Raw genomic sequence first — 57,349 nt, 5'->3', positions numbered from 1 at the left:
TAGCGCTCGGTCAGCCGCCGGGTGATTCGGGTGTCCTCGCAGGCGATGATGTCGACGCCGGCCAGGGTTTCCAGCGCCCGCAGCGTGATGTCGCCGAGATTGCCGATCGGGGTGGCGACCAGATGCAACCCCGGCACCGCGCGCGGCGCGCTCAGCAATTGGCCGGCGATGGCGAAGCTGCGCTGCCTCGGTGCGGTGGGATCGGGCAGGGTATCTGAGGAACCTGGGGTGGCGTGCATGGCGGCAATCTAGGAGGATTTCGGCAAAAGCGCACAGGGAATTGCGCGGCGCTCCGCCTCAACATAAACCTTTTGTTTTACTTAACCATTCGCTGACAATATGACTGAATCCGTCCTGCGTCCGGAGTTCGTCCGGGCCGACGAAGTCGGTCAGTGGAAGAAATGCTATGCCGGGACCGCTCGATTCATCCAAGCCGGGACACACCCGACGCGCCGCGGTCGGGCTGATTCTCGGCGCGCCGCTGCTGTCGGCCTGCGCCGGCGTGCAGCAATCGATCACCGGACCGTTTTCCTCATCGGCGCCGCAGCCGGAACCGGGTCCCGCGCAGCCGCCGGCCGCGGCTGGCACCGGCCAGGTCAAGGTCGGGCTGATCCTGCCGCTGTCGGCGCCCGGCAATGCCGGCGTCGCCGCGCAATCGATGAAGAACGCCGCCGAACTGGCGCTGGCCGAATTCCAGAATCCCAACATCCAGCTGTTGATCAAGGACGACGCCGGCAATCCGCAGGGCGCCCAGGCCGGCACCCAGCAGGCGCTCGACGAGGGCGCGGAAATCATTCTTGGGCCGTTGTTCGCGCTGGCGGTGCCGGCCACCGCGCAATTGGCGCGGGCCCGCGGCGTCTCGGTGATCGCATTCTCCACCGATTCCAGCGTCGCCGGCCGCGGCGTCTATCTGTTGAGCTTCCTGCCGGAATCCGACGTGATCCGGATCGTCGATTACGCCGCCTCCACCGGCAAGAAGTCGTTCGCAGCACTTCTGCCGGAAAACGCCTACGGCAACGTGGTCGAGGCCGCCTTCAAGCAGGCGGTCGCCCGCAAGGGCGGCCGCATCGTCGCCTTCGAGAAATACGGCGCCGACCGCGCCACGCCGGCGCGTACCATCGCCACGGCTTTGGGCAGCGCCGACGCATTGTTTTTGGCCGATGACGGCGAGGCCCTGGTCGGCATTGCCGATGCGCTGATCGCGGCTGGCGCCGATCTCAAGCGCGTGCAGCTGCTCGGCACCGGGCTGTGGGACAATCCGAGGGTGTTCGGCAGCGCGGCGCTGCAGGGCGGGCTCTATGCCGCGCCGGATCCGTCCGGCTTCCGCGCCTTCTCCGGACGCTACCGCACCAAATACGGCGCCGATCCGGTGCGCACCGCGACGCTGGCCTATGACGCGGTGGCGCTGGTGGCCGCGCTGGCGCGGACCCAGGGCGCGCAGCGGTTCTCGCCCGAGGTGCTGACCAATCCGTCGGGCTTCGCCGGCATCGACGGGCTGTTTCGGTTTCGCGCCGACGGCAGCAACGAGCGCGGCCTCGCGGTGATGCGGGTCGGCTCCGGCGGCAGCCAGCCGGCGGCCGGTTCGCCGAAGAGTTTTGGGGCGTAAGGCGCGGGGTCTTTTTGAGAATCGATGGAACCGTGCCCCGGACGCAGTGCAACGCGCCGCACTTGCGGCGTGGTGCGCTGCAGAGCCGGGGCCGTTACGACGGCAGCGCTCGAGACGGTCCCGGCTCGCGTCGCAGCGCAAGCGCGCTGCTCGCGTCCGGGACACGGTGCCCGCCGCAGCCGTGCTCGCGGCAAGATTCCGGGTTCGCTTGCCCTGCGGGCGCGCGCCCCGGAATGACCTTGAAATACTCGCTACGCCGCCAGATCCGCCACCACGGCGTCGAGCAGCGGAAAGCCGGATTGCGTGACGCGCAGCCGGCCGTTGGGGTCGACCATGATGGCGCCCTCCTCGCGCAGCATCGCGATCCGCAGCGGATCGAGCGCGCGGCCGGACAAAGCCTGGTAGCGCGTCGGATCGATGCCTTCGGCGAGCCGCAGCCCCATCAGCAAAAATTCGTCGGCGCGTTCTTCGCTGTTGAGCCGGTCGTCGACCACCACGCCGTGGCCGCAGGCCTCGACCCGCATCAGCCAGGCTTCCGGCCGTTTCTCGGTCGCAACCGCGTGGCGGATGCCGTTGATGTCGAGCCGGCCATGGGCACCGGGGCCGATCCCGGCATATTCCTGGCCGCGCCAATACAACAGATTGTGCCGGCATTCGGCGCCGGGCCGGGCGTGGTTGGAAATCTCGTAGGACGGCAACCCCTGCGCGGCGCAGACCTCTTGGGTCACGTCGTACAACGCGCGCGCGGTCGCCTCGTCGGGGGTCTGCAATTTGCCGGCGGCGTGCAGCCCGAAGAACGGCGTGTCGGCCTCGATGGTCAGCTGATAAAGCGACAGATGCTCGGCGGCCTGCGCAATCGCCAATTGCAATTCCGCCTGCCACATCGCCGGGGTCTGGTGCGGCCGGGCGTAAATCAGATCGAACGAATAGCGATCGAAGATCGAGCGCGCGATGGCGACGGCCTCCATCGCTTCCTGCGCGGTGTGCAACCGGCCGAGCGCTTTCAGCGACAGATCGTCGAGCGCCTGCACGCCGAGCGACACCCTATTCACGCCCGCCGCCCGATAGCCGCGAAACCGAGTGGCCTCGACGCTGGTCGGATTGGCCTCCATCGAGACTTCGACGTCGGCGGCGATGCTCCAATGCTTGCCGATCGCATCCAGAATGCCGCCGACGGTGGACGGCTGCATCAACGACGGGGTGCCGCCGCCGAGAAAGATCGAGGTGACCTCGCGGCCCGGGGTGCGTGCCGCGGTGGTCTCGATCTCGCGCACGAAGGCGCGCAAATAGCGCTCCTGGTCGATCGCGACATGGCGGACATGGCTGTTGAAGTCGCAATACGGGCATTTCGACAGGCAGAACGGCCAGTGGATATAGACGCCGAACGCCGGATCGCCGTCATTGCGGGTCAAGGCAGATCTCCGCGAGTTTGACGAAGGCGCGGGCGCGATGCGACAGCCCGAGGCCAAGCGGCGGCAGCCCGTGTTTCTCGACGCTGGTCATTTCGCCGAAGGTGCGGACATGGCCCTCGGGCAGGAACGCCGGGTCGTAGCCGAACCCGGCGGTGCCGCGCGGCGGCCAGACCAGCGTGCCGTCTGCCCGCGCTTCGACCTCTTCGAGATGGCCGTCCGGCCAGGCCACGCACAAGGCCGAGACGAAATGCGCCTTGCGCTGGTCGGCGGTGGTGGCGCCGCGCTCCTGCAGCAGCCGCTCGATTCGGGTCATTGCCGAGGTGAAATCCTTGCCCTCGCCGGCCCAGCGCGCAGAAAAAATCCCCGGAGCGCCGTCGAGCGCCTCCACCACCAGCCCGGAATCGTCCGCAAACGCCGGCAGTTGCGCGGCGTTGGCGGCGGCGATCGCCTTGATTCGGGCGTTGGCCTGAAAGCTGTCGCCGGTCTCGTCGGGCTCGCCCAGGCCGAGTTCGCCCGCCGCCACCGCCGCGATGCCGTAAGGCGCCAAGAGTTCGCGCATCTCGGCGAGCTTGCCGGGATTGTGGGTCGCGATCACGAGTTGGCCGGTGATTCGACGGTGCATCGCGAGAATCTACGCCAGACGCGGGCGTTGCGGGAGATTGTTCACGCCACCGCCATTTTCTGCAGGTCGACCAGCCGGGCGACGCCCTTTTTCGCCAGCTCCATCAACGCCAGGAACTCGTCCTGCGAGAACGGGGTCTTCTCCGCGGTGCCCTGCACCTCGATGATGCGGCCGTCGCCGGTCATGACGAAATTGGCGTCGGTGTCGGCTTCGGAATCCTCGGCGTAATCCAGGTCGAGCACCGGCGTGCCATTATAAATGCCGCAGGAAATCGCCGCCACGTTGTCGCGCAGCACCGGGGCGGTGCCCTTGAACATGTTGCGGGTCTTCATCCAGCCGATGCAGTCGGCGAGCGCCACCCAGGCGCCGGTGATCGAGGCGGTGCGGGTGCCGCCGTCGGCCTGGATCACGTCGCAGTCGACGGTGATCTGGCGCTCGCCGAGCGCCTGCAGGTCGACGGTGGCGCGCAGCGAGCGGCCGATCAGCCGCTGAATTTCCACGGTGCGGCCGTTCTGCTTGCCGGCGGAGGCCTCGCGGCGGGTGCGCTCCAGCGTGGCGCGCGGCAGCATGCCGTATTCGGCGGTGACCCAGCCGCGGCCCTGGCCCTTCAGCCATGGCGGCAGGCGGTCTTCCAGCGTGGCGGTGACCAGCACGTGGGTGTCGCCGAATTTCACCATGCAGGAGCCTTCGGCATATTTGACCACGCCGCGCTCCAGCGACACGGCGCGCAGTTCATCGGGCGCACGACGGCTTGGCCGCATGGGAAATCCTCCAACAAATTCAGGAAATGGCTGCTCGGCGTGCTTTTAGGGGCGGCGGGCCGCAGCGGCAAGGGCATTGGCCGCGGATGCCGCTTGTAACCGGCCCCCGGCATCGACAAATTAGAGGGCTCGAGGAGGACTTCTTTGGCTCACCACGATCCGATCGGCCTGATCGCCCCCAATGCGGGCCTGGCCCAGCTCAACGAGCGCTCGCGGGAGATTTTCCGCCAGATCGTCGAGAGTTACCTTGCGACCGGCGAGCCGGTGGGCTCGCGCAACATCTCGCGGCTGATCACGGTGCCGCTGTCGCCGGCCTCGGTGCGCAACGTGATGTCGGACCTGGAGCAGCTCGGGCTGATCTACGCGCCGCACACTTCGGCCGGCCGGCTGCCGACCGAATTGGGACTGCGGTTCTTCGTCGACGCCCTGATGCAGGTCGGCGATCTGACCGAACCGGAACGGCAGTCGATCCAGGCCCAGCTCGCTTCCGTCGGCCGCGCCCAGTCGGTCGAGGCCGCGCTCGGCGAAGCTTTGACAAGGCTATCCGGCCTGACCCGCGCCGCCGCGGTGGTGCTGACGGCGAAATCCAATGCGCGGCTGAAACATATCGAATTCGTCCGCCTGGAGCCCGAGCGGGCGCTGGTGGTGCTGGTCGCCGAAGACGGCCAGGTCGAGAATCGGGTGCTGACGCTGGCGGCCGGGGTGCCGTCCTCGGCGCTGGTCGAGGCGTCGAATTTCCTCAACGCCCGGATCCGCGGCCGCACGCTGGCCGAGGCGCGGCTGGAGCTGGAAACGGCGCTGAGCCAGGATCGCGCCGAGCTCGACCAGCTGACGCAAAAAGTCATTTCGGCGGGGATCGCCAGCTGGTCCGGCGGCGCCAATGACGACCGCCAGCTGATCGTGCGCGGCCACGCCAATCTGCTGGAAGACCTGCACGCGCTCGACGACCTCGAGCGGGTGCGGCTGTTGTTCGACGATCTGGAAACCAAACGCGGCGTCATCGACCTGCTCGGCCGTGCCGAAAGCGCCGAAGGGGTGCGGATCTTCATCGGCTCGGAGAACAAGCTGTTCTCGCTGTCGGGCTCCTCGACCATCATCGCGCCCTACAGCGACGGCGCCGGCCATATCGTCGGCGTGCTCGGCGTGATCGGGCCGACGCGGCTGAATTATGCGAGGGTGATCCCGATGGTGGACTACGCGGCGCGCGTGGTCAGCCAGATGCTGGGCGGCTAGCACCGGGTCCGAGACTGCGGTTACGCTTGATTTTCACGCCGCAAACCACGATATCCCGCGCAGCCCAATCCCACACTTCCAAGACGACTTGACAGAAGGCAGCATGATGACCGATCCCAACGGACCGAAGGACACTCCGGCGCAGCCGGCGCAAGCCGCCGAACCGGTGGTTTCCAAGCCCTACATCATGCCCGACGATCCCGAGGTGGGATCGACCGAGGCGCTCGCCAAGGAGGCCGCGGAATCCCGCGACAAGATGTTGCGGACGCTGGCGGAAATGGAAAACCTGCGGAAGCGCACGGCGCGCGAAGTGGCCGACGCCCGGACCTACGGCATCGCCGGCTTCGCCCGTGACGTGCTCGACATTGCGGATAATCTGCAGCGCGCGCTCGATGCGGTGCCGGCCGATGCCCGCGCCGCCGCCGAGCCGGGCCTCAAGGCGCTGATCGAAGGCGTCGAATTGACCGAGCGTTCGATGCTCAACGCGCTGGAGAAGAACGGCGTCAAGAAGTTCGATCCGATCGGCGAGAAGTTCGACCCGAATTTCCAGCAGGCGATGTACGAAGTGCCGGATTCCTCGGTTGCCGCCGGCACCGTGGTGCAGGTGGTGCAGGCCGGCTTCACGCTCGGCGAGCGCGTGTTGCGCCCGGCGCTGGTCGCGGTGTCGAAGGGCGGCGCCAAGGCCAATTCGTCCACTAACGACAGCGCCTCGTCGGACTGATCCGCTTCGAAAATATCAGGGTCGTCATCCCGGGGCGTGAGCAGCTTTAGCTGCGAACGAGCCCGGGATCCATAACCCCTGCAGGGGTTATGGATTCCGGACTTGCTCGTTCTTCGAACTCGCAATCCGGAATGACGGCCGCGTTTCAGCGCGACTGCATGCCGTCGCGCACCGCGCGGAAGCGCGGAAACGCCTTCGGCCATTCTTCGCGCGGCGCGCTGGCGATGATCCGCATCGCCACAGTGCCTGAGCCGAACCGCAGCCACTGCACCACCGTCACCGGGGTGTTGGCCTTGCCGGAGACGGCGTCGATCCTGGTCTCATAGCCCGGCGCGCCGTCGATCCGCACCGGCTCCGACATGGTGATGCGACCGTCGCGCAAGCCGGGAATGATGCCGGCGGCCTGCTGGGCGAAGCGGCTGCGGTCGTCGGGCTTCTCCGGCGCCGAGCCGATCAGTCCGATCACCATGAACGGCGCGGCCTCGATGCCGGCGTCGTCCGAGGCGTCGGCGAGCAGCAGCGCCGCGCCGGGCGCCAGCGTGCGCACCATCTTGAAGGCGCTGAGGTCGCCGAGTTTGAACGGCATCAGCGCCAGTTGCTCGTCGACCGGCACCTCTTTGCGCACCGTCACCGAGCTGAACATCCGGCGCACGTCGTCGTCCGACACGGACTTGGCGCTGGCTTCCGCGACCTGCACGGCGATGTAGCCGGAAAAGCCGCTGCCCGGCACGATCAGCGAGTAGCGCCGCACGGCGTCGGCGCCGTCCTTGGCCTTCTCGATGGTGTAGTAGCCCTTGCCGGCGGTGGTCTCCAGGTTCTCCGGCTTGACGCCGCCGACGCCCTCGGGCGTCGCCTTGAAGGCGGATTCGACCTCGCCATAGGCCGCCGGCGGCAGCTCCGCGAGCAGCACCTTGACGCCGTGATCGGCCGACTCGAAGCCGACGAAGCTCGGCGACTGGGTCAGGCCGTCGAGCGGAACGATCCCGACTCGGATCCCGCGCGGATAGACCGCATCGGCGGCGCTGGCGGGCGCAACGGCCCAGCTGCTGACAGCGGTTAGCAGGACGGCGGCACACAGTCGGCGAATGAGCATCATGGCAAATCTACTGCGGTTGCATTGAGGCCGTTCGATGGTCGAAAGGACCGCCGTTGTGCGCTGCGCTAACGGCTGCGCAATGTCGATCATCCGGCGCGGGGGATCAACCGATTTCGCCGACGGCAGGGGGCGCTGCGGCAGTTTGCGCAACCCTCACGGAGCCTGTCCGACGCGGATCGCCGCCGGACTTTATAATGAGCCGCGCGGGCTAATTGCCGGCGTTGCAGAGCCCGTCGGCCCGGCGCGGCGACACGATCTTTCAAAGCATAGGGTTTTCGTAAGCCAAGGTTGCGTCCGGTCCTTGCAGCCCCGACCCCCCCTCCTATATGAGGCGTACCGCCGCAATATCGCGAGCAATTCAATATTTGGGGGTTCGGATTGGTGCGCCGTCAGGGCCCAGCCAACCTGCCGCAAAAAGAAGGATATGAGGACCATGGGAAAGGTCATTGGGATCGATCTCGGCACAACCAATTCGTGCGTCGCCGTCATGGACGGCAAGGCGCCGAAAGTCATCGAGAATGCCGAGGGCATGCGTACGACCCCCTCGATCGTCGCGTTCAGCGATGACGGCGAGCGGCTGGTCGGTCAGCCGGCGAAGCGCCAGGCGGTCACCAATCCCGAGCGCACTTTCTTTGCGGTGAAGCGCCTGGTCGGCCGCCGCTATGACGACCCGATGGTCGAGAAGGACAAGAAGCTCGTCCCCTACAAGATCGTCAAAGCCGGTAACGGCGACGCCTGGGTCGAAGCCGACACCAAGACCTATTCGCCCTCGCAGGTCTCGGCCTTCATTCTGCAGAAGATGAAGGAGACCGCGGAAGCCCATCTCGGCGCCAAGGTCGATCAGGCGGTGATCACCGTGCCGGCCTATTTCAACGACGCGCAACGTCAGGCCACCAAGGATGCCGGCAAGATCGCCGGGCTTGAAGTGCTGCGCATCATCAACGAGCCGACCGCGGCCGCGCTGGCCTATGGCCTCGACAAGGCGAAGGCCGGCACCATCGCGGTGTACGACCTCGGCGGCGGCACCTTCGACGTCTCGATCCTGGAGATCGGCGACGGCGTGTTCGAAGTGAAGTCGACCAACGGCGACACGTTCTTGGGCGGCGAAGACTTCGACATGCGGCTGGTCAGCTACCTCGCCGACGAATTCCAGAAGGAGCAGGGCATCAACCTGCGCAACGACAAGCTGGCGCTGCAGCGGCTGAAGGAAGCCGCCGAAAAGGCCAAGATCGAATTGTCGTCGACCACCCAGACCGAAATCAACCTGCCGTTCATCACCGCGGACCAGTCCGGTCCGAAGCATCTGACCATGAAGCTGACCCGCGCCAAGTTCGAAGCGCTGGTCGACGACCTGGTGCAGAAGACCATCGAGCCGTGCCGCAAGGCGCTGAAGGACGCCGGCCTCACCGCTGGTGAAATCGGCGAAGTGGTGCTGGTCGGCGGCATGACCCGCATGCCGAAGGTGCAGGAAGTCGTGAAGCAGCTGTTCGGCAAGGAGCCGCACAAGGGCGTCAACCCGGACGAAGTCGTCGCCATCGGCGCCGCGATCCAGGCCGGCGTGCTGCAGGGCGACGTCAAGGACGTGCTGCTGCTCGACGTCACGCCCCTTTCGCTCGGCATCGAGACGCTGGGCGGCGTGTTCACCCGCATCATCGAGCGCAACACCACGATCCCGACCAAGAAGAGCCAGGTGTTCTCGACCGCCGAAGACAACCAGAATGCGGTCACCATCCGGGTATTCCAGGGCGAGCGCGAAATGGCCGCCGATAATAAGATCTTGGGCCAGTTCGACCTGATGGGGATTCCGCCGTCGCCGCGCGGCATGCCGCAGATCGAGGTCACCTTCGACATCGACGCCAATGGCATCGTCAACGTCTCGGCCAAGGACAAGGCGACCGGCAAGGAACAGCAGATCCGGATCCAGGCCTCGGGCGGTCTGTCCGAAGCCGACATCAACAAGATGGTCAAGGACGCCGAGATCAACGCCGCCGAAGATAAGAAGCGCCGCGAGGCGGTGGACGCCAAGAACCACGCCGACGCGCTGGTTCACACCACCGAAAAGGCTTTGGCCGAACACGGCTCCAAGGTCGAGGAGGGCGAACGCCGCGCCATCGAGGACGCGCTGGGCGACCTGCGCGAAGCCTTGAAGGGCGACGACGCCGAGGCGATCAAGACCAAGTCCAATACGCTGGCGCAGGCTTCGATGAAGCTCGGCGAGGCGATGTACAAGCAGCAGGCCGAGGCCGACGCCGCCAAGGATGCCGCCAAGGACGACGTGGTCGACGCCGAATTCACCGAAGTCGACGACGACAAGCCGAAGAAGTCGGCGTGATGCTGCCATGAACGTGGCCCCCACCCTCGGAAGCGCGTAGCGCGTCTGAACGGTCGGGGGCCATTTTCTTTCGGGGCCGGTGGACTGTGCCGGCGGATTTTATGTTTTGCGTTGCATCCTTTGACGACGCGTTCCTCGGAATGCTCTCGGGATCGGGACAAACTTCAGGCGGATTTGACGGATGTCCACCACCAAACGCTGCTACTATGAAACCCTCGAAGTCGAGCGGACCGCCGACGAGCCCAGCCTGAAGGCGGCGTTTCGCAAGCTGGCGATGAAATGGCACCCGGACCGCAATCCCGGCGATGCCACCAGCGAGACCCGCTTCAAGGAAATCAACGAAGCCTATGAAGTGTTGAAGGACGGCGACAAGCGCGCCGCCTACGACCGCTACGGCCACGCCGCCTTCGAGCAGGGCGGCGCCGGCGGCCCCGGCTTCGGCGCCGGCTTCGCTTCGTCGTTCTCGGATATTTTCGAAGACCTGTTCGGCATGGCCGGGCAGCGCGGTGGCCGCGGCACCGGCCGCGAGCGCGGCGCCGATCTGCGCTACAACATGGAAATCACCCTCGAGGACGCCTTCGTCGGCAAGACCGCGCAGATCGAGATTCCGGTCTCGGTGACCTGCGAGGATTGTTCGGGCATCGGCGCCAAGGCCGGCACCAAGCCGAAGACCTGTTCGATGTGCGGCGGCGCCGGACGGGTGCGTCAGGCGCAGGGCTTCTTCACGCTGGAGCGCACCTGCCCCGGCTGCCAGGGCCGCGGCCAGATGATCGAGGATCCCTGCCCGACCTGCTCGGGCGCCGGCCGCATCGAGCGCGAGCGCACGTTGTCGGTGAACATTCCGCAGGGCGTCGAGGACGGCACCCGAATCCGGCTCGCCGGCGAGGGCGAGGCCGGTCTGCGCGGCGGCCCTCCGGGCGACCTGTACATTTTCCTGTCGCTGGCCAACCACGAATTCTTCCAGCGCGACGGCGCCGATCTGCATTGCCGGGTGCCGATTTCGATGGTCGCGGCCGCGCTCGGCGGCGAGATCGAAGTGCCGACCATCGACAAGGGTAAATCAAAGGTAAAGGTGCCGTCCGGCACCCAGTCCGGCCGGCGCTTCCGCATCGCGGCGAAGGGCATGCCGGTACTACGCTCCCGGCAGATGGGCGACATGTACGTCCAGGTGGTGGTCGAGACGCCGCAGAACCTGACCAAGCGGCAACAGGAGTTGCTCGCCGAGTTCGAAAAATTATCCTCCGGCGCCACGCAACCGGAAGCCGCTGGTTTCTTTACCAAGGTCAAGGACTTCTTCGGTACGCGCGGAGCAGCTAGCTGACCGTTTGGCTTGACCGCTAGGGACGCTACCTATACGTCTTGTAACAGAAATTTGACACTTCTTGAACCGGCCCGCCTGGTAGCCAAAATGGCTCTGCAATCTTCCGTGCGTGCGGTGAAAAAGCCGCCTCGTCTCGACGACGAGGTCCGTTTTCTCCGCTCATGGATCGAAAAACCCCTCCACATGGGCGCGGTGATGCCGTCCGGCAAAGTGCTGGCGCGCACCATGGCGAATTATGTCGAGATCGATTCCGACGCCCCGGTGATCGAATTGGGGCCGGGCACCGGCGCCATCACCCACGCGCTGATCGCGCACGGCGTCGACCAGAAGCGGCTGGTGCTGGTCGAATACAATCCGAGTTTTTGCGCGCTGCTGCGCGACCGTTATCCGCAAGCCACCGTAGTGCAGGGCGATGCCTATCGGCTGCGCGACTCGCTGTGGAAGATCCTCGCCGCGCCGGCCGCGGCGGTGGTGTCCGGGTTGCCGCTGGTCACCAAGCCGATGCTGACGAGGCTGCGCCTGATTCGCGATGCGTTCGCGATGCTGACGCCGGGCGCCCCCTTCGTGCAGTTCACCTATTCGGTGGCGCCGCCGATTCCGAAATCGCTGCCGGGGGTTTCCACCGAAGCGTCGGAGCGGATCTGGATGAACATTCCGCCGGCCCGGGTTTGGGTTTATCGCAAGGGCTGATCTCGCGCGTGATCCCGGTTTTCGGATAGGATCGTGCTCAATGAGGAGCCTGCATCGGCTCCGGCCCTCAAAGTCGCGATCAGAACCATGTCGGCGGTCAAGATCCTCGTCATTCCCGGCTCGCTACGCACCGGCTCGCTCAATGTGCGGCTGGCGGCGGCCGCGATCGACGAATTGGTTCGCGCCGATGTCGAGGTCACCCGGCTCTCGCTCGCCGATTATCCCTTGCCGATCTATGACGCCGACCTCGAAGCCAAATCCGGCGTGCCGGCCAACGCGATCAATTTGAAGCGGATGCTCGGCGCGCACCGCGGCGTGCTGTTGGTCAGTCCCGAATACAATTCCGCGCCGCCGCCATTGCTGAAGAACGCCATCGACTGGGTGTCCCGGGTGCAGGACCCGCACGAGACCCAGGGCCAGGTGTTTCGCGAGCGCGCCTTCGCGCTGGCCTCCGCCTCGGCCGGCCGGCTCGGCGGCAGCCGCTGTCTGGCGGCGCTGCGGCTGATCCTCACCGGCTGCCGCGCCACGGTGATTCCGAATCAACTGGCGCTGTCGTTCGCCGATCAGGCCTACAACGAGACCGACCGGCTGAAACATCCCGCCGATATCGAAGCGCTGCGCGCCATGGTGCGGCAGTTGATCGACTTCGCCCAGCAGATGAAGTGAGACCCCAGAAGTGAGTCCCCCAAAGTGAGCCCGATGAGTGAGAAGCTTGCCGCGCGCGACCGCATGATCGTGGCGCTGGATCTGCCGAGCGTGGACGCCGCCGAAGCGATGATCGCCAAACTCGGCGACAGCGCCAGTTTCTACAAGATCGGCTACCAGCTCGCTTATGCGGGCGGGCTGCCGATGGTGCGCCGGCTCGCCGACGCCGGCAAGAAGGTGTTCGTCGATCTCAAGCTGCACGACATCGGCAACACCGTCGCACGCGGCGTTGAAAGCCTGAGCGCGCTCGGCGCGACCTTTCTCACCGTGCACGCCTATCCGCAGACCATGAAGGCCGCGGTGGCGGCCCGCGGCGATTCGGGTTTGAAGATTCTCGCCGTCACCGTGCTGACCTCCTATGACGACGCCGATCTGCAAGAGGCCGGCTATCGGTTGGGCGTGCGCGAACTGGTCGAGCAGCGCGCCCACCAGGCGCAAGACATCGGTATCGACGGCCTGGTCTGCTCGCCCGAAGAGGCGGCGCATCTGCGCGGCATCGTCGGGCCGTCCATCGCTTTGGTGACGCCGGGGATCCGCCCGGCGGGCGCCGCGGTGGGCGACCAGAAGCGGATCATGACGCCCGCGCGGGCCATCATGGCGGGAGCGGATTATCTGGTGGTCGGCCGGCCGATCGTCGAGGCCGCCGATCCCAAGGCCGCGGCGGACGCCATCGTGCAAGAAATCGCAACCGCAACGGTTTGATGGGGGAATAATGGCCAAGGGTTATTGGATCGCGCGCGTCGAAGTCGCCAACATGGACGGTTACAAGGAGTACGTCGCGCAGAACGGCGCGGTGTTCAACAAATTCGGCGCCAAGTTTCTGGTCCGCGCCGGCAAATACGAGAATCCGGAAGGCTCGTCGCGCTCGCGCAACGTGGTGCTGGAGTTCAAGGACTACGAGACCGCCTTGGCCTGCTACCACTCGGAAGAGTATCAGCGCCTGGTCGCAATCCGCAAACCGCATGGCGAGAACGACCTCGTCATCGTCGAAGGCTATGACGGCCCGCAGCCGTAGCTGGAACGTCGTCCAAAGCCTTGCGACGTAATCACTGCGTTCATCACGACGGCAGCGCGCTCCCCTCCCCCTTGCGGGGAGGGGTTGGGGGTGGGGGTTCTTTCGTCACGATCGTTGCGAGTATGGCCGGGACCGACAGCGTGCAGCCAACCTGAACATCGATCGAACAAATCAATCCGCCGTGCTCGTTGACCCCCACCCCCGACCCCTCCCCGCAAGGGGGAGGGGAGAGCGTTTCCGATGGCTTGGACTCGGCAATTCACCCGAAGCCTCGATAGCAAGATCAAGAGCCTCGGTTGCCCGGCCGCCCCGCCCCGGCTATACCGCGCCTGAAGTTCGAGGGCCGCGAAACATGTCCGACATGCGTCTGATCGTTGCGGGAGCCGGCGGCCGGATGGGCCGCGCGTTGATCCGCGCCATCACCGAAACCCCCGGCGCGGTGGTCGCCGGCGCGCTGGAAGCGCCGACCTCGCCGCTGCTCGGCCAGGACGCCGGCACGCTGGCCGGGCTGCCGCCCTCCGGCGTCAAGCTGTCGCCGGATCTGTGGGCGCTGTCGGCCGAGGCCGACGGCATCGTCGATTTCACCGTGCCGGAAGCCACCATCGCCAATGTGGCGATCGCCGCGCAGCGCGGCCTGGTCCATGTCATCGGCACCACCGGCCTCACCGCCTCGGATGAAGCGGTGATCAAGAGCGTCACCTCGCGCGCCATCGTGGTGAAGTCCGGCAACATGAGTCTCGGCGTCAACCTGCTGGCGGCGCTGGTCAAGCGGGTGGCGCGCTCGCTCGATGCCGGCTTCGACATCGAGATCGTCGAGATGCATCACAAGGCCAAGGTCGACGCGCCGTCCGGCACCGCGCTCTTGCTCGGCGAAGCGGCTGCGGCCGGCCGCGGCATCGAGCTCGCCACACATTCCGCGCGCGGCCGCGATGGCGTCACCGGCGCGCGCAAGTCGGGCGACATCGGCTTTGCGTCGTTGCGCGGCGGCACCGTCACCGGCGATCACACCGTGATCTTCGCCGGTCCCTATGAGCGCATCGAGCTCACCCACAAGGCCGAGGACCGCATGATCTTCGCCCATGGCGCGCTGAAGGCCGCGCTGTGGGCGCGCGATCAGGGGCCCGGCCTGTATTCAATGGCCGACGTGCTCGGCCTCAGCGACATCTGATCAGAACTGGAAATCAGCCAAATGAGCGATCGTCTTCTCGTGCTCGTGCGCCACGGCCAGAGCGAATGGAATTTGAAGAATCTTTTCACCGGCTGGAAGGACCCCGGCCTGACCGAAAAGGGAATTTCCGAAGCCAAGGCCGCCGGGCAGAAGCTGAAAGCCCAGGGGCTGGTGTTCGACGTGGCCTTCACCTCGGTGCTGACGCGGGCGCAGACCACGCTCGACCTGATGCTCAATGAGCTCGGCCAGACCGGGCTGCCGACGCAGAAGAATCTGGCGCTCAACGAGCGCGATTACGGCGATCTGTCGGGGCTGAACAAGGACGACGCCCGCAAGAAATGGGGCGAGGAGCAGGTCCACGTCTGGCGCCGCTCCTACGACGTGCCGCCGCCCGGCGGCGAAAGCCTGAAGGACACCTTGGCGCGCACCCTGCCGTACTACGTGCAGGAAATCCTGCCCTGCGTGCTGCGCGGCGAGCGCACTTTGGTGGCGGCGCACGGCAATTCGCTGCGCGCCTTGATCATGGTGCTGGAGAAGCTGACCCCGGAAGGCATCCTGAAACGCGAACTCGGCACCGGCGCGCCGGTGGTCTACCGGCTCAACGCCGATTCCACCGTGGCTTCGAAGCTGGATCTGGCGGAGTAATTCGGCACTGCCCTCAAGTTCGGCGAGCCCCGGACACAGCGCAGCGCGCCGCTCTTGCGGCGTGGTGCGCTGCAGATCCGGGGTCGTTACGATGGCAGCGCTTGAGACGGTCCCGGCTCGCGTCGCAGCGCAAGCGCGCTGCTCGCGTCCGGGACACAAGACTCATTCCATCCCGACCTGCCCGGCTTCCCAGCCCAGCATCGCGCGTTTGCGGGTGAGGCCCCAGTGATAGCCGGTGAGTGCGCCGCTCTTGCCGAGCGCGCGATGGCACGGCACCACGAATGACACCGGATTTTTGCCGACCGCGGCGCCGACCGCGCGCGAGGCTTTCGGCAGGTCGATGCAGCTCGCGATATCCGAGTAGCACACCGCCCGTCCCATCGGGATCTTCAGCAGCGTCTCCCACACCCGCACCTCGAAATCGGTGCCGATCAGCACCACGCGCAGCGGCTGGTCGGCGCGCCACTGCCTGGTGTCGAACACCCGCTGCGCCAGCGCCGCGGTGCCGGCGGCATCTTCGACGTAGCTCGCGCGCGGCCAGCGCCGCTGCATGTCGGCGAGCGCCGCGGGCTCTTCGCCAGCATCGGCGAAGGCCAGACCCGCAAGTCCGCGTTCGCTGGCGATCACCACCGCGGTGCCGAACGGCGAGGGATGCAAGCCATAGCGCAGCACCATGCCGGCGCCGCCGCTTTTCCATTCGCCGGGCGACATCGCCTCATGGGTCACGAACAGATCGTGCAGCCGCCCCGGCCCCGACAAGCCGCTCTCCAGCGCCGCATCGAGCACGCTGGCGGAATCGCGTAGCAGGCTTTTCGCGTGGTCGAGCGTCAGCGCCTGCATGAAGGCCTTCGGCGTCAGCCCGGCCCAGCGCCGGAACAGCAGGTGCAGTTCGTCGGGCGTGACCCCGGCGGCCTCCGCAATGGATTCGATCGCCGGCTGCTCGCGCCAGCGCTCGGAGATGAAGCCGATGGCGCGGCGCACACAGTCATAATCCTGCAGGCCCGCGTCGTGCGGGCCGGGCTTGGCGAGGCGGGGATCGGTGACGGCGAGGTTCATCATGGTTCTGATGTAGGCGGGGACGATGGCCGCGGCCACCCGAATCCCGATCGCAGCGATGTCGATTCCGCAATCACGGATTATGCAGCAGGCCGCGCCGCGCGGCCTCCAGCGCGCCGGCGAGCGCCTTGGCGAAGCTGGCCTTTTCGGCCGGCCCCAAAAAACTCGCGACGCCGAGCCGGCGGCCGCGCGTCACCAGATAGAGCTTTTCGACGCCGTAGCCGGCGTCGACCTTCTGCTCGATCCGCACCCAGAGCGGGTTCGCCACCCAGTCGACGACATGACCGCGGTGGCCGATGCGCCGAACCCGCAATTCCGACGCCGTCACCGAGATTTCCTCGCTGGCCCGCGCGCTGCGGAAATTCAGTTTGAACGCCCAATACACCGCCAGAATATCGAGGCCGAAAAACCCCATCACCGGCCAGGCCCCCAGCAGCCAGAACGCCATCCCGGCACTGAAACTCACCACGCTGAGGAAAACCATCAGCGCCCAAAACCCGGTATTGCTCAACGACCTGTGCGGCGTCAGCATCGCCGAGAACAGCTGGGTCGTGGGTTCGCCAAGCGAGGTCATGACGGATCATTATACCGGCCTTGCGGCGGGACGCACGCGCCACGTCATCTATTGAGGAGCGAATGGCAAAGACCCTGACCAAACCACCGGCCAAGCCCAAGGTCGGGATGAAGCCCGTTGCGAAAGCGGTCCGCAGCCCCCAACAGGCGATTGCCGCCAAGGCGGCGAAGCCCGCTCCCCAAGCCAAATCCAAAACGAGATCAAAACCCTGGTCCGCGGCCGAGGTGCGCGAGGCGTTCAGCCGTTTTGCCAAGGCCAATCCCGAGCCGAAGGGCGAGCTCGAACATCTCAATCCGTTCACGCTGCTGGTGGCCGTGGTGCTGTCGGCGCAGGCCACCGACGCCGGCGTCAACAAGGCGACGCGGGCGCTGTTCGCGGTCGCGGATACGCCGCAGAAGATGCTCGATCTCGGTGAAGACGCGGTGCGCGACTACATCAAGACCATCGGGCTCTACCGCAACAAGGCGAGGAACGTGATCGCGCTGTCGCAGAAGCTGATCGCGGAGTTCGGCGGCGAGGTGCCGCGCAGCCGCGCCGAACTCGAGACGCTGCCCGGCGCCGGCCGCAAGACCGCCAATGTGGTGCTCAACATGGCGTTCGGCGAGCGCACCATGGCGGTCGACACCCACGTGTTTCGCGTCGCCAACCGCACCGGCCTCGCTCCCGGCGACACCCCGCTCGCGGTCGAACTCGGGCTGGAGAAGGTGATTCCCCCCGAGTTCATGCTGCACGCGCATCACTGGCTGATTTTACACGGGCGCTACACCTGCTTGGCACGAAAACCGCGCTGCGAGGTCTGCCTGATCAACGACCTGTGCCGCTGGCCGGAAAAGACCGTGTGACGGCCTCGGCCGGCTGACCTCAGACGAATTCCTTCACCGTGGTGATCAGCCGTTCGATGTCCTGCGGGCGGCTTAATCGGTGGTCGCCGTCCGGGATCATGGTCAGCACCACGTCGTCGCAGGGCAGCCGCTCGGCGAGCGTAAACGCGTGGCGCCACGGCACGTCGGGGTCCTGCCGGCCCTGCAGGATGCGCACCGGGCAGCCGAGCTCGATCGCGCTGCCGAGCAGCAGGTGCTTGCGGCCGTCCTCGATCAGCGTGCGGGTGATCGGATAGGGTTCGCCATACTCCGACGGCCGCAGCCATGAGCCTGTAGTCTCGATCTGGGCGCGAATCTCCGGCGAAAACCCGTTCCACATCAACGCCTCGGTGAAATCCGCCGCCGGCGCGATCAGCACCAGCGCGGCGATGCCCGCACGGGATGCCGGCTGTCCGGCGAGCAGCCTTGCCAGCAGCAGCGCCAGCCAGCCGCCCATCGAGGAGCCGACCACGATCTGCGGGCCGTCGCAGAACTGCCCGAACACCGCGAGGCTTTCCTCGAGCCAGCGGCTGATGCTGCCCTCGGTGAAGGCGCCGCCGGATTCGCCATGGCCGGAATAATCGAACCGCACGCAGGCCCGGCCGGTCTCGGCGGCAAAGCCGTCGAGCGCCACCGCCTTGGTGCCGGTCATGTCGGAGTGAAAGCCGCCGAGCCAGAAAATCCCCGGCCCGCCGCCCGTCGCCGCGCGGGCGCGGACCGCGATCCGGCGTTGTTCGCGTCCTTCGCCGACCTCGATCGACGACGGCATGGCGATCGCTAGATCAATGGCTGCACCGCTCATCACTCACCTCGTTTTTCGTTGTTTGCTGCAGCGCCGCGGCTTCGTCAACGCAGCCGCCCTGGGCCACGGGCGCGGGGACGTCCCCTGCCGGGAAAAGTTCCCGACCGCACGCGGACAACGGACCGTCCGCATTGCCAAAAAGCCTCTTAGACGATGGTTTTGCCGCTATTCCGCGTCTGGTCGCTTGCCCGCGGTTGCGGTTTCCTTCACACTGTCGGCCGATCAGCCCCGTGGACTGCGCTTTTTTGCGTCCGATCCCGCTCGTAACTATGTTACAGCGCATGACTGATCGAACAAGCCGCTAACACCTGGTTGATCATCCGCCGCCTTCGTTCACAACATTGGAGAGCCACCCATTCGCCGTCCCAACAGAGCCCCGCCCGCCGCAACCAAAGACGGGCCGCGCACCAATGATGAAATCCGCAACCACGAGATCCAGCTGATCGATCAGACGGGCCTGAATCATGGCACCATCGAAACGATCGCCGCGATCAAGATGGCCGCCGAGGCGGGCATGGATCTGGTTGAGATTTCGCCCAATACCAATCCTCCCGTATGCAAGATCATGGACTACGGGAAGTTCAAATACTCGGCGCAGAAGAAGGCTGCCGAAGCCCGCAAGAAGCAGAAGATCGTCGAGATCAAGGAGATCAAGCTCCGCCCGATGATCGACGATCACGACTACGAAGTGAAGATGCGGGCGATGCAGCGGTTCTTCGAAGAAGGCGACAAGGTGAAGATCACCCTGCGCTACCGCGGCCGCGAAATGGCGCATCAGGAGATCGGCACCAAGCTGCTCGACAAGGTCAAGAACGACGTTGCCGAATACGCCAAGGTCGAGCAGGACGCGCGTTTCGAAGGCCGTCAGGTCGTCATGGTCCTGGCGCCGCGCTGATCGCGGTTTCGGTCCGACATCACCGACAGAATTCAGGCTCGTCAGATTTCTGGCGGGCCGTTTTCTTGTGGGGCTCAGCTTCGTGCCCGGACGCAGCGCAACGCGCCGCTTAAGTTCACCGTACCCCGGACGTGACTGACCGCGCCGCTTTCGGCGTGGTTAGTCACGAGCCGGGGCCGTGACGTCGAAAGCGCAACTCCCCGCCAGCTTGGCCGCGATGCCGGCATTCGTAACGGTCCCGGATCTGCGGAGCGGCGCAAGTGCGCCGCACCGCGTCCGGGACACGGGCTGAAAGCTAACCGCGCGTGGCCTGCCAGGCGCCGCTGCAGCGATCGCCGGAAATCAGCCCGCTCCAGCGCCCGGCGCCGACATTGCCGGCGAGCCGGCCGTTGCCGCTGGCGACCGAAGCGCCGACCGAGACCCGCACCGACACCGCGCCGCCGCGGCCGATGCCGCCGGTGACCTTGCCGCCGCCGGCCGATGACACAAGGCGGCCGCGGACGGTGAACGGCACCCGGTAGCCCGAGCTGCAATTACCGGCCTCTGTGGCGAATTCCACGTTCCAGATCCCGTCATAGAGCCCGGCCGGCGCGCGCCGGGCGTGCTTTGCTTCGGCGTCGCCGGCCGCGCCTATCACCGCGACCACAAGCGCCGCTGTCAGCAGCCACGGCGCCGCGGCAGACCGTGCAAATTCGGCAGAATGAGTGAGCGGTCGCGTCAGCATCGGCGTCGGGCTCCCTGCAAAGGGGGCATCGCCCGTGGTGAGGCGAGCGGCCCCTGCCATATCGTTGGCGTTAATCGTTGCCAATCTGACGCCGCTCTGCCATAAGCGCAACCTTCATCGCCCGGCTGATCAAGGGCTGCCGTGTCGATGTCCGTGCCGGTTGCGTCCGATAGGACTTTAACTGAGCACTTTCAACGCTCTAACGAGCATTTTAGCCGGCCAGCCGCCCTCGCGGGCGACTCTTGCGCGTCGGAATAGGAGAGCCAAATGCCCAAGCTGAAGACCAAATCGGGCGCCAAAAAGCGCTTCAAAGTAACCGGCACCGGCAAAGTTGTGTCGGCCCATGCCGGCAAACGCCACGGCATGATCAAGCGGACGAAGAAGCAGATTCGTCAGCTGCGCGGCACGCGCATTCTGTTCAAGACCGACGGCGAAAACATCAAGAAGTATTTCCTGCCGAACGCCTGACCGTTCAAGCCGCTCTGTGAGCGGCGACCTCATCAGGCCGCGTCCGCGCGGTCATTCCACCAATTTCAGATGAAGGAGATCAGTCATGGCTCGCGTCAAACGCGGTGTGACGGCTCACGCCAAGCATAAGAAAGTCTACAAGCTCGCCAAGGGTTTCCGCGGCCGGCGCAAGAACACCATCCGCACCGCCAAGGCCGCCGTCGACAAGGCCGGCCAGTATGCGTTCCGCGATCGCAAGCGCAAGAAGCGCACGTTCCGCGCGTTGTGGATCCAGCGCATCAACGCCGCGGTCCGTCCGCTCGGCATGACCTACAGCGTGTTCATCAACGGCCTCGCCAAGTCCGGCGTGATGGTCGACCGCAAGGTGCTGTCGGATCTGGCGATCACCGAACCGGCGGCGTTCCTGGCGATCGCCGAGAAGGCCAAGGCCGCGCTCGCGGCGTAAAGGTTTAGCGCCGCTCTCGCGGCGTTACCCTGTTGACCCTCCCCTCCAGGGGAGGGTGCGAATGGCACAGCGATGCTCAAAGCGTCGCTGTGTGACGTTCGGGGTGGGGTGTCCTGCCGATCCGCACGCGCCCCCGATTTTCATCATCCCCACCGGTCCGTTTGAGCGGATCGACCTCCCCTCCAGGGGAGCTGGGAGACCGGGGCGCTCGCCAATGTCGACTCTCGAAAACCTGCAATCGCAAATTCTCGCCGCCGTCGCCGAGGCTTCCGACGAAGCCGCGCTCGAAGCCGTGCGCGTCGCGGCCCTCGGCAAGAAGGGCTCGATCTCCGCATTGCTTGCCACGCTCGGCAAGATGTCGCCGGAGGAGCGCAAGACCGAGGGCGCTGCAATCAACCTCGCCAAAACCGTGGTCAGCGATGCGCTCGCCGCGCGGCGCGACATTCTGAAGAACGCAGCACTGGACGCCCGGCTGGCCTCGGAGACCATCGACGTCACGCTGCCGCTGCGCGAGACGCCCGCCGAGCAGGGCCGGATTCATCCGCTCAGCCAGGTGATGGACGAACTCACCACGATCTTCGCCGACATGGGCTTTGCGATCGCCGAAGGCCCGGACATCGAGACCGACGACTACAACTTCACCAAGCTGAATTTCCCGGAAGGCCATCCCGCGCGCGAGATGCACGACACCTTCTACTTCAACCCGAAGCCGGACGGCTCGCGCCTCTTGCTGCGCACCCACACTTCGCCGGTGCAGGTGCGTACCATGTTGTCGCAGAAGCCGCCGATCCGGGTGATCTGTCCGGGTCGCACCTATCGCAGCGACAGTGACCAGACCCACACACCGATGTTTCACCAGGTCGAGGGCCTCGTCATCGACAAGGGCTCGCATCTCGGCCACCTGAAATGGATTTTGCACGAGTTCTGCAAGGCGTTCTTCGAGGTCGACAACATCAACATGCGGTTCCGGCCGTCGTTCTTCCCGTTCACCGAGCCGTCGCTGGAAGTCGATATCCAGTGCCGCCGCGACAAGGGCGAGATCCGCTTCGGCGAGGGCGAGGACTGGCTGGAGATTCTCGGCTGCGGCATGGTGCACCCCAACGTGCTGACCGCCTGCGGCATCGATCCGGAAGTCTATCAGGGCTTCGCCTGGGGCATGGGCATCGACCGCATCGCGATGCTGAAATACGGCATGAGCGATTTGCGGCAATTGTTCGAAGGCGACGTCCGCTTCCTCAATCACTACGGCTTCAAACCGCTCGACGTGCCGACGCTGGCCGGGGGATTGAGCAACCCGTGATTGTCTGTGGTATGCTGCTGACCACGGCGGAGTGATCCCATGAACGACAATGACATCGAACAGATTGCGTCACGGATCCTAAGAGACAATCTTGGTGCGTTCGGATTTCAAGGTTCAGAAGTACGCTCTGAAATCGACTTCGACGGCAGTCCCGTCGTCCGCATCAAGGCTCGTTACACCGATGCGAACGCGCCGACCAAAGCGATCAGCAAGTCGATGCACGAAATCCGCACCGCGCTGTTGCGCGAAGGCGAGCAGCGGTTCGTGCTGCTCGAGGGCGAATACCTCGGCGACCAGCAAATCGACGAGGACGTGAACTAGATCATGGCCTCGCCGACGATGGTATCGCGATTGCTCGACGCCGCGGAGTTGCTGCTGGAGCGCGGCGGCCGCAGCGGCGCGTTTCGGCGGCGGGCGGTGAGCACGGCGTATTATGCGGTCTTCCACAGCCTTGCTAAATCGAGCGCTGGGGCGTTGCTGTCTGACGATGCAGCCGAAGAATATGTCCGGGTGTATCGCGCTTTGGACCACGGGCCGCTGAAGAGCGCCTTCGCGACCGGCCCGTTGAAGGACCGCGACAACCTTCGGGAAATCGGAACGACCGTGATTCTGCTGCAAAGCGAGCGGCACAAGGCCGACTATCTGCCTCCCACCAAAGGCGTCTTTACCGTTAAACGCGCACGCGAACTCGTCGATCAGGCCCGCGACGTCGCCGCGGCGATCGAACAACTTTCATCCGACGATCGCCGAACCCTGGCGGCCCACCTCCTATTCAAGAACCGAGCATCATGAAATTCTCGCTCTCCTGGTTGAAGGACCATCTCGACACCGACGAATCGCTGGAGCGGCTCGCCGACAAGCTCACCATGATCGGGCTCGAGGTCGAAGGCATCGAGGACAAGGCCAAGCTGCTGAAGCCGTTCTCGATCGCGCAGATCATCTCGGCCGAGCAGCATCCCAACGCCGACCGGCTGCGGGTCTGCAAGGTCGATACTGGAGCTGGTGAGCCGTTGCAGGTGGTGTGCGGCGCGCCGAATGCCCGCGCCGGATTGAAGACGGTGTTCGCAGCACCTGGCACCTATATTCCGGCGAAGGATTTCACCATCAGCGTCGGCACCATCCGCGGCGTCGAGAGCCAGGGCATGATGTGCTCGGCCGGCGAACTGGCATTGCCCGACGGCATCGACGGCATCATCGAATTGCCGGCGGACGCCCCGGTCGGCGTCTCCTACGCGGAATGGGCCAAGCTCGGCGACCCGGTGCTCGACATCAACCTCACGCCGAACCGGCAGGACTGCGCCGGCGTGCGCGGCATCGCCCGCGATCTCGCCGCCGCCGACATGGGCAGGTTGATCGATCACGCCATCAAGCCGATCCGGGGCGAATTCCCCTGCCCGGTGAAAGTCGCCGTGGAAGACGACAAGCTCTGTCCCGGCTTCGCGATGCGGCTGGTGCGTGGCGTGAAAAACGGCCCGTCGCCGGAGTGGCTGCAGCAGCGGCTCACCTCGATCGGGCTGCGGCCGATCAACGCGCTGGTCGACATCACCAACTACCTCACCTTCGACCGTTCGCGGCCGCTGCATGTGTTCGACGCCGCCAAGGTCAAGGGCGACCTCACCGTGCGCGCCGCCCGCGACGGCGAAACCCTGCTGGCGCTCGACGGCAAGACCTACACGCTCGATCCCAAGGTCTGCGTCATCGCCGACGAGACCGGCGTCGAATCGCTGGCCGGCATCATGGGCGGCGAGGCCTCGGGCTGCTCGGCCGAGACCACCGACGTGCTGATCGAATCGGCGTTGTGGAACGAGATCAACATCGCGCAGACCGGGCGCCGGCTCGGCATCAATTCGGACGCGCGCTATCGCTTCGAGCGCGGCGTCGATCCGGCCTTCATGGTGCCGGGGCTGGAGCTCGCCACCAAACTGGTGCTGGAGTTCTGCGGCGGCACGCCATCGGAGATCGTCGTGGTCGGCAACCCGTTCGGCGACGATCGGTTGATCGACTTCCCGCTCGCCGAAGTGAAGCGGCTGGCCGGCATCGACGTGGCGCTGCCGGAAGCCCGTCGCATCCTCAGCCGGCTCGGCTTCATGGTTGCGGGCTCCGGCCAGACCGTGAAGGTGGCGATTCCGTCGTGGCGCAGCGACGTCCACGGCAAGGCCGATCTGGTCGAGGAAATCGTCCGCATCGTCGGCGTCGACAAGGTGCCGCTGACGCCGTTCGAGCGCGGCGAGAACCCGCGCAAGCCGGTGCTGACCCCGATCCAGCTGCGCACCCGCCGCGCCAAGCGTGCGCTGGCGGCGCGCGGCCTGGTCGAGGCGGTCAACTGGTCGTTCATCTCCAAGCCGCAGGCCGCGTTGTTCGGCGGCGGGCAGCCCGAACTGGCGCTGGCCAATCCGATTGCGTCCGATCTTTCCGACATGCGGCCGAGCCTGCTGCCGGGGCTGATCGCCGCGGCGCAGGCCAATGCCGATCGCGGCAACTCCGATCTGGCGCTGTTCGAGGTCGGGCAAGTGTTCAAGGGCGACCAGCCGCAGGATCAATTCGTCGCCGCCTCCGGCGTGCGCCACGGCTTTGCCTCGTCGAAGGGGCTCGGCCGGCATTGGTCGGGCGCGGCGCCGGCCGACGCATTCGACGCCAAGGCCGATGCGTTCGCGGTCTTGGCCGCCGCCGGCTGTCCGATGCAGGCGCTGCAGATCGTCACCGGCAAGGCGTTGCCGGGCTGGCTGCATCCGGGACGCTCCGGCGCGATCCAGATCGGCCCGCAGAACGTGCTCGGCTATTTCGGCGAGCTGCATCCGCGCGCGCTGGAAGCCCTGCACGCCGACGGCCCGCTGCTCGCCTTCGAGGTGATTCTCGATCGGATTCCCGAGGGCAAGCAGAAGGCCACGCGTGCCAAGCCGACGCTGGAGTTGTCGGCATTCCATCCGGTGTCGCGCGACTTCGCCTTCATCGTCGATCGCTCTGTTCGCGCCGGCGACATCGTCCGCGCCGCGCAGGGCGTCGACAAGAAGCTGATCACCGGCGTCGCGGTATTCGACGTCTATGAAGGCAAGGGCATCGACGAGGCGAAAAAGTCGGTCGGCATCGCGGTGACGATTCAGCCGCGCGACAAGACCCTGACCGATCAGGAAATCGACGCGATCGGCGGCAAGATCGTCGCCGAAGTCACCAAGAAGACCGGCGGCGTGCTGCGGGGCTGAGTTGGGCCCGTCATCCCGAGGCGCGACGGGACGCGCACGATCCGGCTTGCTACGCGGGGAGAGATTCTGGATCCCCGCGCCCTCTCCGCGTCATGGCCGGGCTTGTCCCGGCCACCCACGGAAACATCAGAAGCCTCGCCAGTGGGCGTGGATGGCCGCGACGAGCGCGGCCATGACGTGGTGGCCAAGTGCCCGATCGGCTCGACAGCAGGTTCAGCAGGCTCTGAGCGGCGCGCCGTCCGCAACCCGATCAGCGCCTCCCCGGCCAGCCGAGCTCGCCGGCATTGGCGCCCGTGGCACCCCGCTCGCGGCGCTGCTTCGGCTTGCGCGCCGCCGGCTGCGCCGGCTGATCGGTCTTCACCCCGCCGAGCCGCTTCAGCGCGGCGTCGGCGGCGCGTTCGCCACTGTCCCAGGCGCCGTCCACGGTGCCCCACAGCGTCTCGTGGGTGGCTTCGCCGGCTAAAAACAACGGCCCGATCGGTTCGCTCAAAACCCGACGGGACGACTGCCCGCCCGGCACCGCCGCCGACATCGCGCCCTGCACCAAGGGCTGCGCATTCCAGCGCGTCGCAACCGCCTTCTTGACATCGGCCACCGCATCGCTGCCGAATAGCTTGCTCAGCCATTCCTTGGCAAAATCGATCATCGCCGCCTCGCCCTGCGCCGCGAGGTCACGGCCGAAGCCGCCCGCGACGTCGACCGTACACAGCGAGCTGCCGCCGATATTGGCGGCCAGGAAGGCGGTGCGGGCGTCGCTACTCTGCTCGATCATGATCTCGTCCTTGGGCAATCCGAGCGGATTGCCGGACAACAACAGCGCCACGTGATCGTAGCTGCCGAGCGTCAGCTTGGCGGCGGCGTCGAGCTGCCGCTTCGGCAGCTCCGGGCTGAACTTGATGGCGCCGGACGCCAGCACGTTGCTCGAGACCGTGACGATCACCGCGCGGGCTGCAATGCGCCCGGCCGCGGTCTCGACGCCGACGTCGCGGCCGCTCCAGGTGATTCGCGTCGCCGGCGCCGACAGCGCCACCGGCAACCCCTCGCCGAGCTTGGCGATCATGGTGCCGAGCCCCTGGCGGCACGCCACCATGGCGTTGCGATCCTGCGCGCGGAACTGATCGAGCGCCGAGAGGTCTTTCAGGTCCTTGCCGGAGGCGTAGGGTCCGAGCAGAAACTCGACGGTTGCCGCCCAGTCGCCGAGGTCCTTCGGCAGCGCCGCGGCGCAGGACAGATCGGCCTTGCGGGCGGCGTCGTCGATGGCGCGGTTGGCGCGCACCAGGGTGGCCAAGAGATCCTCGGTCTCGCCCGGGCGGGCGTTGCGGCGGCCGATCCGCAGCCGCTGCCCGGGCGGCGCCGGCGCGACGTCGAGCCCGACGCTGCGGCCGAGCTTGATCATCGGGTTGCTGTCGGGATTGTGCAGCCAGCGCGCGCCGCGATCGAACGGAACCTCGAAGCTGGCGTTGTCGGTGAGGCAGCGGCCGCCGATCTGCGTCCCGGCTTCGATCACGATCACCTTGCGATTGGCGGCAACGATGCGGCGCGCCGCGGCGATGCCGGCGGCGCCAGCGCCGATCACCACCACGTCGGCCTCGCGCGGCAACGGCGCGGCGAAGGCGATGCCGCGCAGCGCGGGAGTCAGCGCCAGGGCCGCCGACGCCGACAGGAACTCGCGGCGAGACATCGTCATCAGGGGTTTCCGCAACTTGACGTTCGAGGGTGATCGCAGCGAACTTGCCGCATCGCGGCTTGGCCAGCAACATGGTTACGCAATGGTTCAGGCGATGCTGAGGCAAATGAACCAAATTGCAACGGCTTGTGCCCATGCTCCGGGCTGGCAGGCAGGCAGCCGGAGACAGCGCTCATGGGCGTCGTGTTGGATCGAATCGGCAAGTTGATCGCGGATTACCTTCAGAAGGAGGTGCCGGGCTATGAGCCGTTCACCCCGAGCGATCCCGACCATCTGCGCGCCAGCATGCAGCCCGGCGACGTGCTCTTGGTCGAAGGCAACAACCGGGTCTCCGGCATCATCAAATATCTGACGCAGTCGACCTGGTCGCACGCCGCCCTCTATGTCGGCCCGATCGACGGCGCCGCGGAGCCCGACGGCGAGCCGCATGTGCTGATCGAGGCCAATATCGGCGAAGGCGTCGAGACCTCGCCGTTGTCGCGCTACTTTCCCTATCACACAAGGCTGTGCCGCCCGGTCGGGCTGTCGCATGAGGACCGCAACACGGTGTGCCGCTACGCCATCAACCGGATCGGCTTCGGTTACGACACCAAGAACATCCTCGACCTGATGCGCTATCTGTTTCCGTTGCCGGTGCCGCAGCGCTGGCGGCGGCGGCTGATTGCGCTCGGCTCCGGCGATCCGACGAAAATCATCTGTTCGGCGCTGATCGCGCAGGCGTTCGATTCGGTGCGCTACCCGATCCTGCCGAAGGTCACCCGCGCCGGCTCCCGCGCCGCGCGCCGCGAGATCTTGCAGATCCGCGATTCGTCGCTGTACATGCCGCGCGACTTCGACATCTCGCCGTATTTCAACATCGTCAAGCCGACCATCGTCAGCGGCTTCGACTACACCGCGCTGCATTGGGCCGACAAACAGAAGCCGCTGAGCGAGGTGCCGGACCCGGCCGATCCGTTTCACGGCGCGATCGAGCCGCCGCCGCAGCACGCCGCCGAGGCGGTTGACCCGCCGCCGCGGCAGGCCCCAGACGCAGCCCTCGTCGAACGCGTCCGCGTCACCGAGCATTTCACCGTGGTCGATTATGTCCCGGCGCAGCTGCCGCGCCGCGAGCGCGTCGCCTAGCGCGGCGGCGGCGCCTCTTGTCGAAGCCGATCGACATGGCTACCTCTGGCGAGGATTTCCACAGAGGACCTCGCGATCATGCTCGACGCCGCCATCAAGGCCCTGACCCAGATCCTGGCGCCGCCGATGCGCGCCATCCTGTACCGCTCGATCGGCTTCGCCCTGGTGCTGATCACCGTGATGGCGATCGGGCTGCAGCGCGCGCTGAGCTGGTTCGCGGAATCCGGCGAGGTCTGGGCGGAGACCGCGCTCGGCTCCAGCTTCCACGCCCCGCTCAACATCCTGGCCTGGATCCTGTCGATCGCCGCAGGCCTCGGCGTGGTGCTCGGCGCGGTGTTCCTGATGCCGGCGGTGACCTCGCTGGTGGCCGGCTTCTTCGTCGACGACGTCGCCGAACACGTCGAGCGCGAATACTATCCCGACGAGCGGCCCGGCGTCGCGCTGCCGTTCGGCCGCGCGATCACCGAAAGCACCAAGGCCGCGCTGCTGACCATTCTGGTCTATCTGTTGGCGCTGCCGTTCGTGTTCGTCGCCGGCGCGGGCTTCATCGCGTTCTTCATCGCCACCGCCTGGCTGCTCGGCCGGGAATATTTCGAGCTCGCGGCGATGCGGTTTCGCCCGGTGGCCGAGGCCAAGGCGATGCGCAAGGAATACGGCACCACAGTGTTTATGGCCGGTCTGGTGATTGCCGCCTTCGTATCGATCCCGATCGTCAACCTGGCGACGCCGCTTTTCGGCATGGCGTTCATGGTGCACATGCATAAGCGCCTGAGCGGCCCACGGCCGGAGCTGATCGACGTGCCGCGGCGGACTGATCTGCCGGTGGCGTGAGGGCGGATTTATTAGGGCTTTGGCACCATGGTCACGGCTGACGGATCACGCTGGCCCTCGCAACACCGCTTGATCGGCCTTCCGTGGAATGGCTACTGGAATGGCTGCGTCGAACCAAAAACAAAGCTGTCATTCCGGGGCGCGAGTGGCGTGAGCCACGAGCGAACCCGGAATCCAGTATTCCAGGGCGGTGAGTACTGGATCCCGGGTTCACTCGCAGCTTCGCTGCTCGTGCCCCGGGATGACAGTTAGTTGTGTTGCCACTCAGCGCGCACAGCGTCGTCGTGTTCGTGGGCGAGGTGATGGGTCGCGAGTGAGGTGAACCGCTCCGCTGCCAGCAATTGCGAGAGCGCCCACACCGCGGCGCCGCGGACCAGCGGGTTGTCGTCGCTCGCGAGCCGCTCGGCCTCGGCCACAAGGCTGGCGTCACCTGAATTGCCGATCGCGATCAGCACGTTGCGGAGGAAGCGGTCGCGGCCGATGCGTTTGATCGGCGATTTGGCAAACAGCGCGCGAAACGCCGCGTCGTCGAGCCGCGCCAAATCCGCCAGCGACGGCGCCCGCAGCGCCTCGCGGGCGGCGAGCTTGGTCTCGCGGCCGACCGCGGCGAACTTGTTCCACGGGCAGACCGCGAGACAATCGTCGCAGCCGTAAATGCGGTTGCCGATCGCACGGCGGAATTCGCGCGGGATCGCAGCCTTGTTCTCGATCGTCAGATAGGAGATGCAGCGCCGCGCATCGAGCCGGTACGGCGCGACGAACGCGTCGGTCGGGCAGGCATCGAGGCAGGCCCGGCAGGAGCCGCAATGATCGATCTCGGGCGTGTCGCGCGGCAACTCCAGCGTGGAAAAAATCGCGCCGAGAAACAGCCAGGAGCCGAGTTCGCGCGACACGAGATTGCTATGCTTGCCCTGCCAGCCGAGCCCGGCGGCCGCAGCCAGCGGCTTCTCCATCACCGGCGCGGTGTCGACGAACACTTTGACGTCGCCGCCGGCCTGCGCGATCAGCCAGCGCGCCAGCTGCTTCAGCCGCGGCTTGATCAGTTCGTGATAATCGTCGCCCTGCGCATAGACCGAAATCGCGCCTTGCCCGTGCGCCCCGAGGATCGCCCGCGGATCGGCGTCGGGGCCGTAATTCATCCCCAGCATGATCACCGAGCGCGCCTGCGGCCAAAGCACCCGCGGATCGGCACGGCGGTCGCGATGGTTCGCCAGCCAGTCCATGTCGCCATGCAGGCCGGCGTCGAGAAACGCGTCGAGCCTTTTGCTAATTCCTTCGATCGCATCGACGCCGCAGACCCCGACAGCGTCGAAGCCGAGCGCGCCGGCTTGCGCGCGTAGCGAATCGCTCAGGCTCTCGCTCATGACGAGGCAGTCGAAGGTGCCGCTGATGCGGTCGCCCTGCGACGATTGCCCGGCGCGTTCAGAAATCCAGATCGACGTAGGTGCGCGAGGCCGGCACGCCGGCCAGCCATTCGCTCAGCAGCGGGCGGAACGACGGCCGGGATTTCACCCGCGCGTACCACGCCTTTGCGGCTTCGTCCTCGGTCCATGGCACGTCGCCCAGATAGTCGATCGCCGACAGATGCGCCGCGGCGGCAAGGTCTGCGTAGCTCAATTGATCGCCGGCGAGAAAGTTGCGGGTGCGCGCCAGCCAGCCGATATAGGCTAGATGATAGCGCACATTGGCGGTCGCGGCGCGGATCACGTCCATCGCCGGCGGGCCGCCGCCGTCCTCCTCGCTCATGAAGCGCTTGTAGATCCGCTCGGTCACCAAGGGGCCGCTGGCCTCCTCGAAGAACTTTTCGTTGAACCACGACACCAGCCGCCGCACCTCGATGCGGTCGTCCATCACGGTCGGCAGCAGCCTGCGGTCGCCCAAGCTCGGACCGTGGCTTTCGTCGAGGAACTCGCAGATCACCCCGGCGCCGGGAATCGCCGGGCGGGCGTCGGCGATCAGCACCGGCGTGGTTCCGGCCGGGTTGAGCGCCAGGAACGCGGCGCGCCGCTCCCATGGGCGCTCCTCCACCAGCCGCAAATCCAGGCCGTGTTCTCCCAGGGCCAGGCGGACGAACCGCGACAGCGGGCAGAACGGGTGGTGAAACAACGTGTACATGACAACCTTGATAGGGATCGGATGCTTAACAAATCCTCTCCAACCGGCTTTTCCAAGCCGGCAAAATCCGCGGCTGACGCGAGCCGGACGGGGTCGGCATCTTTGGCGTTGCGGCCAAAGGGCGAATAGGCGAGAAGAACCCGGCTTTTTTCCGGGCCGATCCGCACCATAACCCAGGCCATTTCATGCTTTCCGATGTCTTAAGGGCGGTCATCCTCGGCGTCGTCGAGGGTGTCACCGAGTTCCTGCCCGTCTCCTCGACCGGCCATCTGCTTCTCGCCGAACGGTTTTTCGATCTCGGCGAGACCAACTTCTGGAAGAGTTTTGCGATCCTGATCCAGCTCGGCGCGATCCTTGCGATCCTCGCGCTGTATTTCGCCCGGTTGTGGCGCGTGGCGCTGGGGATGTTCTCGGATCCCGCGGCGCAGCGCTTCGTCATCGGCGTGCTGGTGGCGTTCCTGCCCGCCGCGGTGATCGGCGCCATCGCCGGGGGGTATATCAAAAGCTACCTGTTCAACCCGTGGGTGGTGTGCTTCTCGCTGATCGTCGGCGGCGCCATTCTGCTCTGGGTCGATCAGCTCGACCTCGAGCCGCATGAGCACGACGCGATGGCGTTTCCGCTGCCGATGTATCTTTACATCGGTTGCGCGCAATGCCTGGCGATGATCCCCGGGGTGTCGCGTTCCGGCGCCACCATCGTCGGCGCCATGCTGCTCGGCGCCGACAAGCGCGCCGCGGCGGAATTTTCGTTCTTCCTGGCGATTCCCACCATGGTCGGCGCCTTCGTGTACGATCTCTATAAGAATCGCGCCGACATGACGATGGATCACTCGGTGATCGTGGCGATCGGCTTTGCGGTGTCGTTCGTCACCGCCATTATCGTGGTGAAAACCTTCCTGACTTACGTCACCCGGCACGGCTTCGCGCTGTTCGCGTGGTGGCGGGTGATCGTCGGCACGCTCGGCCTGATCGCGCTGGCGCTCGGCAAATAGGCTGAGCGGCACCGATCAAGGCCTGGTGTCCCGGACGTGAAGCAGCGCCCTTGCGCGGCTTCATGAGCCGGGACCATTCCAAACATCGCGTTCCGTAACGGCCCCGGCTCGCAGCGCCCCACGCCGCAGACGCGGCGCGGAGCGCAGCGTCCGGGGCAGGTTTTTTCTCAATTCATCGACACTGAGTCGGTCGTCAGCCAGCCAAGCGCTCAGGAGCTCTTCGGCTCGACGACCTTGCGCTGGAACTGGCCGGTGGCGCGGAACCGCCACAGATAGGACGGCGCGATCGCCTGCAGCGAATCCGCCGCGATGCCGAGTCCGTTCAGCGTCAGCCCGGCGGCCTTCGCCGCCTCCGACACCACATTGTCGACCTGCAGCAGCGCGACCTGGTCGGGCGTCAGTTTCAGCGCCCCGGGGGCGAATTGCAGCAGCTTCGCCTGCATCCGCGCCAGCCCGAACGGCAGCGACAGCAGGATGCGGCGGCGCTGGATCACGTCGAGGATGATCTCGATGACCTGCCGCATGGTCAGCACTTCCGGGCCGCCGAGCTCGTAGGTGGCGCCGGCGCGGGCACGGCCGTCGACCGCCTCCGCCACCGCGGTGGCGACGTCGCCGACATAGACCGGCTGCAGCCGGGTGGCGCCGCCGCCGATCAGCGGCACCACCGCCGACATCCGCGCCAATGCTGCGAATCGGTTGGTGAACTGGTCCTCGGGGCCGAACACCACCGAGGGCCTGAAAATCACAGCCTGCGGCACCGCGGCGAGCACGGCCTTTTCTCCGGCGGCCTTGGAGCGGGCATAGAGCGACGCTGAGTGCTCGTCGGCGCCGATCGCCGAGACATGCACCATGCGGGCGCCGACCGCGGCTGCGGCCTCCGCAATGGCGCCGGCGCCCTGCGCCTGCACCGCCTGGAATTTCTGCCGCCCGCCCTCGGCCAGGATGCCGACCAGATTGACCACGATGCCGGCGTCGCGCACCGCGGCCTTGACCGAATCGGGATAGCGCAGATTGGCCTGCACCGCGTGGATCTGGCCGACCTTGCCGAGCGGCTGCAGGTGCCCGGTCAATTCCGGCCGCCGCACCGCGACCCGGATCCGGTAGTCGCGCTTGGCCAGCGCGCCGATGACGTGGCGGCCGAGAAACCCCGAGCCGCCGAAAACCGTGACGAGGGTGTCCAAATTCGAGGCCATGGCGGGGATCCTATCACGGGACATCGATGCGGCGGCTTCGAGAGCGCTCTTGCATCGGCTTTGCAGCAATGCGGTTTTGGCGTTTTCGCGCTGCGTCGTCAACCAAACGGTGCACGAGCGGCCGCTTCGGCATTTCCGATTTGACAAGCGCCCCCCCGATCCGTACTAACCCGCCCGGGCCCAGGTGGCGGAATTGGTAGACGCGCTGGCTTCAGGTGCCAGTGGCTTCACGGCCGTGAAGGTTCGAGTCCTTTCCTGGGCACCACTCGCGATAGATGTCGCTGAGATTGCTGAACTCCCGGCATCGCAGGGGTTGTGGCCGAGGCTCTGGTCGATGGAGCGTGCGCCGCATGATCGTGCAGAGGCACGTCCCTGGACGCACGATCGCGTGCCTGTTCGGCGTCCGGCCATGCATCCCCGCCGACCGGCGAATCACCGCCTGCACGCCGCCGATTCGCCGCGAAGCTCCGGCCGAACATCCACACCCTCGTTGAGGCGAGGGCGCACCGGCGCGTCACGCAACGCGGGCTGCGCCCGTCCGAGCTACAATGACTCCTTGCGCAACGCGTCATAGGCCTGCGCGAATCCCTTGAACGACACCGGGATGGCGACGTCCTGCTGCGCGGCGTCTTTCAGCGAAAGCGTGCCGTTGGCGGTCAGGGTGCGCAATTTCTGCAGGCTCTCCTCCTTGAGGGCGAACTCGGCGAAGCAGGCGGTCGGCACGCAGCGCGTATAGACGGTCTCGACGCCGGGCTCCCTGGCGTCCGCCGTGAATTTCACGCCGGCCGGCAGCCAGACATTGATCGGGACCTGCACCACGACTTTCATCGGCGCGGTCTTGGTCGGCCGGCCGATCGCGATCTTGGTCACCGGATTGGCCTGCCCCGGCGCCTGCGTCGCCTGCGCCATCTCGCAGATCTTCTGCTGCGAGGGCGCGGCGATCTCGCACTGCACGGTCCAATCCTGATAGGTCGCGGTGGTTCGCTGCGGCGCCGGTGGGCTTTGCACCGCGGGCGGTTGTTGCGCATCGGCCGGGGTCAGCCCCGCAGCGGACAGCAGCGCGAAAATCCAAAGCGCCTGGCCTGGTCTGTTGATCATCGAAACTCTTTCAAATGCGCCGAGCTCTCACCGGCCAAAGCGCTTGTCGGCGTAGAACACGCGGCAGCCCGGCGGGACCGATCGCGAGGACGAGGGAGGAGTGCACGGCTCGGCCGTCGCGTCGCCGGAGCCCAGCGTGCGGACGCCGACATCGAAGCCCGTGGCCGGCCAGGGAGGGTTGCCGTTGCCGAGCGTGCTGGCGAACGGGGCAGGGTCGGAGGACAGGACGGGCGAAGGCGATGGCGGGGATGGCGGCGGGGGTGCGGGCGGCGAGGGCGCGTCCGCCGCGGTGACGATCCAGCTGCCGTCGATCCGCGCCGCAAGCGTGTAGTTCGGATTGCTCAGCGCCCCGGCGACCGTGAGCGTGTAGGGGCTCTGGGCGACGCTCGAGGTGCTGGTGATGCCGAACGAGTTGAACAGCCCGCCGAGCACCGCGATCGACTCGCCGTTCTGCAGGCCGCTGGCCGCGAGGCCCGGATTGGCGGGCGACGTGCCATACACCGAACTGCCGCCGAGCGCCGTCACCGTGACGGCGGCGGGGGTCACGGTCCAGATCCCGCTGTTGCGGGCGACGATGGTGTAGTTGGCGTTGCTCGAGGTCCCGGCGACCGTGAGCGTGTAGGGGCTCGAGGCCACGCCCGAGGTGTTGGTGATGCCGAACGAGTTGAACAGCCCGCCCAGCACCGCGACCGACTCGCCGTTCTGCAGGCCGCTGGCCGCGAGACCCGGATTGGCGGGCGACGTGCCATAGACCGAACTGCCGCCGAGCGCCGTCACCGTGATGTCGGCCGGGGTCACGGTCACGATGCCGCTGCCGCCGGTCACGGTGTAATTGGCGTTGCTGACGCTGAGGCCGGCAAGCGCACCGCCCGCCGAGGTCAGCACCTGCGCGCCGGCATTCGCCGACGCCATGGTGCCGACGCCGGACAGCCCGGCATTGTCGCCCATGACCAGGTTGTCGACGGTGAGACCGGCTGCCGGCGCCGCGGTGGTGCCGCTATAAGTTTGTGTGCCGGACAGCGTGACGGCGCGCGCCGCGATGGTTCCGACATTGCCGGACGCCGTGGTGCCGGGCAGGACGTAGCCATAGACCGCGGCGCTGCCGTTGCTGATCGATGCGACGCCCAGTCCGGTGGTCGTCACGGTGAGCCCGGTCCCGGCATTTGGGGTGGTGTAGCCGGCGGTTCCGGGCGAGCTGTAGGTGACGATGTCGCCGTCGATCAGGCCGGTCGCGGTCAGGTTCGACGACGCCAGCGTCGCGGTGAGATTGCCGTCATAGGTCTTGGTCACGCTGCCGGTCAGAGCCGCGGTCAACACCGGCGCCACGCTGTAGAGGAAGCCGTTGCCGGTCGCCTGCGCCACCGCCGTCACGCCGTAGCTCGCCGCATATTGCTTGAAGTCGTAGGCGAGCCCGCCGCGGTCATCCGCTCCGGGATCGCCGGAATACACCAGCCACCGCCCGGTCGCGGCGGACAGCGCGTCGGCGCCGCGGCTGTTGACGAAGCTGGTGCCCGCCACCAGCGTGGCGTCGCCGTTCGACGAACTCACTTTTCCGCCCGACGCGATGCCGAGGCTGCCCGCGGACGTGATCAGCAGGGTGTTGGATACGGTGAGCAGCTGATCGATGCTGAACGCGCCGGAGGCGGCGATCGAAAGTTCTGTGGCGGCGTTCGGGGTCAACACTCCGCCCGGCGTGCCGAACACCAGATCGCCTGTCGCGGTGGCGCCGACCGCGCCGGCCAGGCCGGCGGCGACCGCCGACAGCGTGCTGGCATCGGTCGCCACCGAGAGCGTGCCTCCGCGCAAATCCAGATTCTGCACCGCGCCGGTGGCGCCCTGCACGAAGGCGTTGGCCTTGACGGTGTTGCCGGCGACGTAAGTGAAGACGTCGCTGCCCGCGGCGATCGCGCCCTGCGGCATCACCGCGTAGTAATAGCCGTTGGCGCCGGTGCTGACGGCGCCGCCGGCGAACGCGGCGCCGTTGACGGTGCCGCCGACCAACGCGCCGGCCAGCGCCGCGCCGCCCGCCTGATACGCCATGCCGGACACCGCCTGCGGCGAGCTGCCGGCGACGAATTGCCAGGAGAGATAGGGATACAGACCGGCGCCGGTGCGCCAGACCGAGCCGAAGCCCGCCGGCAGGCTGCCGCTCTGCAACTGCGCCGTGGTCAGGCCCGTGACATTGGCGGACTGGTTCTGGCTGTCGGAGCCCATGCCGTTCGACCGGCCGCTGGTGTCGGCGTCCCAATACGACGACGTCACGCTGCTGTAGTTGGAGCCGATCAGTCCTCCGACATTGCTGGTGCCGGAGACCATGCCGGTGGAATAGCTGGTCTGCACCGCGCCGCCGAGACTGTTGGTGCCGAGCAGGCCGCCGACCTGGTCGCCGCCGCGGACCGTGCCGGTGGCATAGCTGTCGGTAATCGTTCCGGTACTCAGGCCGACCAGCCCGCCGGTGTTGACCGTGCCGGTCACCTGTCCGGTGGCGAAGCTGCTGGTGATGGTGTTGAGATTGTATCCGACCAGCCCGCCGACATAGAGCTTTCCCGATACCGCGCCCGTGGCGTAACTCGATTGCACGACGCCGTTGTTCCCTCCGGCCACGCCGCCGGTGGAGTTGCCGGACCCCGTGCTGGCGACCGAGCCGGTCGAGTAGCTGCCTTGCAGCGTGGAAATGGCGGTGCTCACGTTGCCCACCACCCCACCGATATTGCTGCGGCCGGATATCGAGCCGCCGACCAGGCCGATATTCGATACGGTGCCGTCGAGCAGGAAGCCGACCAATCCGACCTGATCCCGGGAGCCCGCATTGATGGTGAGCCCGGTGACGGTGTGGCCGAGTCCGTCGAGCTTGCCGCTGTAGGCATTGGCAACGTTGAACGTCGGGAAGTCGGCGATCACCGCCCGTGTATAGGTGGTGCCGGTGGCGATCAGATTGGTCGCCAGGGCATAATTGCCGGTGACCCCGGCGCCGTAGACCGTCAGGGCCGTGCCGTTGACCGCATTGCGGCCGTCGATCGCATCAAGCTGCGCCATCGTATAGGCCAGCGTGTAGGCAGCGCCGTTCAGCATGAACGTGCCGCCATTGTCGGTCGCGCCGTAGTCGATCGACGCGCCATTGCCGAAAGAGAGCCCGGTCGTCGTGAGGCCGGCCTGCGCCGCCGCGGTCAGCACCACGGCGCCCGCGCCGGTGACGCTGATCGGCGCGTTGATGGTCAAGGCGCCGGCCGCGGCCAGCGTCAAGCTGTTGGCGCCGGCGAGCGTGATCGGCGCGCTGACGATCAGCGCGGCATTGCTCGCGGTGGTCCGCACCGTCAGCGCGGAGGTAATGGTCAGCGGCTGATCCAGCGTGAAGCTGACGCCGGTGGCCGACAGCATCGCCGGCAGCGTCGCGACGAAGGCCGGGGTCGAGGCGAAACCCAGCACCGAGGCGAAACCGGCGGCCGAATAGGTCAGAGCCGACGTCACGAAATTGCTGCTGCCGCCGAGGATATCGAGGCCGGTGGTGGTGCCGGTCGCCCGGGCGATCGCGGCGCCGTTCTGCGCGCCGGTGGCGACGTCTGCCGCGGTGGTCGTCAGCACCAGCGTTCCTGCGGATGAGATCGATCCCATCGGCACCGCGAAGTAGTAATAGCCGTTGGCGCCGGTGGTGACCGGGGCCTGTGCCACGCCGCCGACCGTCAGCCCCACCTGCACGGCGCCATTGGCGCCGGAGGCCGCCACGGTGCTGCCGGCATCCTGATAGGCGATGCCCGAGATCGCCTGCACGCCGCCGGGGAACAGGCTCACCAGATAGGGATAGAGACCCGCGGTGCCGCTGGCGGCGCCGCCGGAGAAGGCCGCGCCGAGCGTCGCGGTCGTCGTGCCCTGCAACTGCGCGGTGGTGAGGCCGGTGACGCCGGTCAGGTCGCCGCCGGCGGCGATCCCGACGGACCGGCCGCTGGTGAGGGTGTCCCAAAACGTGTCGGTGACGCTGCCATCGTTGAACCCGACCACGCCGCCGGCATTGGCGCCGGCGCTGACCGCGCCGGTGGCGTAGCTGGTCCGCACGGTGGCGCCGTAATTATTCGTGCCGATCAGTCCGCCGGCGGTGTCGTTGCCCAGCACCGCACCCACCGCGTAGCTGTTCTGGACCGTGCCTGGGTTGTCGTTGTAACCGACCAGACCGCCCGTCACATCACCGCCGGTCACCGCGCCGGAGGCGTAGCCGCCATCGATCGTGCCGTTGTTGTAACCGGCCAGACCGCCGGTCGCAAAGCTCCCCGACACCGTCCCGGTGGCGTAGCTGGTCTGGATCGTCTGGTTGTTTTGACCCACCAGGCCGCCGACAAAATTGACGCCGACCACCGCGCCCGAGGCGTGGCTGTCGACGATGGTGCCGCCGCTGGCGCCGCCGACCAAACCGCCGGTGTTGTCGGCGCTGCCGGTGACGGTGCCGGTGGCGTAGCTGTTCTGCACCGTCGGGGTGCCGAAATTGGTCGCGCCGATCAGTCCCCCGGTATTGTTGGCGCCGAACACCGCGCCGGTGGCGTGACTGTTCTGGACCACCGAGGCCGCGGTGCTGATGCCGACCAGACCGCCGGTGCTGTTCAAACCGATTGTCACGCCGGTGGCGTAGCTGGCGTCGACGGTGCCTTCGTTGTTGCCGATCAGCCCGCCGGTATTGTCGCCGGTCCCGGTGACGGCGCCGGTGGCGTAGCTGCTCTGGATCAACGCATTGCCATAGCCCACAAGCCCGCCGACGTTGTTCACTCCAACCACGATTCCCGAGGCGTAGCTTCTGTCGATGGTGCCGACGTCGTTGTATCCGATCAGCCCGCCGGTATTGTCGCCCGTCGCGGTCACGGCGCCTGCAGCGAAGCTGTTGGTCACGGCCCCGCTGTTGTTGCCGACCAGTCCGCCGATGGAGTTGGCGCCCGACACCGCGCCGGTGGCGGAGCTGTTCTGAATTGAAGCATTGCTGGCGCCGACAAGCCCGCCGACGCTGTTGATTCCGATCACGACTCCCGAGGCGTTGCTCGCGTCGATGCTGCCACCGTCATTGTACCCGACGAGACCGCCGACATTGTCGGCCGTGCCGGTGACGGAGCCGGTGGCGTAGCTATCGGTAATCGCCTCGGTGCTGTTGCCGACCAGTCCGCCGACATAGTTGGCGCCCGACACCGCGCCGGTGGCGTGACTGCCGTCGATGGTGCCGCCGCCGGCGCCGCCGACCAGCCCGCCGGTGTTGTCGCCGCTGCCGGTGACGGCGCCGGTCGCGTAGCTGTTCTGCACCGTCGGGGTGCCGAAATTGGTCGCGCCGATCAGTCCGCCGGTGTTGTTGACGCCGGACACCGTGCCGGTGGCGTAGCTGTTCTGCACGATCGACGTGTTGTTACTATACCCGACCAAGCCGCCGGTGCTGTCGGTGCCGGTGATCGCGCCGCTGGCGAAGCTGCCATCGACGGTGCCTTCGTTGTTGCCGACCAGGCCGCCGGTGTTGTCCGCGCCGGTCACCGTGCCGCTGGCATGACTGTTCTGAATGGTCTGGGTGCTGTAGCCGACCAGGCCGCCGACCTTGTTGACCCCGGACACCGCGCCGGTGGCGTAGCTGCCGTCGACGGTGCCGCTGGAGTGATCGCCGATCAGACCGCCGGTGGCATCGCCGGTGCCGGTCACGGCGCCGGTGGCGTAGCTGTTGAGGATGCTGAGCGCGCCGAAATTGTCGGCGCCGATCAGGCCGCCGGTCCGGGTGTTGCCAGTGACGGCGCCGGTGGCGTAGCTGTCCTGCACCGTCAGCTGGTTGTATCCGACCAGCCCGCCGGTGTTGCCGTCGCCGCCGACCGTGCCGCTCGCATAGGTCGCGGTCAGGGTGCCGGCGTTCAAGCCGACCAGGCCGCCCGTGGAGTCGCCGCCGGTGACGTTGCCGGAGGCGTGGCTGTTCTGGATGATCTGGTTGTTGTAGCCGGCGAGGCCGCCGGTGTTGTTCAAGCCCGACACCGTGCCGGTCGCGTAGCTGGTGTCGGTGGTGCCGCCGGAATTGTTGCCGACCAGGCCGCCGGTGTTGTCGCCGGTGCCGGTCACCGCGCCGGTGGCGTAAGCGTTGATCAGCCGGCTGCCGAAATTGGTCTGGCCGACCAGGCCGCCGGTGTTGTTGACGCCGGTCACGGTGGCGGTGGAATAGCTCGACTGCACCGGCGAGGTGAAGGACAGGCCGACCAGGCCGCCGACATTCTCGTGGCCGCTGACCGTGCCGGTGACGGAGCTGCCCTGCACCGAGGCGGAATCGTCGTAGCCGATCAGCGCGCCGACGCGGTCGTAGCCGCTGACGCTGGCGTCGACGAGGCCGATGTTCGAGACGTTGCGGCCCACCTTGTAGCCGATCAGCCCGACATAGTCGCTGCCGGGCGCATCGATGGTGAGCCCGGTGATGCTGTGGCCGAGGCCATCGAGATTGCCGCGGAACCGGCTGGCGCTGGAGTCGCTGCTGTTGGTGCCGATCAGCGCCATGGTGTAGGTGGTGCCGGTGGCGATCAGATCGTTGGCGAGCGCGTAGCTGCCGGTGACGCCGGTGCCGTAGGTGGTCAGCGCGCCGCCATTGACGGCGTTGACGCCGTCGATCGCGTCGAGCTGCGCCATCGTGTAGACCAGCTTGTAGACCGTGCCGTTGAGGCTGAAGCTGCCGCCATTGTCGGTCGCGCCGTAACTCACCGAGGCGCCGCCGCCGAACGACAGCCCGGTCGACGAGATGCCGGCCTGCGCGGTCGCGGTGAGCACCAGGCCGCCGGCGCCGGTGATGGAGATCGGCGCGTTGATGACGATGCCGCCCGCGGCCGTCAGCGTCAGCGTCGTTCCCGCCGACCAGCTCAGCGGCGACGCCACCGTGATGTGGCCGGCCTGCGCGCCGCCGCTGCCGGTGGTCACCGCGACGTGGGCGGCCCCCAGCGCGGTCTGCAGCGTGGCGGCGTTGATGATGCTGTCGTCGACGCTGCCGATGAAGCCGCCGCCGGTGTTGTTGCTGCCGGTCGAGATGGTGACGTTGTAAGGATCGAGCAGCAGCGTGCCGAACGCGCCCTGCGCCGCCGAGAGGTCGGTGAAGCCGGTGTAGTCGAGCACGGCCTTGCCGGAGACCTCGGCCTCGCCGCCATGGCCGCTCTGCGCGCCGCCCTTGGCGCTGATGGTGCCGGCGAAGCTGGTCAGCCGGTCCGACCACACCGTGACGTTGCCGCCGTTGCCGGTGGTCCCCGCATTGGCGTTGATCGCGCTGCCCGCGTCGATGCTCACCGTCTCGGCGCGCTGCAGCGCGCCCTGGCCCTGCCGGCCGCCGCCGATATTGATGCTGCCGCCGCCGGTCCTGCCCGAGGCGTCGACGCTGGCGCCCTTGAGCTTGATGTCCTTGCCGGTGACGACGATGGCGCCGCCGTTGTGGCGGTGCGACGAGGCGTCGAGCCGGCCGGAGATCTTCACCCGGCCGCCGGCGCCGCCGCCGATCACGATGGCGCCGTTGTGGCCGCCGATCGAACGCGCCTGCACCAGCCCGGAAATATTCACCGCGTTGCGCGCGGCCTCGCGCGCGGTGGCGGCGCTGATGATGACGCTGCCGCCGTCGGCCTTGATGCTGCCGGAACTGCGGATCAGCGCCGCCTTGCCGCCCGCCGTCGTCGGCACCGCAACCTGCAGGAAGCCGTCGCCGGAGAAATCCAGCGTGGCACTTTCGCCGGAGCCGAGCCCGACCTTGCCGAGCGGCACGTCGATGCTGCCGGCATTCGACACCGTGCCGCCGAGCAGCGCCGCGAAGCCGCCGCGGCCGACCCGGATGGCGCCGGCGTTACTCACCGCCGCGGACGCGCCGTTGCCGGTGAAGCCGCGCTTGCCGCTCTGGAAATCCGCATCCGAGATGCCGAGCGTCGAGGCGACGAAGCCGCCGCCGGTGTCGACGGTGCCGCTGCGGGTGATCGCGATGCCGTTGGGATTGACCAGATAAACCTGACCGTTGGCGGTGATCGAACCGGCGATGGTCGAGGGCGTCGCGCCGGTGACGCGGTTGAGCAGCGCCGACGCCGCATTGGGCTGCTGGATGGCGACCGCGGAGCCTTGACCGACCGAAAAGCTCTGCCAGTTGATCACCGCGCTCGGGGTGGTCTGGGTGATGTTGAGCTGGGTCGCCGACGGCGTGGCGATCGCGGCGCCGCCCGCCGCGACGCTGCCGCCGACCGGCAGGTTTTGCGCGCGCGCCTGACCCGGCACGAAGGACGTCGTCAGCGCGGTGCTCGCCAGCAGGATCGCCAGGGTCAGACGGCGCCGGACGTCGAACTCCGAATAGGGCGGCGCGGCGCGAAGCCGCTCGACGCCGGGGGCGGAGTTCGACGCGGGACAGGGGCTGGCTCGTCGCATCGTCAAAACCTCTGGTGAATATCGCGTCGCAGGACTCAAAATCGGATCGCGGTCACGACGGTGAAGCGATGGCTCGCCGCAACGCCGTCGTCGCGGGTGGCGCGGCCGTATTCCAGAACGAGCGTACCGTTCGACAGCGCGCCGGGCTGGAAACCGCTCAGGCGCAAACCGCCGCCGAACGCCGAAGCGCCGATCCGCGCCGGCTCGAGCGCGGTCGGTCGGCGCAGAAACACTTCGCCGCGCGCCGCGAACAGGTAAGGCGCGGCGACGACGCCGTTCGGCAGGTCCGGAACGGCCACCGACCACGGCGAGGACAATTCGCCCCGGGCGACGTAGCCTTCGTCGCCGACGATGCTGCCGGCGTCGAAGCTCGATAGCCCCGAGGTGTTGGCGATGCCGAACTGTTCGGCACGCAGCAGCGCCTGGCCGAACGAGGTCTGGCCGCGAAACGCGACGTTGACCGCCAGATGGTCGAGCAGGCTCTGCGCGTAGCCGAGCGTGAGGTCGAGCTTCTGGAACGACGCCCCGGCGCCTTGCCGCGACAAGGGCAGGCTCGGCGAGGCGTCGTCGGCGGACCGCGCGCCGAGCCCGTCGAGGCCGAACGACGCCGTCACCCGGCCGGAGAGCGCGGCGCCCCAGGGCAGCAGGACGTCGCCGTCATTGCTCCAGCGGACGACGCGCAGCCGATCCTGCGCCAGCGGCACCGGAATCGCGCCGAGCAGCAGGCTTTGGGTTTCTTCCTCGGCATCGAAGCCGATTTCGCTCGACCAGTTGGCGATCCGGCCGCGCTGAATCGCGTAGCGCATGCGCAGCGACAACCGTTGGAACTCGTCGGTGGTCTGCACGCCGAACCGCGCCGCCGGCGTGGTCCGCGCGTCGGTGAACTCGGTGTTGAAGGTCAGGCCGTCGATCCACAGCGGCAGCACCACGCCCGCCGCCAGCAGCCGGTTGGTCGGATAGCGGCCGAGCAGGCCGTTGTCGCCGTCGGCCGGATGGCCGCTGCCGCGCAGATAGATCAGTTCGCCGAACCCGGCGACGCTGTTGAGGTCGACGCCGGTGCCGAGGGTGGTGCGGCCGAGCGCCGACGACAGCGTATTGTCGACACTCAGCACCGCGCTGACCGGCTGATATTTCGCCTCGATGATCAGCACCGAGGCGCCGTCGGCTTGCCCCGCCGCGATGGTCGAGCGCAAGATGCCGCCCGGCGTGTCGCCGGCGAGCAGCACGCGGCGTTCGAGGTCGCGCAAAGTGAGGCCGCGGCGTCCGACGATCGGCTGCAGGAGATGCGCGATGCGCCCGCGCAGCTGCTCCGGCACGTCTTTCAGTTCGACGCGCTCGATGAAGCCGTCGACCACGGTGAGCTTGAGCGGCGCGCCGTTGATCAGCTTCTGCGGCGGCAGCACCACGCGGACCAGGATGTAACCGGCCTGCACATAGGCGGCTTCCAGATCGCGCGCCGCGGCGAACACTTCGGCGCCCGACACCGGGCGCCCGACCAGCCGGCGTTCGAGTTCGGCGCTCGCGGCCGCGAGCTCCGCCAGGCCGCCTTGAACGGAGACGCCGGACAGCCGGACGAACAGCTTGTCCGCGCCCTGCGGCGTCGCCAGGCCCGCCACGCCCGGCAGCGCGAAGCCGCCCGGACGCTCCAGGTTCGGCCGAAAGCTCGGCGGGGTGATCTGCGAGGCCGTCTGCGCCGACGCCACAACGGGCATCATGGCCAGAGCTGTCGCGACGAGGCATCCGACAGCGGATTTGGAGGGGGCCATGCGACTCGCTTCAGATCCGGCTCGGGCGGACCGCTTCAGTTTCAAGAGACGGCCACAAGCTTGCGAGCGCTTTTATGTCGGCAGTCTGAGCGGTGTCGGCGGATCGGAAGAGCGGCGCGCCGCGAACGCCGCGGCTGCCAGTTGCGAATAGACCTTAACGGCTTCTGGGTCTCACGCAACCGCGCGCCGCCAGCAGCTTGGCGTTTCGCGATAATAATTCCAGCCGAGCGACCTCAGAGCCTTGCCGAAAATAGAACATCGAAATGACGGATCCACTCTGATTATTTCAATGCTTTATTTTCGGCCAAGCTCTCACGCCCCGCAGCAGCTCAAGCGGCCGTCGAGATCCATCATCCGCGCCTGCAGGCCCGGCCGCGCGGCGACGATCGTTTCGATTTTTTCGCGCGGCAATAGGCTGAACGCGGTCGACAGCGCGTCGGCTTCGGTGGCGGTCGGCGCCAGCACGCTGACGCTGCGGTAGCGCGAAGGACTGCGCCCGGTCGCGGGATCGAACAGATGGGTGAAACGGCCGCTCGGCTCGAAGCGGAAGCCGGCGCCGGCGCTTGTCGCCACCGCGCGGTCGGCGATCTCGATGGTCTCGGTGATCGCGTCGACCTGGTCCGGATCGGCGAGCCCGACGCGCCACGGCGCGCCATCCGGCCGCGCGCCGATCGCGCGGATCTCGCCCATGTCGACCAGCGTGGTCGACAGCCCCGCGCCGCGCAACAGCGCCACCACCTTGTCGGTGGCGTAGCCCTGCGCGATGCCGTTCAGCGTGATGCCGGCGCCGCGCTTCGCAAGCGCGATGCGGTCCGGCGTCACCAACAGCCCGTCATGGCCGACCCGCGCCAAGACCTCCGCCAAGGCATCGGCCGACGGCCCGGCGGGATCGGGGCGTTCGGCGGAGAAGTGTTGTTCGTAGAGCCGCCACAGCGGCTGCACGGTCGGATCGAACGCGCCGCCGGTCAGCGCGGCGAATTTCAGCGAGGCCTGCAGCAGCGCCACCATGTCGGGGTCCGGCGCCACCAGCACGCCGCGGCGGTTCAGCTCGCAGATCGCCGAATCGGCCTGGTACAGGCTGAACTGCCGTTCCAGCCGCCGCACTTCGGCGAGCGACAGCGCCACCAGCCGCGCCGCCGCGTCGTGATCCGGGTGATAGATCTCCAGCGACACCTGGGCGCCGAGCGCCTGGCCGTGCCAGCGCAGCGGCTCGGTGGCGGCGCGGGCGATCCCCGCACGGCCGAGCAGCCCGGCGCCGGCGGCGGTCGCCGCGATGGTGATCAGGCGACGGCGTGTCAGAGATGGCGTCGGCATCGGCCGCTCCTCGTTCAATCAGTTGGTCCGCACGTCGGAATGCTCGAGCTCGTTGGCGGCTGCCGGCGGCTCGCTGCCGAGCACGTAGTCGGCGGGGATCTTGTCGAACGTCACCACTTGCCCGCCGTTCGCCGCCACGAAGGCCTCGGCGGCGGCGCGTTCGCCGAACGGCACCGCTTCGGCGGCGCCCATGCCGCCCTGCTTGCGGCTGCCGATCACGAACAGCGCTGTCTTGGCGTCGATCCAGTTGGTTTCGCCGGGCGCGTCCCAGCTCGGCGCCCGGCCCATGTCGGAGACGTAGATGGCGCGGATGTCGCGCGGCTGGTCCGGCATCAGCGTGAAGGCGACCGCGTCGCGTGCCGAGGAAAACCAGTAGGGATCGATCCGGCTCGCGGTGATGATCTGGCCCTTGGGCCCCGGATGCTCCATCAGGTTCATGCCGCAGAACACCCCCATGGCGTCGGCGTTCAGCGCCACCGCCGGCGGCATGGTGGCGGCGGTGTTCTCTTTACAGCCTGCAAGGGCGACGACGGCGGCGAGCGCCAGGATCAGACGCAGTTTCATAATTCCCTCCGCGCAAACGACAGCATCGACAGCCCGAGCGGCACCGCGATCCACACGCCGAGCCCGAGCAGCAAGGGCCACAGTCCCGGATTGGTGCTGCCGGCGAGTCCGGCCATCCCGGAAAACTGGCTGACGTTGAAGCCGGTCAGATTGGTCAGCCGGTAGAGGTCCGTGGGGTTGAGAAACAACAGCGCATTCAGGATCGGTCCGGAAATGATGCGGCCCTGGTCGACGACGAGAATGCCGAGCAGCGCCATGTCGAACACCAGCACCATCATGAGCCAGACCCCGATCGACAGCCCCGCCGCGGTGCCGCGGTCGCGCACGAGACTCGAGATCAGATAGCCGATCGCCACGAACACCGCGCCGAGCATCACCGAACTGCCGAGCATGGCGCCGAACGCGTACCAGCTCGCCGCCAGCGACGACACACCAGTCAGCATCAAGGCGAGGCCGGCAGCGCCGTAGCCGATCACGGTGGCGAAGGCCAGAATCAGCACGTGGCCGACGAACTTGCCCAAGATCACCTGGCCGCGGCCGACCGGATAGCTGAGCAGCAAGATCATCGTGCCGCGCTCCATCTCGCCGACCACGGCGTCGTGCGAGATCAGCAGCGCGATCAGCGGCAGCAGGAAGATGGTCAGGCTGGAGAGCGACACCACGACGACGTCGAGCGCGCCGGCGCCGACATTGCCGGTCGGCGCGCTGCCGAGGAAGGTCAGCGACAGCGCGAGAGCGGCGAGCAGCAGCGTGGTCGCCAGCACCCAGCGGTTGCGCAGTCCCTCCTGGATTTCCTTGGCGGCGATGATGGCGATGGTTCTCATGCGGCCGGCTCCTGCAGATTCAGGAAATGCGCGTAGAGCTCGTCCAGCGTCGGGGCTGCGATCTCGATATTGCGCACCCGCGGATCGTCGGCTGCGGTGCGCAGCAGCATCATCTTCTGCGCGTCGTCGGCCACCAGCAGCACATGGCCTGGCGCGGCGGGATCGTGCGGCCCGTTCATCCAGTCCGGCACAGGACCGCTATCCGCAAGCTCGATCGCGACCCGGATCGGCAGCTGCGAGATCTTGCGCAGCTCGCTCATGGTGCCCTGCGCCGCCAGCACGCCGCGGTTCATGATCAGCACGTGTTCGGCGCGGTCTTCGAGTTCGTTCAGCGCGTGCGAGGAGATCAGCACGGTGGCGCCGTCGTCGCGCAATTCGTCGAGGATTTCGTAGAAGGTCTGCCGCAGCGCCGGATCGAGCCCGGTGGTCGGCTCGTCCAACAGCAGCACGCGCGGGCGACCGAGCAAGGCTTGCGCGAGGCCAAGCCGCTGCCGCATCCCCTTGGAATAGGTGCCGACCTTGCGGTCGGCGGCGGGGGCGAGACCAACGCGCTCCAGCAATGGCCAAGCGGTGGCGGGGGCGATCTGCTTCAGCCGCGCGTAGAACGCCAGCGTCTCGCGCCCGGTCAGCGCCGCATTGAAGGCGACGTTCTCCGGCAGATAGCCGAGCAGCCGGCGCGCGGAAAATTCGCCCGCGGCGGGGTCTTCGCCGAGCACCCGGATGTCGCCGTGCTCGGCGCGGATCAGACCCAGCATCAGCTTGATCAGCGTGGTCTTGCCGGCGCCGTTGTGGCCGACCAGCGCGCTGAGGCGGCCGGGCAAGAGCTCGAACGAGACGTCGCGCAACGCCCGCACCGCGCGATAGCGCTTCTCGACATGGGAGACGGTGACGGTCGCGGTCATGGCTGCCCCCGCGTCGCGGACGGCTTCGGCGGCGGCGCGATCAGCGGGCGGGTGTCGATCACGCCGCCGGGATACAGCGCCGGAAACTGGTTCTGCGCCCAGCGCAGCACCTGCACCGCCGGGCTGTTGATCAGCACTTTCGCCGACGGCGCGGTCCACAGCACGCGGTCGACCAGGTCGTTGGGCCGATAGGCGGTGTCGGCGATGCCGTCGCCGTTAAGATCGAACGCCGGGTTGTCGCTCCAGTAATTGCCGCGGCCGCCCTTCGACCAGTCGAGGTTGCGGGTGCCGACATATTTCACCTGATTGCGGTTGCCGATGAAGGCGTTGCCGGTGATCTCGTTGCCCTCCGAGCCCGCGGTGAAGTGGATGCCGATGCCGCAGCGCTCGAACCAGTTGTCGCGAAACTTGTTGTGGTTGGCGTTGTAGATGAACACGCATTTCTCCGGGCCGTCCTGCGGCGATCCGGCCTGCGCGGGCTTCGGCTCGGGCAGCATGCCCTTCTCGTCGTCGGCGCCTTCGTCGCGGCCGTTGCCGATAGTGGCGCGCGAGCCGCCGGTGACGCGGTTGCCCTCGATCGCGGCGTAATTGGCGTAGTTGAACAGCAGGCCGTAGTCGCGGTCGCGATCCGAGACGTTGCCGCGGATGGTCAGCCGGTTGGAATACATGATGGCGAAGCCGGCGTGATTGCCGATCGAGACGTTGCCGGAGACCTCGCTGTCGTTGGTGTACATGTAGTGCACCGCGAAGCGGACGTTCTCGAAGCGGTTGTTGATGAAGCGATCGTTCTTGCTGGTGATGGTGAAGATGCCGTCGCGGCCATAGCGGAACGTATTGTCGGCGATCGTCACCTCGGGCGCGTTCCACACCGAGACCCCGTTGCCGGCCTCATTGAGCCGGATATCGCGCAAGCCCTCGATCACATTGCCTTGCACGCGCGATCCGCTGGCGCCGTGGACATAGACGCCGAACAGATTGCCTTGCAGCCGATTGTTCTCGACCAGCGCGCGCTCGGCGCTCTGTTCGAGGAAGATGCCGGAATCCATGGTCTGCAGGTCGCGGCCGGAGCCCATGATGGTGAGGCCGCGAACGACGACGTTGGGCGCGGTGATCCTGATCACCGTGCCGGCGCCGTTGCCGGTCAGCACCGCGCCGGGCGCGCCGGCAAGCGTCAGCCGCCGGTTGACGCTGATCGCGCCCGGATGCTCGCCGGCCGCAACCGCAATGACGTCGCCGTCCTGCGCACGGTCCAGCACCGCCTGCAGCGGCTCTCCCGGCGCCACGCCGATGGTCTCCGCGACGGCGGAGCTAGCGGCGGCGGCAATTATCGCCGCGGGAATGAGACGCAACCAGAGCGACACGTGTGGTCCTCGGAGTTCGATGCGAAAGGCGTTCAACAAGATCGAGCGTATCGGTTCGTTATCGCGAGTGCGCGCCGGCCCGAAAGTCGACGCGGATGGTTGAAACGATCTCCGCTGACTTCAGTGTCGAAATTGATCGAAGCCGTGCGGCACAGCTCCCTCGCCCCGCTTGCGGGGAGAGGGTGGCTCGAATGCGCGTAGCGCGTTCGAGTCGGGTGAGGGGGCGCTGCGTGATGTCGAGGCGTCCCCTCACCCGACCCGGCTTCGCTCACGCTCCGCCGGGTCGACCTCTCCCCGCAAGCGGGGAGAGGTGCAGTCCGTGCTCGGAGCCGGAATTGGCAGCAACTTGTCGCATCAGCCGCTTCGTCGGCGATTTGCGACGCTGCTAAGTCAGCGCCCTCACACCGTCTTCGGTTCGACCAGCATGCGGCCCTTCATCTCCATGTGCATGGCGTGGCAGAACCACGAGCAGTAGTACCAATACACCCCGGCGCGATCGGCCGAGAACGTCACCGAGGCGGTGGCCTGCGGCGCCACTTCCATCTGGATGCCGTAGTTCACGATCGAGAAGCCGTGGGTGAGATCCTCGACGTCGTCGATGTTGGTGACGTAGACGGTGACCTTGTCGCCCTGCTTGACCTGGAATTTCTCCAGGCTGAACGCCGGCGCCTGCGACGTCATGTAGACCCGCACCTTGTCGCCGTCGCGGATCACCTTGGAGTCGCTCTCCAGCTTGACGCCGTCGAGCTTGGCCTGCTTCACCGCGTCCTCGAACATCGGATCGGCCCGGTTCCAGATCGAGATCGGGTTGATCTTGGAGCGGTGAACGATGGTGGCGTCATGCGGCTCGGCGAAGCTCGGGCCGTCGTGGATCAGCTTCATTTTCTCGCCGGAGATGTCGATCAGCTGATCGTTCTCTGGCTTCAACGGGCCGACATTGAGGAAGCGGTCCTTGGAGAACTTGTTCAGCGAGATCAGCCATTTTCCGTCCGCCTCTTTGGTCTGGCCCATCGAGGAGTGGTTGTGGCCGGGCTGATAGTGCACGTCGATCTTGTCGATGATCGGGTCGACCTTCTCGCCCTTGAAGGCGCGCTTGGCGAGATCGATGTTCCACTTGCAGATCTGGCTGTCGAGGAACAGCGTGGTGTAGGCGTTGCCGCGGCCGTCATAGGCGGTGTGCAACGGGCCGAGGCCGAGCTGCGGTTCGGCGACCACGACGTCGCGCGGCTTGATCTTGTCGTCGAACAGGTCGTCGAACTTGCGCACGTCCATCACCGTGACGGTCGGCGACAGCTTGCCGTTGGCGACGATGTGGATGCCGTCCGGCGCGGTGTTCATGCCGTGCGGGCTGTTGGAGACCGGCACGTAGCGGGTGTAGCGCGAGCCGTGGCGGCCGTCGATCACCGGCACGCCGCCCATTTCCTTGAAGTCGCCCTTCTTCACCGCTTCTTCGATGCGCTTGATGTTGAAGATCACCACCCAATCCTGCTCGTTGGCGGTCATCTCGGCGGCGTTGACGCCTTCTTCGGAGTTGTAGCAGGTGGCGAAGGCGTATTTGCCCTGGTAGTCGGCGTCGACATTGTCGAGGTTGCCGTCGACCATCACCTGCCAGGCCACCTTCATGGTGTCGCCGTCCACCGCGGTGAAGATCGCGTGATAATCCTTGGTCTTGTCGAGATTGCTGCCGTCGTTGGGCAGCGGCACGCGGTCTTCGCCGTTGCAGAACACGTAGCCGGTGCGCGGATATTTCTGCACCCGCAGGCCGTGCACGGTGTGCTGGTTCGGCAGCTGGATGATCTTGTCGCATTTCATCACGTCGAGCCGGACGCGGGCGACGCGGGTGTTGGCCTTGTCGTTCATGAAGGCGTAGCGGCCGTCATAGGTGCCCTCGGTGAACGACAGATGCGGATGGTGAAGGTCGCCGTTCATATAGGTGCCGCCGCGGGTCTTGAGGAATTCGCGGGATTCCGGCAGCAGGCCTTCGGTCAGGATCTTCAGGCTCTCATTGGTCAGGCCCCAGCCGGTGGCGCTGCAGCGGTTGAACACCGGCACGCGCATCAATTCGCGCATCGACGGCAGCCCGACGATGCGCAATTCGCCGGTCTGGCCGCTGGAGAAGAACGTGTAGTATTCGTCGAGTTCGCCCGGGGCGACCTCGGCCTTCTGGATCGCCGGACGCGCCGGCAGCGTCGGCGCCGCCTTGGTCTGGGCCTCGGCGGTGGCGATCAGCCCCGTGCCGTCGCCGGTCAGCGCGATCCCGCCCGCGAGACCGACGCCGGCCGCAGCCGCGGTGGTCCCGAGCAGTGTACGCCGGCTGACGCCCTTACTGTCCTTGTTGTGGTCGGTCATCATAAGCCTCCTGGGCTTTAGGTTGCGGGTGGTGGGAGAGGATCGGCAGACAATCCGGGAATCGGCCGGCCGGCTGCGGTGATCAGCGTGGCCGGACCCTTGCCGGTTCGCATCGATGGCGACGACATCACGTCGCGCTTTTCGCGCTTCAGCCGCACCTGGATCATGTGCGGGCAACGGTGGTCGTCGAAATACAGTTCCTGGCAGTGCATGCAGTAGATGCACTCGTTGACGTTGATGTGGCCTTCGGGATGGATCGCCTGCACCGGGCATTCGTTGCCGCAGCGCTGGCACGGCGAGCCGCATTCCTTCCAGCGCCGCAGCCATTCGAACATCCGGATCCGGCCGGGGATGGCGAGCGCCGCGCCGAGCGGACACATATAGCGGCAGAAGAACCGCTCGACGAACAGCCCCGCGGTGAGCAGCGTCAGCGCATAGACCACATAGGGCCAGTCGCGGGCGAATTTCAGCACGATCGAGGTCTTGAACGGCTCGACTTCGGCGAGCTGCTCGGCCAGCGCGGTGGAGTACAGCGACATCCCGAACAGCCCGAGGAAGATGATGTATTTGATCGGCCACAGCCGTTCGTGCAGGCCCCAGGGCAGGCGATATTGCGGCACTTTCAGCGCCTGCGCGATGTTGTTGGTGAGTTCCTGCAGCGCGCCGAACGGGCACAGCCAGCCGCAGAACGGACCGCGGCCCCAGAACAAGAGCGCCGCCGCGGTCGCCGCCCACATCATGAAGATCAGCGGCGCGGAGAGGAAGTACTGCCAGCTGAACCCGGTCATCAGCGAGTTGACGAAGGTCAGCACGTTGACCACCGAGAGCTGCGCGTTGGCGTACCAGCCGAGCCACACCAGAATGAACAGCAGATAGCCGCGCCGCACCCAGGTGTAGAGCAGCGGCCGTCGCACCAGCGCGTTCTGGAAAAAGAAAATCAACGTCAGCACGCCGAGCGCCGCCGCGCCGATGCCGATCTTGACCAGATCGCCGCGCCAGATCCGCATCCACAGCGGATCCTCGTCGCTGCCCTGGCCTTCGCCGACCCGCGGCGCCGCATTAGAGGCGGCCGGCGTCGAGGAAGGTTTCGCGGCGGCGGGCGCCGGCGCCGGCGCTGCGCGCTTCAGCAAACTATCCGGCAGCGCATAGCCGAGGTCGAAGGTCAGCGCCGCCTTGTCGCGGACGTCGAGCACGCGCTGCACCACCAGCTGCAACGCCCACGGCGCCGCCGGATCGAAGGCGAAATCGGCCGGCACCAGGAACAGCGCGATCTCCGGAAAATCCGGCGCGCCGGCGGCGGCGACGCTGCCGAGCCTTGTGTGGTCGCGGTCGCGGAAGCGGATGCTGTTGTTGTCCTGGATCAGTTCGATGCGGTCGAAGATGCCGCCGCGCACATAACCCGAGCCCTTGAACGAGTATTTTCCGGAGCCTGCAACCAGCAGCGCCTGCTGGCCCGGCTTCAGCCGCGCTTTGAGCCGCTGATAGCCGTCGTCGCCGAGCAGGCTGCGGCCGATGGTCGGCACCGCGACGTCGGCGGCGTAGAGATCGATGAAGCTCGCGTCCGGCTCGCCGTCTTCCGGTCGCGCCGCGGCGGCGGCGTTGCCGGATTTCTCGAACGCCTGGTTGACGTCGCCGACGCTGAGCTGCAGCCGGCGCACCGCGCCGTCGGCGAGCAGGCCCTGCCAGTCGCGGATCTCGCTCTTGTCCATGTCGATGATCTTGCCGGCGTCGACCGGCGCTGTGGCCGCCGCCGCGACGGGGCCGCCGTCGGCAAGCCGGCCGGAGCGGATCACTTTGATCGCCGAGCGAACGATGCTGTCGCCGATCACCAGCACGGTGACGGTGGCGCCGCTGACGATATCGACCCGCGGCGGCTTGGCGCCGCCGCGCGCCACCACCGTCATGTCGACGCCGATCAGCTTGTTGACCACGTCGAGGATGCGCTTTTCCGGAATCCCGAGCAGGATGATCGGCTCTTTGTGCTCGACCAGTTTGAACCCGGTCAGCACGCCCTTGGGGTCGATGCCGACCAGCATTTCGATCGGCTTGCCGGAATAGCCGGTGGAATTGGTGAAGTCGGAATTCAGATAGACGAAGCCCTGCAACTGATCAGTCTTATACACCGGCACGATCGCCGGTTCGCCCTGCGGCGCTCCGAAGCGGTCGGCGCCGGGGATCAATTCGCCGGGTTGTGATTTGGCGAGATAATCGCCGAGCACGCCGGCGGCAGCGGACGGCGCGACACTGCCGAGCCAACAGCACGCGGCGAGCAAAACACTGACAACGATGGGAATAAAGGCGAGTTTTCGCACGGCGGGTTCCAGGTTCGACAGAACGCCGTTGTTCTGGATCGCGTGAGGTGGATCGGAGGCCGTATAGCAGTCGCGCTCGACGCTACTTTGCGCTAGAGCAAGCTTTACGGAACTCTATCGAGCGAACTTGTCGTGAGTGGGAGTCCTGCAATGCGGAGTCAACCGATCTTGACAGTGGCGCCGTCTGCTTCGGTGCAGAGCCTGACGGAACTTTACGCCATTGCACTGACGCAGGCGGAGTCCGCGGCAGCCCGTTATGCACGACATGCGAGATCAGGTGACGCGTCGTCGGTGCACTCTGTGTTCGAAGTGTTGATGCAGCGTGAACGCGAGCGTGTCGATGCGATCATCCTAGGCGCGATCGCGGCGTTGAACAAGCCGCCCGATGCCGCGGATTTGCGTTGGCCGCCGAGTGATCTGGTGCCGGCGCAGGAAGTCTCCGAGGTCGGCGACTCCTCGCTCGGCACCGCCTACGACGCCTGGGCGCTCGCGGTGCGGCATCGCGAGCGGGCGTTTATGTTCTGGACCTATGTGGCGGCGTTGGCCGGCGACGCCGCGGTGCGCGCTGCCGCCGAGGGCTTTGCCCGCGAGGCGCTGCACGACGGCGACGCGCTGCGCCGCGAACGCCGCGCCGCCTGGCGCTCGTTGCGCCACGATGCAACCGAGGAGCGACCGTCCGCCGGCGAGCCGGCCTCGGCGGCGCTGCTGGAAAGTCTGCTGCTGAAAGACATCATGGCATGGTCGCAACAGCTTTCGTCCGGCGAGCGAGCGGTGCTGGCAGGCTTAGCGCCGTCGCCGCTGCCGCCGGGCGACCAACCGCACGATCCGCTCGCCGTCGAAGGCTCGCGCGACGAGATCACCAGCCGGGCGCTGCGCCGCGCCGAACAATTGGCGACGCTCTATCTCACGGACGCCGATCGCGCGACCGATCAGGCCGGCCTCGAATTGGCGCAGCAGCTCGCGGCGCAATCGATCGCAAGGCTCGCGGTGTTGCGCAGCGTGGCGGCGGGGGCGTGAAGGGCGCGGCTGTGTCGGAAGCTGATCGATCAAGCTCGCGAAATCTCGCCGACCGTTTTGTCCGCGGGGTGATGCGCTTCACGGCGTGATGCGCTTCAGAACAACGCCGTCATTCCGGGGCTCGAGCAGCGCAAGCTGCGAGAGAACCCGGAATCTCGCCACGCGCCCGGGTCATCACCCGTAGCAAGATTCCGGGTTCGCTCGGCCTTTCGGCCTCGCGCCCCGGAATGACGGCGCTATTTGTTTCTGCACGCGTCGCGCGCAACGCCGCAACTAATTCGTTGCGCCAGACACCGTGCGGACCACGCCGGCGGTGGCGCGGGCGTTGACCGCCGGGGCCTGCGGCATCAAGGCGGCGACCGCGGAATCATACTGCGGCAGCGTCACCACGGCATCCTTGGCGGTGACGTGCACCACCTTGTAGCCGCCGGCCTTCAGCTGCTGCAGCACCTGCGGCAGCGCCAGCGCGGTGCTGTGCTGGAAGTCGTGCATCAGGATGATGCCCTTGCCGGCCTTCTGCAGCTTGGTCATGATCGAGGTCACCACCGCGTCGGGCTCGCGGATCGCAAAATCCTTGGAGTCGACGTCGATCGAGAACGCCGCGATGTTGCGCTCGCCCAGATAGGTCTTGAGCTCGGGGGTCTGCCGCAGCTGCGGAAAGCGGAAGAACGGCGACGGCGGCCGGCCGATCGCGATCGCAATCGCGCTGAACCCCTTCTCGATCTCGTCCTTGGCTTCCTGCGTGGATTTCTTGCCGAGATTGACGTGCGACCAGGTGTGCGAGCCGATGGTGTGGCCCTGCGCCATCACCTCTTTGAGGATCGCCGGATGCCAGCTCGCATGTTTGCCGATCGGGAAGAACACCGCCTTGAGGCATTCGGCCTCCAGCGCCGCCAACACCGCCGGGGTGTTGACCGGCCAGGGGCCGTCGTCGAACGACAGCACCACTTCGCCGGGCTGCAGAAAATCATAGTCGCGATATTGCAGCATGCCGAAGCCGGGGCCGCCGGTGGTATCGATCTGCACGGTGCGCGAGACGCCGAGCGCGCCCGGATGGTTGCAGCTCGCGCCGGGCTTCACCGCCTCGGCGGCGCGCTGGGTCGCCGGCGGTTGCACGCCCGGTGCTGCCGCGGTCGCCGCGGGTTCGATGGCGTCGGCGCGCGGCGTCGGCCACCGCCCGGCCACCGTGCCGGTGGTCAGCTCGGCCTGGGCCTCGGCCGTCGTGGAGGATTTGCTGAAAATCATGTGGCTGGCCGTGGCGCCGATCACGATCGCCAAGACACCGCCGCCGGCCGCAGCCAGAACCGTCACTCTACGCACTGCACACTCCGCCGCCGCACACCGGCTTGAAAATTCAAGGTCTGCCGAAATGGTTAAGCGCTGGTTGTCAGGCGCTGAATAATTGCGGTTCGCGGGTCAGGGCGGCGTTCAGCATCGCGTGAGATGAGCGGGGCCTCGTCATTCCGGGGCGCGAGGCCGAAAGGCCGAGCGAACCCGGAATCTTGCTACGCAGCTACGCCACGCTCGCCAAGCCGAACCGCTGGTTCTGCTCGGAACAAGACGCCCAGGCCGAGGGCTTTCGCAAGGCGTTTACCTGCGGACGCAAAGCACGGACGCCGTGAGCGCGAGCGACCGCTGCACGATGATCGAGGTTGATCAGAGAGGGGCGGTGGAGATTGATCGAGGCGCTTCGGCATCGCTCCCCTCGCCCCGCTTGCGGGGAGAGGGTGGCTCGAATGCGCGTAGCGCGTTCGAGTCGGGTGAGGGGGCGTCGCGTTATGCGGAGACGCCCCCTTGTATCTGCCCATTGAGCAAAATGTGCGATGGAAGCGGCTTAGCGCGTTGGCCGGTGGCCACCGGCCAACGCGCGCGGCGATG

48 protein-coding genes and 1 tRNA gene (1 of these 49 cut by a window edge) are annotated in these 57,349 nt (G+C 67.0%); 25 read left to right on the top strand and 24 right to left on the bottom strand.

Annotated elements, in window-relative coordinates; all coding sequences use genetic code 11:
* Positions 1-239, bottom strand: partial view of a 16S rRNA (cytidine(1402)-2'-O)-methyltransferase gene (gene rsmI, locus HNR60_RS15955; RefSeq protein WP_184259224.1) — the 5' end (the start) only. 718 nt of this gene lie to the left of the window's left edge; 239 of the gene's 957 nt are visible here — the first part of the coding sequence; its start codon is at positions 237-239; its stop codon lies beyond the left edge, outside the window.
* Positions 240-406: 167 nt separating this feature from the next.
* Here rsmI and HNR60_RS15950 point away from each other — a divergent pair, with 167 nt between their 5' ends.
* Positions 407-1,606 carry a penicillin-binding protein activator gene (locus tag HNR60_RS15950; protein ID WP_184259222.1) on the top strand — a complete coding sequence of 400 codons (1,200 nt, stop codon included), beginning with the start codon at positions 407-409 and terminating at the stop codon, positions 1,604-1,606.
* 251 nt (positions 1,607-1,857) lie between these two features.
* On the opposite strand, the gene hemW is transcribed toward HNR60_RS15950, so the two are convergent.
* Genes hemW through rph form a run of 3 tightly spaced genes read right to left on the bottom strand, consistent with a single transcriptional unit; the run spans position 1,858 to position 4,401 of the window.
* Positions 1,858-3,018 (bottom strand): radical SAM family heme chaperone HemW, encoded by a 1,161-nt coding sequence (hemW, locus tag HNR60_RS15945; RefSeq protein WP_184259220.1) that lies wholly within the window; start codon positions 3,016-3,018, stop codon positions 1,858-1,860.
* A complete protein-coding gene (gene rdgB / locus HNR60_RS15940; protein WP_184259218.1) occupies positions 3,005-3,640 on the bottom strand; it encodes an RdgB/HAM1 family non-canonical purine NTP pyrophosphatase in 636 nt (211 codons plus the stop codon). Before rdgB ends, hemW begins: the two co-directional genes overlap by 14 nt.
* Positions 3,641-3,681: 41 nt before the next feature.
* Complete coding sequence (rph, locus tag HNR60_RS15935; RefSeq protein WP_184259216.1) at positions 3,682-4,401, bottom strand: ribonuclease PH; 720 nt, start codon at positions 4,399-4,401, stop codon at positions 3,682-3,684.
* Between the two features lie 144 nt (positions 4,402-4,545).
* Here rph and hrcA point away from each other — a divergent pair, with 144 nt between their 5' ends.
* Complete coding sequence (gene hrcA, locus HNR60_RS15930) at positions 4,546-5,634, top strand: heat-inducible transcriptional repressor HrcA (RefSeq protein WP_184259214.1); 1,089 nt, start codon at positions 4,546-4,548, stop codon at positions 5,632-5,634.
* Positions 5,635-5,740: 106 nt separating this feature from the next.
* Entirely contained in the window at positions 5,741-6,355 is a 615-nt protein-coding gene (gene grpE, locus HNR60_RS15925) for a nucleotide exchange factor GrpE (RefSeq protein ID WP_184259212.1), read from the top strand.
* Positions 6,356-6,500: 145 nt separating this feature from the next.
* On the opposite strand, the gene HNR60_RS15920 is transcribed toward grpE, so the two are convergent.
* On the bottom strand, positions 6,501-7,451 hold the full coding sequence (locus tag HNR60_RS15920; RefSeq protein ID WP_184259210.1) for a hypothetical protein: 951 nt from the start codon (positions 7,449-7,451) through the stop codon (positions 6,501-6,503).
* Between the two features lie 433 nt (positions 7,452-7,884).
* On the opposite strand from HNR60_RS15920, the gene dnaK reads away from it, so the two are divergent.
* The 8 genes from dnaK to HNR60_RS15880 all read left to right on the top strand — a co-directional run bounded on the left by dnaK (position 7,885) and on the right by HNR60_RS15880 (position 15,327).
* Positions 7,885-9,783 (top strand): molecular chaperone DnaK, encoded by a 1,899-nt coding sequence (gene dnaK, locus HNR60_RS15915; protein WP_184259208.1) that lies wholly within the window; start codon positions 7,885-7,887, stop codon positions 9,781-9,783.
* Between the two features lie 181 nt (positions 9,784-9,964).
* Positions 9,965-11,104 (top strand): molecular chaperone DnaJ, encoded by a 1,140-nt coding sequence (gene dnaJ, locus HNR60_RS15910; RefSeq protein ID WP_184259206.1) that lies wholly within the window; start codon positions 9,965-9,967, stop codon positions 11,102-11,104.
* Positions 11,105-11,191: 87 nt separating this feature from the next.
* Positions 11,192-11,794, top strand: coding sequence for a class I SAM-dependent methyltransferase (locus HNR60_RS15905; RefSeq protein WP_184259204.1), 603 nt, complete (start codon positions 11,192-11,194; stop codon positions 11,792-11,794).
* 87 nt (positions 11,795-11,881) lie between these two features.
* On the top strand, positions 11,882-12,460 hold the full coding sequence (locus HNR60_RS15900) for an NADPH-dependent FMN reductase (RefSeq protein WP_184259202.1): 579 nt from the start codon (positions 11,882-11,884) through the stop codon (positions 12,458-12,460).
* Between the two features lie 33 nt (positions 12,461-12,493).
* Positions 12,494-13,201 (top strand): orotidine-5'-phosphate decarboxylase, encoded by a 708-nt coding sequence (gene pyrF / locus HNR60_RS15895; RefSeq protein WP_210313601.1) that lies wholly within the window; start codon positions 12,494-12,496, stop codon positions 13,199-13,201.
* A gap of 10 nt (positions 13,202-13,211) precedes the next feature.
* On the top strand, positions 13,212-13,514 hold the full coding sequence (locus HNR60_RS15890; protein WP_184259198.1) for a DUF1330 domain-containing protein: 303 nt from the start codon (positions 13,212-13,214) through the stop codon (positions 13,512-13,514).
* Between the two features lie 352 nt (positions 13,515-13,866).
* Positions 13,867-14,682 (top strand): 4-hydroxy-tetrahydrodipicolinate reductase, encoded by an 816-nt coding sequence (gene dapB, locus HNR60_RS15885; RefSeq protein WP_184259196.1) that lies wholly within the window; start codon positions 13,867-13,869, stop codon positions 14,680-14,682.
* Between the two features lie 21 nt (positions 14,683-14,703).
* A complete protein-coding gene (locus HNR60_RS15880; protein ID WP_184259194.1) occupies positions 14,704-15,327 on the top strand; it encodes a 2,3-bisphosphoglycerate-dependent phosphoglycerate mutase in 624 nt (207 codons plus the stop codon).
* A gap of 162 nt (positions 15,328-15,489) precedes the next feature.
* Here the strand turns inward: HNR60_RS15880 and HNR60_RS15875 are convergent, their stop codons facing one another.
* Positions 15,490-16,386 carry a methylated-DNA--[protein]-cysteine S-methyltransferase gene (locus tag HNR60_RS15875; protein WP_184259284.1) on the bottom strand — a complete coding sequence of 299 codons (897 nt, stop codon included), beginning with the start codon at positions 16,384-16,386 and terminating at the stop codon, positions 15,490-15,492.
* A gap of 70 nt (positions 16,387-16,456) precedes the next feature.
* Positions 16,457-16,957 carry a DUF2244 domain-containing protein gene (locus HNR60_RS15870; RefSeq protein ID WP_184259192.1) on the bottom strand — a complete coding sequence of 167 codons (501 nt, stop codon included), beginning with the start codon at positions 16,955-16,957 and terminating at the stop codon, positions 16,457-16,459.
* A 62-nt stretch (positions 16,958-17,019) separates the two neighbouring features.
* On the opposite strand from HNR60_RS15870, the gene nth reads away from it, so the two are divergent.
* Positions 17,020-17,799: an endonuclease III gene (gene nth, locus HNR60_RS15865; RefSeq protein WP_184259190.1), complete on the top strand. Its 780-nt coding sequence runs from the start codon at positions 17,020-17,022 to the stop codon at positions 17,797-17,799.
* Between the two features lie 19 nt (positions 17,800-17,818).
* Here nth and HNR60_RS15860 read toward each other — a convergent pair whose 3' ends face one another.
* Entirely contained in the window at positions 17,819-18,619 is an 801-nt protein-coding gene (locus HNR60_RS15860; protein WP_184259188.1) for an alpha/beta hydrolase, read from the bottom strand.
* A gap of 355 nt (positions 18,620-18,974) precedes the next feature.
* Here HNR60_RS15860 and infC point away from each other — a divergent pair, with 355 nt between their 5' ends.
* Complete coding sequence (infC, locus tag HNR60_RS15855) at positions 18,975-19,514, top strand: translation initiation factor IF-3 (RefSeq protein WP_041801265.1); 540 nt, start codon at positions 18,975-18,977, stop codon at positions 19,512-19,514.
* Positions 19,515-19,809: 295 nt separating this feature from the next.
* On the opposite strand, the gene HNR60_RS15850 is transcribed toward infC, so the two are convergent.
* Positions 19,810-20,238, bottom strand: a complete 429-nt coding sequence (locus tag HNR60_RS15850; RefSeq protein WP_184259186.1) for a hypothetical protein — start codon at positions 20,236-20,238, stop codon at positions 19,810-19,812.
* 267 nt (positions 20,239-20,505) lie between these two features.
* Here HNR60_RS15850 and rpmI point away from each other — a divergent pair, with 267 nt between their 5' ends.
* The 6 genes from rpmI to pheT all read left to right on the top strand — a co-directional run bounded on the left by rpmI (position 20,506) and on the right by pheT (position 25,651).
* Positions 20,506-20,706, top strand: a complete 201-nt coding sequence (rpmI, locus tag HNR60_RS15845) for a 50S ribosomal protein L35 (RefSeq protein ID WP_011470932.1) — start codon at positions 20,506-20,508, stop codon at positions 20,704-20,706.
* Between the two features lie 85 nt (positions 20,707-20,791).
* Positions 20,792-21,151 (top strand): 50S ribosomal protein L20, encoded by a 360-nt coding sequence (rplT, locus tag HNR60_RS15840; RefSeq protein WP_011470931.1) that lies wholly within the window; start codon positions 20,792-20,794, stop codon positions 21,149-21,151.
* Between the two features lie 214 nt (positions 21,152-21,365).
* Positions 21,366-22,451 carry a phenylalanine--tRNA ligase subunit alpha gene (gene pheS / locus HNR60_RS15835; protein WP_184259184.1) on the top strand — a complete coding sequence of 362 codons (1,086 nt, stop codon included), beginning with the start codon at positions 21,366-21,368 and terminating at the stop codon, positions 22,449-22,451.
* 39 nt (positions 22,452-22,490) lie between these two features.
* A complete protein-coding gene (locus HNR60_RS15830; protein WP_184259182.1) occupies positions 22,491-22,772 on the top strand; it encodes a hypothetical protein in 282 nt (93 codons plus the stop codon).
* 3 nt (positions 22,773-22,775) lie between these two features.
* Positions 22,776-23,243, top strand: coding sequence for a hypothetical protein (locus HNR60_RS15825; RefSeq protein WP_184259180.1), 468 nt, complete (start codon positions 22,776-22,778; stop codon positions 23,241-23,243).
* Entirely contained in the window at positions 23,240-25,651 is a 2,412-nt protein-coding gene (gene pheT, locus HNR60_RS15820; protein ID WP_184259178.1) for a phenylalanine--tRNA ligase subunit beta, read from the top strand. The genes HNR60_RS15825 and pheT overlap by 4 nt, the downstream gene beginning before the upstream one ends.
* Before the next feature lie 250 nt (positions 25,652-25,901).
* On the opposite strand, the gene HNR60_RS15815 is transcribed toward pheT, so the two are convergent.
* Positions 25,902-27,338, bottom strand: a complete 1,437-nt coding sequence (locus HNR60_RS15815) for a flavin monoamine oxidase family protein (RefSeq protein ID WP_184259176.1) — start codon at positions 27,336-27,338, stop codon at positions 25,902-25,904.
* A 174-nt stretch (positions 27,339-27,512) separates the two neighbouring features.
* Between HNR60_RS15815 and HNR60_RS15810 the strand changes: the two genes are divergently transcribed.
* Positions 27,513-28,460, top strand: coding sequence for a YiiX/YebB-like N1pC/P60 family cysteine hydrolase (locus HNR60_RS15810; RefSeq protein ID WP_184259174.1), 948 nt, complete (start codon positions 27,513-27,515; stop codon positions 28,458-28,460).
* Positions 28,461-28,538: 78 nt separating this feature from the next.
* On the top strand, positions 28,539-29,291 hold the full coding sequence (locus tag HNR60_RS15805; protein ID WP_184259172.1) for a sulfate transporter family protein: 753 nt from the start codon (positions 28,539-28,541) through the stop codon (positions 29,289-29,291).
* Positions 29,292-29,539: 248 nt separating this feature from the next.
* On the opposite strand, the gene queG is transcribed toward HNR60_RS15805, so the two are convergent.
* Positions 29,540-30,655, bottom strand: a complete 1,116-nt coding sequence (gene queG / locus HNR60_RS15800) for a tRNA epoxyqueuosine(34) reductase QueG (protein ID WP_184259170.1) — start codon at positions 30,653-30,655, stop codon at positions 29,540-29,542.
* Positions 30,656-30,713: 58 nt separating this feature from the next.
* A complete protein-coding gene (locus tag HNR60_RS15795) occupies positions 30,714-31,406 on the bottom strand; it encodes a glutathione S-transferase family protein (RefSeq protein WP_184259168.1) in 693 nt (230 codons plus the stop codon).
* Positions 31,407-31,591: 185 nt separating this feature from the next.
* On the opposite strand from HNR60_RS15795, the gene HNR60_RS15790 reads away from it, so the two are divergent.
* Positions 31,592-32,398: an undecaprenyl-diphosphate phosphatase gene (locus HNR60_RS15790; protein ID WP_184259166.1), complete on the top strand. Its 807-nt coding sequence runs from the start codon at positions 31,592-31,594 to the stop codon at positions 32,396-32,398.
* Positions 32,399-32,607: 209 nt separating this feature from the next.
* On the opposite strand, the gene HNR60_RS15785 is transcribed toward HNR60_RS15790, so the two are convergent.
* Positions 32,608-33,591, bottom strand: a complete 984-nt coding sequence (locus HNR60_RS15785) for a complex I NDUFA9 subunit family protein (RefSeq protein ID WP_184259163.1) — start codon at positions 33,589-33,591, stop codon at positions 32,608-32,610.
* 178 nt (positions 33,592-33,769) lie between these two features.
* On the opposite strand from HNR60_RS15785, the gene HNR60_RS15780 reads away from it, so the two are divergent.
* Positions 33,770-33,856, top strand: a tRNA-Leu gene (locus tag HNR60_RS15780).
* A 278-nt stretch (positions 33,857-34,134) separates the two neighbouring features.
* Here HNR60_RS15780 and HNR60_RS15775 read toward each other — a convergent pair.
* The 10 genes from HNR60_RS15775 to HNR60_RS15730 form a co-directional block, all read right to left on the bottom strand.
* Complete coding sequence (locus tag HNR60_RS15775; RefSeq protein WP_184259162.1) at positions 34,135-34,689, bottom strand: invasion associated locus B family protein; 555 nt, start codon at positions 34,687-34,689, stop codon at positions 34,135-34,137.
* A 27-nt stretch (positions 34,690-34,716) separates the two neighbouring features.
* Positions 34,717-43,062, bottom strand: a complete 8,346-nt coding sequence (locus HNR60_RS15770; protein WP_184259160.1) for a GLUG motif-containing protein — start codon at positions 43,060-43,062, stop codon at positions 34,717-34,719.
* Positions 43,063-43,097: 35 nt separating this feature from the next.
* Positions 43,098-44,777, bottom strand: coding sequence for a ShlB/FhaC/HecB family hemolysin secretion/activation protein (locus HNR60_RS15765; RefSeq protein ID WP_246432970.1), 1,680 nt, complete (start codon positions 44,775-44,777; stop codon positions 43,098-43,100).
* Positions 44,778-45,140: 363 nt separating this feature from the next.
* The gene (locus HNR60_RS15760) at positions 45,141-46,142 is read right to left on the bottom strand and encodes an FAD:protein FMN transferase (protein ID WP_184259156.1); all 1,002 of its coding nucleotides are present in this window, start codon (positions 46,140-46,142) and stop codon (positions 45,141-45,143) included.
* Between the two features lie 18 nt (positions 46,143-46,160).
* Positions 46,161-46,706, bottom strand: coding sequence for a nitrous oxide reductase accessory protein NosL (locus HNR60_RS15755; protein WP_184259154.1), 546 nt, complete (start codon positions 46,704-46,706; stop codon positions 46,161-46,163).
* On the bottom strand, positions 46,703-47,530 hold the full coding sequence (locus tag HNR60_RS15750; RefSeq protein ID WP_184259152.1) for an ABC transporter permease: 828 nt from the start codon (positions 47,528-47,530) through the stop codon (positions 46,703-46,705). The genes HNR60_RS15755 and HNR60_RS15750 overlap by 4 nt, the downstream gene beginning before the upstream one ends.
* The gene (locus tag HNR60_RS15745) at positions 47,527-48,432 is read right to left on the bottom strand and encodes an ABC transporter ATP-binding protein (protein ID WP_184259150.1); all 906 of its coding nucleotides are present in this window, start codon (positions 48,430-48,432) and stop codon (positions 47,527-47,529) included. Before HNR60_RS15745 ends, HNR60_RS15750 begins: the two co-directional genes overlap by 4 nt.
* Positions 48,429-49,793, bottom strand: coding sequence for a nitrous oxide reductase family maturation protein NosD (locus tag HNR60_RS15740; protein WP_184259148.1), 1,365 nt, complete (start codon positions 49,791-49,793; stop codon positions 48,429-48,431). Before HNR60_RS15740 ends, HNR60_RS15745 begins: the two co-directional genes overlap by 4 nt.
* 399 nt (positions 49,794-50,192) lie before the next feature.
* A complete protein-coding gene (gene nosZ / locus HNR60_RS15735; protein ID WP_184259146.1) occupies positions 50,193-52,142 on the bottom strand; it encodes a TAT-dependent nitrous-oxide reductase in 1,950 nt (649 codons plus the stop codon).
* Positions 52,143-52,159: 17 nt separating this feature from the next.
* Entirely contained in the window at positions 52,160-54,454 is a 2,295-nt protein-coding gene (locus HNR60_RS15730; protein ID WP_184259144.1) for a 4Fe-4S binding protein, read from the bottom strand.
* A 315-nt stretch (positions 54,455-54,769) separates the two neighbouring features.
* On the opposite strand from HNR60_RS15730, the gene HNR60_RS15725 reads away from it, so the two are divergent.
* On the top strand, positions 54,770-55,471 hold the full coding sequence (locus HNR60_RS15725; RefSeq protein WP_347339350.1) for a hypothetical protein: 702 nt from the start codon (positions 54,770-54,772) through the stop codon (positions 55,469-55,471).
* 273 nt (positions 55,472-55,744) lie between these two features.
* On the opposite strand, the gene HNR60_RS15720 is transcribed toward HNR60_RS15725, so the two are convergent.
* Complete coding sequence (locus tag HNR60_RS15720; protein WP_184259140.1) at positions 55,745-56,791, bottom strand: polysaccharide deacetylase family protein; 1,047 nt, start codon at positions 56,789-56,791, stop codon at positions 55,745-55,747.
* A gap of 182 nt (positions 56,792-56,973) precedes the next feature.
* Here HNR60_RS15720 and HNR60_RS24535 point away from each other — a divergent pair, with 182 nt between their 5' ends.
* Positions 56,974-57,093, top strand: coding sequence for a sunset domain-containing protein (locus HNR60_RS24535; RefSeq protein ID WP_488266379.1), 120 nt, complete (start codon positions 56,974-56,976; stop codon positions 57,091-57,093).
* The last annotated feature ends 256 nt before the right edge of the window (positions 57,094-57,349 follow it).

It is taken from the genome of Rhodopseudomonas rhenobacensis (assembly GCF_014203125.1).
Lineage (GTDB): Bacteria > Pseudomonadota > Alphaproteobacteria > Rhizobiales > Xanthobacteraceae > Rhodopseudomonas_A > Rhodopseudomonas_A rhenobacensis.
The sequence above is the reverse complement of the archived record's forward strand: the minus strand, read 5'-3'. Positions and strand labels throughout refer to the sequence as shown.

What these genes read in the sequence shown, in the direction of transcription:
- pheT (WP_184259178.1), top strand. Translation starts at nt 23,240, where the DNA reads ATGAAATTCTCGCTCTCCTGGTTGAAGGACCATCTCGACACCGACGAA.
- HNR60_RS15805 (WP_184259172.1), top strand. Translation starts at nt 28,539, where the DNA reads ATGCTCGACGCCGCCATCAAGGCCCTGACCCAGATCCTGGCGCCGCCG.
- HNR60_RS15790 (WP_184259166.1), top strand. Translation starts at nt 31,592, where the DNA reads ATGCTTTCCGATGTCTTAAGGGCGGTCATCCTCGGCGTCGTCGAGGGT.
- grpE (WP_184259212.1), top strand. Translation starts at nt 5,741, where the DNA reads ATGACCGATCCCAACGGACCGAAGGACACTCCGGCGCAGCCGGCGCAA.
- HNR60_RS15880 (WP_184259194.1), top strand. Translation starts at nt 14,704, where the DNA reads ATGAGCGATCGTCTTCTCGTGCTCGTGCGCCACGGCCAGAGCGAATGG.
- HNR60_RS15900 (WP_184259202.1), top strand. Translation starts at nt 11,882, where the DNA reads ATGTCGGCGGTCAAGATCCTCGTCATTCCCGGCTCGCTACGCACCGGC.
- HNR60_RS15870 (WP_184259192.1), bottom strand. Translation starts at nt 16,957, where the DNA reads ATGACCTCGCTTGGCGAACCCACGACCCAGCTGTTCTCGGCGATGCTG.
- HNR60_RS15920 (WP_184259210.1), bottom strand. Translation starts at nt 7,451, where the DNA reads ATGATGCTCATTCGCCGACTGTGTGCCGCCGTCCTGCTAACCGCTGTC.
- HNR60_RS15785 (WP_184259163.1), bottom strand. Translation starts at nt 33,591, where the DNA reads ATGGCCTCGAATTTGGACACCCTCGTCACGGTTTTCGGCGGCTCGGGG.
- HNR60_RS15890 (WP_184259198.1), top strand. Translation starts at nt 13,212, where the DNA reads ATGGCCAAGGGTTATTGGATCGCGCGCGTCGAAGTCGCCAACATGGAC.
- HNR60_RS15755 (WP_184259154.1), bottom strand. Translation starts at nt 46,706, where the DNA reads ATGAAACTGCGTCTGATCCTGGCGCTCGCCGCCGTCGTCGCCCTTGCA.
- rph (WP_184259216.1), bottom strand. Translation starts at nt 4,401, where the DNA reads ATGCGGCCAAGCCGTCGTGCGCCCGATGAACTGCGCGCCGTGTCGCTG.
- HNR60_RS15875 (WP_184259284.1), bottom strand. Translation starts at nt 16,386, where the DNA reads ATGATGAACCTCGCCGTCACCGATCCCCGCCTCGCCAAGCCCGGCCCG.
- HNR60_RS15765 (WP_246432970.1), bottom strand. Translation starts at nt 44,777, where the DNA reads ATGATGCCCGTTGTGGCGTCGGCGCAGACGGCCTCGCAGATCACCCCG.
- HNR60_RS15850 (WP_184259186.1), bottom strand. Translation starts at nt 20,238, where the DNA reads ATGCTGACGCGACCGCTCACTCATTCTGCCGAATTTGCACGGTCTGCC.
- HNR60_RS15950 (WP_184259222.1), top strand. Translation starts at nt 407, where the DNA reads ATGCCGGGACCGCTCGATTCATCCAAGCCGGGACACACCCGACGCGCC.
- HNR60_RS15795 (WP_184259168.1), bottom strand. Translation starts at nt 31,406, where the DNA reads ATGTACACGTTGTTTCACCACCCGTTCTGCCCGCTGTCGCGGTTCGTC.
- HNR60_RS15760 (WP_184259156.1), bottom strand. Translation starts at nt 46,142, where the DNA reads ATGCCGACGCCATCTCTGACACGCCGTCGCCTGATCACCATCGCGGCG.
- HNR60_RS15745 (WP_184259150.1), bottom strand. Translation starts at nt 48,432, where the DNA reads ATGACCGCGACCGTCACCGTCTCCCATGTCGAGAAGCGCTATCGCGCG.
- HNR60_RS15775 (WP_184259162.1), bottom strand. Translation starts at nt 34,689, where the DNA reads ATGATCAACAGACCAGGCCAGGCGCTTTGGATTTTCGCGCTGCTGTCC.
- rpmI (WP_011470932.1), top strand. Translation starts at nt 20,506, where the DNA reads ATGCCCAAGCTGAAGACCAAATCGGGCGCCAAAAAGCGCTTCAAAGTA.
- HNR60_RS15810 (WP_184259174.1), top strand. Translation starts at nt 27,513, where the DNA reads ATGGGCGTCGTGTTGGATCGAATCGGCAAGTTGATCGCGGATTACCTT.
- rplT (WP_011470931.1), top strand. Translation starts at nt 20,792, where the DNA reads ATGGCTCGCGTCAAACGCGGTGTGACGGCTCACGCCAAGCATAAGAAA.
- nth (WP_184259190.1), top strand. Translation starts at nt 17,020, where the DNA reads ATGGCAAAGACCCTGACCAAACCACCGGCCAAGCCCAAGGTCGGGATG.
- dnaK (WP_184259208.1), top strand. Translation starts at nt 7,885, where the DNA reads ATGGGAAAGGTCATTGGGATCGATCTCGGCACAACCAATTCGTGCGTC.
- HNR60_RS15725 (WP_347339350.1), top strand. Translation starts at nt 54,770, where the DNA reads ATGCAGCGTGAACGCGAGCGTGTCGATGCGATCATCCTAGGCGCGATC.
- dnaJ (WP_184259206.1), top strand. Translation starts at nt 9,965, where the DNA reads ATGTCCACCACCAAACGCTGCTACTATGAAACCCTCGAAGTCGAGCGG.
- HNR60_RS15830 (WP_184259182.1), top strand. Translation starts at nt 22,491, where the DNA reads ATGAACGACAATGACATCGAACAGATTGCGTCACGGATCCTAAGAGAC.
- pyrF (WP_210313601.1), top strand. Translation starts at nt 12,494, where the DNA reads ATGAGTGAGAAGCTTGCCGCGCGCGACCGCATGATCGTGGCGCTGGAT.
- HNR60_RS15905 (WP_184259204.1), top strand. Translation starts at nt 11,192, where the DNA reads ATGGCTCTGCAATCTTCCGTGCGTGCGGTGAAAAAGCCGCCTCGTCTC.
- HNR60_RS15770 (WP_184259160.1), bottom strand. Translation starts at nt 43,062, where the DNA reads ATGCGACGAGCCAGCCCCTGTCCCGCGTCGAACTCCGCCCCCGGCGTC.
- dapB (WP_184259196.1), top strand. Translation starts at nt 13,867, where the DNA reads ATGTCCGACATGCGTCTGATCGTTGCGGGAGCCGGCGGCCGGATGGGC.
- pheS (WP_184259184.1), top strand. Translation starts at nt 21,366, where the DNA reads ATGTCGACTCTCGAAAACCTGCAATCGCAAATTCTCGCCGCCGTCGCC.
- HNR60_RS15860 (WP_184259188.1), bottom strand. Translation starts at nt 18,619, where the DNA reads ATGAGCGGTGCAGCCATTGATCTAGCGATCGCCATGCCGTCGTCGATC.
- rdgB (WP_184259218.1), bottom strand. Translation starts at nt 3,640, where the DNA reads ATGCACCGTCGAATCACCGGCCAACTCGTGATCGCGACCCACAATCCC.
- queG (WP_184259170.1), bottom strand. Translation starts at nt 30,655, where the DNA reads ATGAGCGAGAGCCTGAGCGATTCGCTACGCGCGCAAGCCGGCGCGCTC.
- HNR60_RS15815 (WP_184259176.1), bottom strand. Translation starts at nt 27,338, where the DNA reads ATGACGATGTCTCGCCGCGAGTTCCTGTCGGCGTCGGCGGCCCTGGCG.
- HNR60_RS15750 (WP_184259152.1), bottom strand. Translation starts at nt 47,530, where the DNA reads ATGAGAACCATCGCCATCATCGCCGCCAAGGAAATCCAGGAGGGACTG.
- HNR60_RS15825 (WP_184259180.1), top strand. Translation starts at nt 22,776, where the DNA reads ATGGCCTCGCCGACGATGGTATCGCGATTGCTCGACGCCGCGGAGTTG.
- nosZ (WP_184259146.1), bottom strand. Translation starts at nt 52,142, where the DNA reads ATGACCGACCACAACAAGGACAGTAAGGGCGTCAGCCGGCGTACACTG.